51 protein-coding genes (2 of these 51 running past the window's edge) are annotated in these 56,819 nt (G+C 71.7%); 26 read left to right on the top strand and 25 right to left on the bottom strand.

All coding sequences use genetic code 11. The annotated features are described in order from the left end of the window. From ABGB12_RS16240 to ABGB12_RS16225, 4 genes are all read left to right on the top strand, one after another. Positions 1-697, top strand: the 3' portion of a protein-coding gene (locus tag ABGB12_RS16240; protein ID WP_347678633.1) for a hypothetical protein. The gene continues 1,001 nt to the left of window position 1, outside the view; the window shows 697 of its 1,698 coding nt (coding positions 1,002-1,698); the start codon falls outside the window, past its left edge; its stop codon occupies positions 695-697. A 99-nt stretch (positions 698-796) separates the two neighbouring features. Then, positions 797-1,507 (top strand): PASTA domain-containing protein, encoded by a 711-nt coding sequence (locus tag ABGB12_RS16235; protein WP_347678631.1) that lies wholly within the window; start codon positions 797-799, stop codon positions 1,505-1,507. A 103-nt stretch (positions 1,508-1,610) separates the two neighbouring features. Continuing rightward, positions 1,611-3,038 carry a zinc-ribbon domain-containing protein gene (locus ABGB12_RS16230; protein ID WP_347678629.1) on the top strand — a complete coding sequence of 476 codons (1,428 nt, stop codon included), beginning with the start codon at positions 1,611-1,613 and terminating at the stop codon, positions 3,036-3,038. Positions 3,039-3,052: 14 nt separating this feature from the next. Further along, positions 3,053-4,636, top strand: a complete 1,584-nt coding sequence (locus ABGB12_RS16225; protein ID WP_347678627.1) for a serine/threonine-protein kinase — start codon at positions 3,053-3,055, stop codon at positions 4,634-4,636. Here ABGB12_RS16225 and ABGB12_RS16220 read toward each other — a convergent pair. The 3 genes from ABGB12_RS16220 to ABGB12_RS16210 form a co-directional block, all read right to left on the bottom strand. Further along, the gene (locus ABGB12_RS16220; protein WP_347678625.1) at positions 4,619-4,768 is read right to left on the bottom strand and encodes a hypothetical protein; all 150 of its coding nucleotides are present in this window, start codon (positions 4,766-4,768) and stop codon (positions 4,619-4,621) included. The two genes, ABGB12_RS16225 and ABGB12_RS16220, sit on opposite strands and share 18 nt — an antisense overlap. Beyond that, positions 4,765-5,223 carry an NAD(P)H-dependent oxidoreductase gene (locus ABGB12_RS16215; protein ID WP_347678623.1) on the bottom strand — a complete coding sequence of 153 codons (459 nt, stop codon included), beginning with the start codon at positions 5,221-5,223 and terminating at the stop codon, positions 4,765-4,767. The genes ABGB12_RS16220 and ABGB12_RS16215 overlap by 4 nt, the downstream gene beginning before the upstream one ends. Before the next feature lie 80 nt (positions 5,224-5,303). Next, complete coding sequence (locus tag ABGB12_RS16210) at positions 5,304-6,188, bottom strand: Gfo/Idh/MocA family oxidoreductase (RefSeq protein WP_347678621.1); 885 nt, start codon at positions 6,186-6,188, stop codon at positions 5,304-5,306. 155 nt (positions 6,189-6,343) lie between these two features. Here ABGB12_RS16210 and ABGB12_RS16205 point away from each other — a divergent pair, with 155 nt between their 5' ends. After that, positions 6,344-8,374, top strand: coding sequence for a tetratricopeptide repeat protein (locus ABGB12_RS16205; RefSeq protein ID WP_347678619.1), 2,031 nt, complete (start codon positions 6,344-6,346; stop codon positions 8,372-8,374). Between the two features lie 97 nt (positions 8,375-8,471). Here the strand turns inward: ABGB12_RS16205 and ABGB12_RS16200 are convergent, their stop codons facing one another. Then, positions 8,472-9,062: a malonic semialdehyde reductase gene (locus tag ABGB12_RS16200; protein ID WP_347678617.1), complete on the bottom strand. Its 591-nt coding sequence runs from the start codon at positions 9,060-9,062 to the stop codon at positions 8,472-8,474. Positions 9,063-9,235: 173 nt separating this feature from the next. Here ABGB12_RS16200 and ABGB12_RS16195 point away from each other — a divergent pair, with 173 nt between their 5' ends. Continuing rightward, complete coding sequence (locus ABGB12_RS16195) at positions 9,236-10,375, top strand: serine/threonine-protein kinase (RefSeq protein ID WP_347678616.1); 1,140 nt, start codon at positions 9,236-9,238, stop codon at positions 10,373-10,375. Positions 10,376-10,397: 22 nt separating this feature from the next. Here the strand turns inward: ABGB12_RS16195 and ABGB12_RS16190 are convergent, their stop codons facing one another. Next, positions 10,398-11,069 carry an HAD-IB family phosphatase gene (locus ABGB12_RS16190; RefSeq protein ID WP_347678615.1) on the bottom strand — a complete coding sequence of 224 codons (672 nt, stop codon included), beginning with the start codon at positions 11,067-11,069 and terminating at the stop codon, positions 10,398-10,400. Positions 11,070-11,534: 465 nt separating this feature from the next. Between ABGB12_RS16190 and ABGB12_RS16185 the strand changes: the two genes are divergently transcribed. Further along, on the top strand, positions 11,535-13,358 hold the full coding sequence (locus ABGB12_RS16185) for a phosphoenolpyruvate carboxykinase (GTP) (RefSeq protein WP_347678614.1): 1,824 nt from the start codon (positions 11,535-11,537) through the stop codon (positions 13,356-13,358). Positions 13,359-13,362: 4 nt separating this feature from the next. Here the strand turns inward: ABGB12_RS16185 and ABGB12_RS16180 are convergent, their stop codons facing one another. Next, positions 13,363-13,839, bottom strand: coding sequence for a hypothetical protein (locus ABGB12_RS16180; RefSeq protein ID WP_347678612.1), 477 nt, complete (start codon positions 13,837-13,839; stop codon positions 13,363-13,365). Between the two features lie 116 nt (positions 13,840-13,955). Between ABGB12_RS16180 and ABGB12_RS16175 the strand changes: the two genes are divergently transcribed. Continuing rightward, positions 13,956-14,888 (top strand): hypothetical protein, encoded by a 933-nt coding sequence (locus tag ABGB12_RS16175; protein ID WP_347678610.1) that lies wholly within the window; start codon positions 13,956-13,958, stop codon positions 14,886-14,888. Between the two features lie 29 nt (positions 14,889-14,917). Here ABGB12_RS16175 and ABGB12_RS16170 read toward each other — a convergent pair whose 3' ends face one another. From ABGB12_RS16170 to ABGB12_RS16160, 3 genes are all read right to left on the bottom strand, one after another. Beyond that, on the bottom strand, positions 14,918-16,735 hold the full coding sequence (locus ABGB12_RS16170; protein ID WP_347678608.1) for a substrate-binding and VWA domain-containing protein: 1,818 nt from the start codon (positions 16,733-16,735) through the stop codon (positions 14,918-14,920). Positions 16,736-16,877: 142 nt separating this feature from the next. After that, positions 16,878-18,017 carry a CaiB/BaiF CoA-transferase family protein gene (locus tag ABGB12_RS16165; protein ID WP_347678606.1) on the bottom strand — a complete coding sequence of 380 codons (1,140 nt, stop codon included), beginning with the start codon at positions 18,015-18,017 and terminating at the stop codon, positions 16,878-16,880. 84 nt (positions 18,018-18,101) lie between these two features. Beyond that, entirely contained in the window at positions 18,102-19,049 is a 948-nt protein-coding gene (locus ABGB12_RS16160) for a hypothetical protein (protein WP_347678604.1), read from the bottom strand. Positions 19,050-19,271: 222 nt separating this feature from the next. Between ABGB12_RS16160 and ABGB12_RS16155 the strand changes: the two genes are divergently transcribed. Further along, entirely contained in the window at positions 19,272-21,242 is a 1,971-nt protein-coding gene (locus tag ABGB12_RS16155; RefSeq protein ID WP_347678602.1) for a spermidine synthase, read from the top strand. Here ABGB12_RS16155 and ABGB12_RS16150 read toward each other — a convergent pair. The 10 genes from ABGB12_RS16150 to ABGB12_RS16105 all read right to left on the bottom strand — a co-directional run bounded on the left by ABGB12_RS16150 (position 21,197) and on the right by ABGB12_RS16105 (position 29,402). Next, positions 21,197-21,868: a response regulator transcription factor gene (locus tag ABGB12_RS16150; protein ID WP_347678600.1), complete on the bottom strand. Its 672-nt coding sequence runs from the start codon at positions 21,866-21,868 to the stop codon at positions 21,197-21,199. The two genes, ABGB12_RS16155 and ABGB12_RS16150, sit on opposite strands and share 46 nt — an antisense overlap. A gap of 116 nt (positions 21,869-21,984) precedes the next feature. Next, the gene (locus ABGB12_RS16145; RefSeq protein ID WP_347678598.1) at positions 21,985-22,896 is read right to left on the bottom strand and encodes a type II secretion system F family protein; all 912 of its coding nucleotides are present in this window, start codon (positions 22,894-22,896) and stop codon (positions 21,985-21,987) included. 1 nt (position 22,897) lies between these two features. Then, complete coding sequence (locus ABGB12_RS16140; protein WP_347678596.1) at positions 22,898-23,995, bottom strand: type II secretion system F family protein; 1,098 nt, start codon at positions 23,993-23,995, stop codon at positions 22,898-22,900. Next, the gene (locus ABGB12_RS16135; RefSeq protein WP_347678594.1) at positions 23,992-25,407 is read right to left on the bottom strand and encodes a CpaF family protein; all 1,416 of its coding nucleotides are present in this window, start codon (positions 25,405-25,407) and stop codon (positions 23,992-23,994) included. Before ABGB12_RS16135 ends, ABGB12_RS16140 begins: the two co-directional genes overlap by 4 nt. Then, positions 25,407-26,588, bottom strand: coding sequence for an AAA family ATPase (locus tag ABGB12_RS16130; protein ID WP_347678592.1), 1,182 nt, complete (start codon positions 26,586-26,588; stop codon positions 25,407-25,409). Before ABGB12_RS16130 ends, ABGB12_RS16135 begins: the two co-directional genes overlap by 1 nt. 12 nt (positions 26,589-26,600) lie before the next feature. Further along, positions 26,601-27,365, bottom strand: coding sequence for a Flp pilus assembly protein CpaB (gene cpaB, locus ABGB12_RS16125; RefSeq protein WP_347678590.1), 765 nt, complete (start codon positions 27,363-27,365; stop codon positions 26,601-26,603). An 18-nt stretch (positions 27,366-27,383) separates the two neighbouring features. Continuing rightward, complete coding sequence (locus ABGB12_RS16120; RefSeq protein ID WP_347678588.1) at positions 27,384-28,532, bottom strand: pilus assembly protein TadG-related protein; 1,149 nt, start codon at positions 28,530-28,532, stop codon at positions 27,384-27,386. Next, the gene (locus tag ABGB12_RS16115) at positions 28,520-28,963 is read right to left on the bottom strand and encodes a TadE family protein (RefSeq protein ID WP_347678586.1); all 444 of its coding nucleotides are present in this window, start codon (positions 28,961-28,963) and stop codon (positions 28,520-28,522) included. Before ABGB12_RS16115 ends, ABGB12_RS16120 begins: the two co-directional genes overlap by 13 nt. Next, positions 28,960-29,142, bottom strand: a complete 183-nt coding sequence (locus tag ABGB12_RS16110; protein WP_347678584.1) for a hypothetical protein — start codon at positions 29,140-29,142, stop codon at positions 28,960-28,962. The genes ABGB12_RS16115 and ABGB12_RS16110 overlap by 4 nt, the downstream gene beginning before the upstream one ends. An 8-nt stretch (positions 29,143-29,150) precedes the next feature. Beyond that, positions 29,151-29,402 carry a Flp family type IVb pilin gene (locus ABGB12_RS16105; RefSeq protein WP_347678582.1) on the bottom strand — a complete coding sequence of 84 codons (252 nt, stop codon included), beginning with the start codon at positions 29,400-29,402 and terminating at the stop codon, positions 29,151-29,153. A gap of 315 nt (positions 29,403-29,717) precedes the next feature. On the opposite strand from ABGB12_RS16105, the gene ABGB12_RS16100 reads away from it, so the two are divergent. From ABGB12_RS16100 to ABGB12_RS16090, 3 genes are all read left to right on the top strand, one after another. Continuing rightward, positions 29,718-31,259 (top strand): alpha/beta hydrolase, encoded by a 1,542-nt coding sequence (locus ABGB12_RS16100; protein ID WP_347678580.1) that lies wholly within the window; start codon positions 29,718-29,720, stop codon positions 31,257-31,259. Between the two features lie 79 nt (positions 31,260-31,338). Beyond that, a complete protein-coding gene (locus ABGB12_RS16095) occupies positions 31,339-32,238 on the top strand; it encodes a phosphorothioated DNA-binding restriction endonuclease (protein ID WP_347678578.1) in 900 nt (299 codons plus the stop codon). 59 nt (positions 32,239-32,297) lie between these two features. Next, positions 32,298-33,038 carry a M50 family metallopeptidase gene (locus ABGB12_RS16090; RefSeq protein WP_347678576.1) on the top strand — a complete coding sequence of 247 codons (741 nt, stop codon included), beginning with the start codon at positions 32,298-32,300 and terminating at the stop codon, positions 33,036-33,038. A gap of 3 nt (positions 33,039-33,041) precedes the next feature. Here the strand turns inward: ABGB12_RS16090 and ABGB12_RS16085 are convergent, their stop codons facing one another. Continuing rightward, positions 33,042-34,172, bottom strand: a complete 1,131-nt coding sequence (locus tag ABGB12_RS16085) for a DUF6777 domain-containing protein (protein WP_347678574.1) — start codon at positions 34,170-34,172, stop codon at positions 33,042-33,044. A gap of 103 nt (positions 34,173-34,275) precedes the next feature. On the opposite strand from ABGB12_RS16085, the gene ABGB12_RS16080 reads away from it, so the two are divergent. Beyond that, entirely contained in the window at positions 34,276-35,631 is a 1,356-nt protein-coding gene (locus ABGB12_RS16080) for a serine/threonine-protein kinase (protein ID WP_347678572.1), read from the top strand. Here the strand turns inward: ABGB12_RS16080 and ABGB12_RS16075 are convergent. Continuing rightward, positions 35,625-36,581, bottom strand: coding sequence for a cation diffusion facilitator family transporter (locus ABGB12_RS16075; RefSeq protein WP_347678570.1), 957 nt, complete (start codon positions 36,579-36,581; stop codon positions 35,625-35,627). The genes ABGB12_RS16080 and ABGB12_RS16075 overlap by 7 nt on opposite strands. 99 nt (positions 36,582-36,680) lie before the next feature. Between ABGB12_RS16075 and ABGB12_RS16070 the strand changes: the two genes are divergently transcribed. The 11 genes from ABGB12_RS16070 to ABGB12_RS16020 all read left to right on the top strand — a co-directional run bounded on the left by ABGB12_RS16070 (position 36,681) and on the right by ABGB12_RS16020 (position 49,268). Beyond that, complete coding sequence (locus tag ABGB12_RS16070; RefSeq protein ID WP_347678568.1) at positions 36,681-37,769, top strand: SWIM zinc finger family protein; 1,089 nt, start codon at positions 36,681-36,683, stop codon at positions 37,767-37,769. After that, on the top strand, positions 37,766-38,188 hold the full coding sequence (locus tag ABGB12_RS16065; protein ID WP_347678566.1) for a hypothetical protein: 423 nt from the start codon (positions 37,766-37,768) through the stop codon (positions 38,186-38,188). The genes ABGB12_RS16070 and ABGB12_RS16065 overlap by 4 nt, the downstream gene beginning before the upstream one ends. Beyond that, the gene (locus tag ABGB12_RS16060) at positions 38,185-39,681 is read left to right on the top strand and encodes a DUF5691 domain-containing protein (protein WP_347678564.1); all 1,497 of its coding nucleotides are present in this window, start codon (positions 38,185-38,187) and stop codon (positions 39,679-39,681) included. Before ABGB12_RS16065 ends, ABGB12_RS16060 begins: the two co-directional genes overlap by 4 nt. Before the next feature lie 45 nt (positions 39,682-39,726). After that, positions 39,727-40,833, top strand: coding sequence for an AAA family ATPase (locus ABGB12_RS16055; RefSeq protein ID WP_347678562.1), 1,107 nt, complete (start codon positions 39,727-39,729; stop codon positions 40,831-40,833). A 55-nt stretch (positions 40,834-40,888) separates the two neighbouring features. After that, the gene (locus ABGB12_RS16050) at positions 40,889-43,108 is read left to right on the top strand and encodes a DUF5682 family protein (RefSeq protein ID WP_347678560.1); all 2,220 of its coding nucleotides are present in this window, start codon (positions 40,889-40,891) and stop codon (positions 43,106-43,108) included. Positions 43,109-43,650: 542 nt separating this feature from the next. Then, positions 43,651-44,742, top strand: a complete 1,092-nt coding sequence (locus ABGB12_RS16045; RefSeq protein WP_347679187.1) for a VWA domain-containing protein — start codon at positions 43,651-43,653, stop codon at positions 44,740-44,742. Between the two features lie 212 nt (positions 44,743-44,954). Then, on the top strand, positions 44,955-45,902 hold the full coding sequence (locus ABGB12_RS16040) for a YegS/Rv2252/BmrU family lipid kinase (RefSeq protein WP_347678558.1): 948 nt from the start codon (positions 44,955-44,957) through the stop codon (positions 45,900-45,902). A gap of 65 nt (positions 45,903-45,967) precedes the next feature. After that, a complete protein-coding gene (locus ABGB12_RS16035; protein ID WP_347678556.1) occupies positions 45,968-47,386 on the top strand; it encodes an NAD(P)/FAD-dependent oxidoreductase in 1,419 nt (472 codons plus the stop codon). 4 nt (positions 47,387-47,390) lie between these two features. Next, on the top strand, positions 47,391-48,149 hold the full coding sequence (locus tag ABGB12_RS16030; RefSeq protein WP_347678554.1) for an SDR family oxidoreductase: 759 nt from the start codon (positions 47,391-47,393) through the stop codon (positions 48,147-48,149). Between the two features lie 5 nt (positions 48,150-48,154). Beyond that, on the top strand, positions 48,155-48,925 hold the full coding sequence (locus tag ABGB12_RS16025; protein ID WP_347678552.1) for a serine protease: 771 nt from the start codon (positions 48,155-48,157) through the stop codon (positions 48,923-48,925). A 25-nt stretch (positions 48,926-48,950) separates the two neighbouring features. Beyond that, positions 48,951-49,268, top strand: a complete 318-nt coding sequence (locus ABGB12_RS16020; protein WP_347678550.1) for a co-chaperone GroES — start codon at positions 48,951-48,953, stop codon at positions 49,266-49,268. Positions 49,269-49,337: 69 nt separating this feature from the next. Here the strand turns inward: ABGB12_RS16020 and ABGB12_RS16015 are convergent, their stop codons facing one another. The 4 genes from ABGB12_RS16015 to ABGB12_RS16000 all read right to left on the bottom strand — a co-directional run bounded on the left by ABGB12_RS16015 (position 49,338) and on the right by ABGB12_RS16000 (position 54,646). Continuing rightward, a complete protein-coding gene (locus ABGB12_RS16015) occupies positions 49,338-50,771 on the bottom strand; it encodes an aldehyde dehydrogenase (protein WP_347678549.1) in 1,434 nt (477 codons plus the stop codon). A gap of 135 nt (positions 50,772-50,906) precedes the next feature. Beyond that, the gene (locus ABGB12_RS16010; protein WP_347678547.1) at positions 50,907-51,347 is read right to left on the bottom strand and encodes a dCMP deaminase; all 441 of its coding nucleotides are present in this window, start codon (positions 51,345-51,347) and stop codon (positions 50,907-50,909) included. After that, positions 51,337-52,026, bottom strand: a complete 690-nt coding sequence (locus ABGB12_RS16005) for a dihydrofolate reductase family protein (protein WP_347678545.1) — start codon at positions 52,024-52,026, stop codon at positions 51,337-51,339. The genes ABGB12_RS16010 and ABGB12_RS16005 overlap by 11 nt, the downstream gene beginning before the upstream one ends. Before the next feature lie 61 nt (positions 52,027-52,087). Next, the gene (locus ABGB12_RS16000; protein ID WP_347678543.1) at positions 52,088-54,646 is read right to left on the bottom strand and encodes a LuxR C-terminal-related transcriptional regulator; all 2,559 of its coding nucleotides are present in this window, start codon (positions 54,644-54,646) and stop codon (positions 52,088-52,090) included. A gap of 229 nt (positions 54,647-54,875) precedes the next feature. Between ABGB12_RS16000 and ABGB12_RS15995 the strand changes: the two genes are divergently transcribed. Then, positions 54,876-56,048: an exonuclease SbcCD subunit D gene (locus ABGB12_RS15995; protein ID WP_347678541.1), complete on the top strand. Its 1,173-nt coding sequence runs from the start codon at positions 54,876-54,878 to the stop codon at positions 56,046-56,048. Continuing rightward, positions 56,045-56,819, top strand: the 5' portion of a protein-coding gene (locus ABGB12_RS15990) for an SMC family ATPase (protein ID WP_347678539.1). It continues 2,282 nt past the right edge of the window; 775 of the gene's 3,057 nt are visible here — the first part of the coding sequence; its start codon is at positions 56,045-56,047; its stop codon lies off the right edge, out of view. Before ABGB12_RS15995 ends, ABGB12_RS15990 begins: the two co-directional genes overlap by 4 nt.

The raw sequence follows: 56,819 nt of genomic DNA, 5'->3' as shown, positions 1-56,819 counted from the left end.
CAAACGCCCCCGCATCCTGTACCTGTTCGACCCGGCCGGAGAGCTGTTCACCGGCGCCGCGCAGGTCGAGTCGCTGCGCTACCTGGACCACAGCGAGGCCCTGGTCTTCGTGCTCGACCCGTTCGCGCTGCCCGAGGTCCGCCGGACGCTCACCGAGAACGAGCGTTCCATCCCCATCGCGACCTCCGACGAGGACCCCTCCGACACCCTGCAGCGGGTGCTGAACGACCTGCGCTCGCGTCCCGACCAAGGACGGCAGCGGCGCGTCGCCGTCGTGGTCACCAAGGCCGACCTGCTGGCCCGCACCTCGATCGGCCGCGACCTGCACGCCGACCCCCGCGCCTGGCTGGACTCCCTCGGCCTGGGCAACACCCTGCGCATCCTGGACCAGCTCGCCGAGGAGGTCCGGGTCTTCCCGTCCGGGCTCGACACCCCGCCCTCCCGGCTGGCCGAACTGGTCGGCTGGGTGGCCGGACTGCCGCTGGCGGGCCGGGGCGCGACCCTGCCCCCGGACCTGCCGCCCGACCTGACCGCGGTGCCGCCGGTGCTGCCGATGCGCGACCCGTGGCGGCCCAAGGGGCGCGGTCCCGGCCTGGTGCCCGTCGGCCACCAGGCGGGCCGCTGGGCGATCCTGGGCGGGCTGGCCCTGCTGACCGCCTCGGGGGTGCTGTCGGCCCTGCGCTACCTGCCGATCTGAGAACCGGGCGACGGATCACGAACCCGGGGCGGCATCGGGGCGTCACACTGAGCGAAGGTCCAGGCACCCCGCCAAGACGACTCCTCCGGGAGGACCGCGATGCCCGCCGAGATCGAGCCGGACTCCCCCTCTCCGCACGCCTCCGAGTCCGAGACCCCTCCGCACACCTCCGAGTCCGAGACCCCTCCGCACGCCTCCGAGTCCGAGACCCCTCCGCACGCCTCCGAGTCCGAGACCCCTCCGCACGCCTCCGGGTCCGAGGCAGTCGAAGAAGTCACCGAACCCGCGACACCCATGTCGTTCCGCTCCATGGTGCTGCTCGGCACGGTGATGAGCCTCGGCGTCGCGCTGGTCCTCGGGCTGACGCTGCTGGTCGGAGGCGGCACGGGAACGGGCCGGGCGGGCCGGACGGACGCCGCGGGGACCGTCCCGTCCGTGGCCGGGCGGAGCCTGCCGGAGGCGACGTCGGCGCTGGCCTCGCGGAGACTCGCGATCGGGTCGGTCATCCGGATCCCGTCGTCGCTGCCGCCGGGCCAGGTCGTGCGGACCACTCCCGAGGCCGGGTCCCCGGCCGCCGAGGGCACCGCCGTCACCGTCTACGTGTCGAGCGGGACGGGGGACGAGCAGGCCCACGACAAGGTGACCGTCCCCTACCTCCTCGGGGTGGACGGCCTCCAGGCCCAGCGGGTCGCCCGCCAGCTCGGGCTGCGGCTCGACCCGCCCGCCGGAGGCGGACGGGTCTCCTCCCAGCAGCCGGAGCCGGGGACCGAGGTCGCCAGAGGCAGTGCCATCAAGGTGACACTCGACTGACTCCAGCATTTCGTGACCTCCGGCGCGTCCCGTTTCCAGCGGATCAGCGGAATGCTGACAGGGAGAGAAAGTCCTCCCTCCCGGCGGGTGGCCGATGCGTTCCGTGCCCACTGTCCTGCTCCTGCTGATCCTGCTCCTGTCCCCCGTCCCCTCCGCCCGGGCCCACGAGCATCCGGGCGGATCCGTCGACCGGGCCGCACCCGGCGCGGTCCGGGTGGAGACCTCCGCCCGGGTCGAGATCATCCTGCTGGACGACCGCTCCCAGATCCGGCGTTTCGAGCGCACGTACGAGGTCGGGCTCGGCTCCGGGAGCGGCTTCACCGTCTCTCCCGAGGGCGTCGTGGTGACCTCCACGAAGGTCGTACGCAGCGGTCTCGACCCGGCCGTCTACGCCGCGAACCGGATCTTCGCCGAGTACTACGAGCAGAAGATCCCCGCCGACTTCTCCCGGCACACGCTCGGGACGGGCGACCTGGACTTCCGGCTGCGGTCCTGCTACCCGCCCGAAGGCAGCAACTCGACCTGCATCGCGACGGTCACCCCGGTCGTGAAGGTCTTCCCCTTCCTGAACCCGGCGTCGCCCGAAGGGCTGCCCGCCGAGATCCTCAAGGCCGGCGACTCCCCCGCCGCGCCGGCCGTCCTGAAGGTCACCGAGGGCGGCGGCACCCTGCCGACCGTCCCGCTCGCCACCACGTTCGGCTCCCAGGTCAAGGCCGCCGACGTGCTGACCTTCAAGGACCGCCCCTCCGTGAACGTCACCGCCACCGTGGAGATCGCGCACTTCGACCCGCCCGGCGCCCTCACCCTGCTGAAGGACGACCGGGAGAAGCTCCTGGCGCTGCTCGAACAGGACGGGGACGGCGCCGCGATCGTCGACGACACCCGCAGCGAAGTCGTCGGGGTCGTCACCTCCTCCGACGGGACCCTCCACGTCTCCCCCGCCCAGGACGTCCAGGCCGTCCTGGCCGAAGCGGGCGTCTCGGCTCACCGCGGCCCCGTCGACGTCGTGTACGAGACCGCCCTGGCGCACTACCACGACCGGTACTACTCCCCGGCGATCCCCGTCCTGCAGCAGGTGCTGAAGCTGCGGCCCGACCACGCCGTCGCGATCGACCACCTGCGTGAGGCGCAGAAGCTGAAAGGCACGCCGAAGGAGGCCAGGCAGCGGACGCGGACGGAAGCCGACGAGAAGGCGGGCTTCCCCTCGTTCTCGGCGTGGACGATCGGCGCGGCGGTCCTGCTGGTCCTGGCCCTGGGCTCGGGGGTGTACCTGCTGCGAAGGCCCGCACCCGCGAAGCCGGCCGTCGACGCCCCCGCCGCCGGACCGTCCCCCGAAGCGGGGCCGACCGTGCTCGACCGCGGCGGCCCCCGGGAAGAGCCGCCTCCCGGCCTCCCCGTGTGGAGCGCCGACGGGCCCGTCATCCCCCGCGAGCCGGAACCCGGAGAGCGCCCGGCCTATTGCACGCACTGCGGCGTCCGGCTGGGGCCCGGCCACCGGTTCTGCGGCTACTGCGGCCACCCCGCCTCCTGAAGGAGAGGAACCCTGTGGACAGGGACGATTCGCGTCCGGGACCGGCGGGCGGCACCGTCGGCGACTACGAGATCCTGGACCTGGTGGGCAGGGGCGGGATGGCCGAGGTCTACCGGGCGCGGGACCGCAGGCTGGAGCGCGTCGTCGCGCTGAAGGTCCTGGCCCGGCACCTGACGTACGACGACCGGTTCCGGCTGCGGTTCATCCGGGAGTCCCGCACCATCGCCGCCATCGACCACCCCCACATCATCCCGATCTTCGAGGCGGGCGAGGCCGACGGGCTGCTGTTCATCGCGATGCGCTTCGTGGCCGGCCCCGACCTGCGGCGGCTGCTGTCCGGCCGGCGCACACCGTCCCCGGACCGGACGTGCCGGCTGCTCGGCCAGATCGCCTCGGCGCTGGACGCCGCCCACCGGAACGCCCTGGTGCACCGCGACGTGAAACCGGCGAACATCCTCGTCGCCGGAGGCGGGACCGGATCCGGCGAACACCCCGAACACATCTATCTCACCGACTTCGGGCTCACCAAGAGCACCACCGCGATGTCCGGGCTGACCAGCCAGGGCCAGTTCGTGGGCACGCCCCGTTACATCGCGCCGGAGCAGATCACCGGGGACCCCGTGGACGGCCGGTGCGACCAGTACGCTCTGGCCTGCGTCGCCTACGAGATGCTGACGGGCGAGGCGCCCTTCCACCGCGACAGCCAGCTCGCCCTGCTGTACGCCCATGTCTCCGACGAGGCCCCGCCGCCGACATCCCACCGGCCCGACCTGCCCTCCGCCGTGGACCCGGTACTCGCCCGCGGCCTGGCCAAGGCCCCGGGCTCCCGTTACCCGTCGTGCCTGGAGTTCGTGCGGGCCCTGTACGAGGCACTCGGCGAGCCGGTCCCGGACTCGAACCCGGCCGCCCGCACGACGGCACCGACCCCCTGGCCGCGGAACGCCGACACCGTCCCGCCCTCACGCGTCCGGCCGACCGCGCGTACCCGGCTGACCGCGATCTCACCGCGGATCGGCGGACGCAATCCGCTGCAGCTGATCGGCGCGGGCGTCGCGCTGCTGGTCGCCGCGGCCTCCCTCGCCGTCCTGCTCGCCCGCGACGGCACCGCCACCTATCCCGGAAGCAGCGCCGCGCCCTTCAGCTTCGAGCATCCGGGTTCCTGGTCCGCCCGCACCCACTCCGACGTGCACGTCATCGCCTCTCCCGCGGCCGACGCCTTCGAGGCTCTCTTCCAGACGCCCGTCTTCGCCGACTGGAGCGCGGTCTCCAGACTCGACCCGGAGGATTCCGTCGGTGTCTTCGCCGGGGTCAGCGACACCCTCGACGACCCCGCGACCGCCGCGGTGAGCCTGCCCGCGCTGCTCCCCGGCAAGGTCACCTTGAACGAGCCGTCATCCGTCCCGGTAGCGGGCGTGAACGCCACCCGCTACCGGGGTTCGCTGTCCGACCCTCAGGGCGGCCCCGCCCGCCTGGACCTCACCGCCCTGGTCGTCCCCCGCTCCCCCGCCGCGGCCTTCCTCGTCTACTTCTGCGCCCCTTCGGCCTGCGACCCCGAGTTCCCCGCCATCCTGGCCTCGACCCTACGGCTGAAGCCGTGACCCGCCCCGCCGCCCGGCGACCTGCGCCCGGTACCTCTCCAGCAACTCCGGGGACAGGTCGAGCAGCTCGGTGAGCTCCTCGGCCAGCGCCGCGTCGATGACCGCCATCTGCGCCTCCGTCAGCGGCCTCACACGACCTCCCCGATCTCGGCGGCCAGCAACGCCCCCAGCTCCCAGCAGGCCTCCACATCGGCCTTGCCGACCTGCCCGACGACGGTGACCGGCGGACGCACGGCCCGCCATGACATCCCCGTGGCAATGGACTCGACGGCCCGCACGGCCCCGGTGACGTCGTTGTTGCCGTGCACGTACAACCCGTACGGAAGCCGAGGCTTGGCCTCCAGGCAGGGATAGTAGACCGTGTCGAAGAAATGCTTCAGAGCGCCGCTCATGTACCCGATGTTCGCCGGAGTCCCCAACAGGATGGCATCCGCCTCCAGAACATCCGTCACCGAGGCCGACAGCGCCGGACGGGTCACCGTCTCCACACCCCTGATCTCGTCGGTCGACGCTCCCGAGCGAGCGGCCTCCAGGAGTTCCTGGAGAGCAGGGGAGGGAGTGTGGTGGACGATCAATAGCCTGCTCACGACCGTCCAGCCTCTCACGTCGGACGATCGCTCCCGCCGCCGGGCACTTCAGAGCGAATGACCGGTGCCCGCCTCCCATGTCATCCGCCGGCCTCGGTCAGTTGGGATTCGGCCTGGGCTAGGAGGCGCTGGATGTGGAGGCCGTGGGCGGCGTCGAGGGGGTGGGGGGTGCCGGTGCGGACGGCGTGGGCGAACTCGGCGATCATGCGGTCGAAGGCGTCGTCGCCCAGGAGGGACCAGTCGAGGGTCTCCGTGCCGCCGCGGCCGAAGACCTCCACGCGGGCGGGGGGCGGGGTGCCGTGGCCCGCCATGGACACCGACGCCTCGCTGACGGCGCCCGTCTCGTGCTCCAGCAGCATGCCCACCCAGCGCAGCGGGTCGCCGTGGGCGCGGACGGAGACGACCCGGCCGAGAGAGGCGTCCAGGAGGTCGACGATGTGCGGGCCGAGGTCGAGGATCGCGCCGCGCTCGAGCCGCCAGGGGGTGGCGAACGGGCCGCCGCTCAGCACCGAGGAGACGAACTGCCCGTAGCCGCCGAAGGGCTCGATGGCCGAGACCCGGGTGAGGAAGTCCCGGGCGGCGGCGGAGTAGCGCAGCGTGAAGACCATCTGGGAGACGACACCTGCCTCGCCGACCGCCTCCACCAGGTCGCGGGCGCCGTCCAGGTCCATCGCCAGGGGCTTCTCCAGCAGCAGCGCCTTGCCCGCCTTGGCGGCCTGGACCGCCAGCATGGCCTGGACGTCCGGGGGCACCGCGAAGGCGACGGCCTCGCAGTGGTCGAAGAGGTCCTCGAGCCGTTCGTAGGGTACCGAGCCGTGCGCCGCCGCCAGGTCCGCGGCCGCCTCGGGCCTGCGCGCCCAGACGCCGGCGAGCCTGGTGTGCGGCCCTCCCGTGATGGCCGGGGCGTGCACCTGACCCGCCCACGGGCCGGCTCCGACGAGTCCGATCGAGACGGGTTCACTCATGCGCCCAGCATTTCATGCCGGAACCGTCCCGCGATCGTGGTGTCCATGGCGTTCTGCGGGGCTTGTGGAGTGCAAGGAGCGAAATGTGTCAGGTGCTACAGACCTCGCGCGCGGAGCTTGGTGTGATCACTGATCGGGGAAGAACGGGGGGTCTGGTGAGAGAGCAGTTGCGCGCGGAGGATCCGCAGAGCGTAGGCCCGTACACGTTGCACGGGCGACTGGGCGAGGGGCGGATGGGCGTCCTGTTCTTCGGGCGCTCCGAGGACGGGCGGAAGGTGGCCCTGCGGACGGTGCGTCCGCAGTTCGCCGCGGACCCGTCCTTCCGGCAGCGGCTCGCCCGTGAGGCGTCAGCGCTCCGCCAGGTCACAGGCCCCGCCCTCGTACCGCTGGTGGAATCCGGGTTCGACGGCGACCCGCTCTGGCTGGCCTCCACCTACCTGCCCGGCCCCTCGCTGGCCGACGCCGTCAACCGGTACGGGCCCTGGCAGGCGGAGACGGTGCGGAGCCTGGGCGCGAGCCTCGTCCAGGGCCTGTCCGTCCTCCACGACCGCGGGCTGGCGCACCGCGACCTCACGCCGAGGAACGTCATCCTCACCAAGGACGGTCCCCGACTCGTCGACTTCGGGATAGCCGGGGTCTTCGACTCCGTCAGCCGCACCGTCATAGGCACGCCCATGGGGACTCCCCCGTTCCTGCCGCCGGAGCGGTTCAACGGGCAGGGCGACACCGGCCCCGCCGGCGACGTCTTCGTCCTCGGCCTCCTCCTGGCCTACACCGCCACCGGCGGCAGCCCGTTCGGCGGCGGCGACCCGTCGGCCGTGCTGCGGCGCGTCCTGAACGAGGAACCCGATCTGTCCCTCCTGTCTCCGTCCCTGCACGGGGTGGTCTCCGCCTGCCTGGCCAAGCACCCCGCGGCGCGTCCCGTCCTCCGCGACCTCCACGGCGCGCTGGCCTCCGCCGGACCGCTGACCTCTCAGCAGCTGCCTCCGCAGGTCGTCGAGCTGGTCGCGTCCCAGCAGCCCGAGGTCCGCCAGGCCAGGCCCAAACTGCTCCAGGACGGGCTCGACCGGTTCCGGAACGGCGACCTGGACGGCGCCCGCGCCCTGTTCCAGCACGCCCTCTCCAGCGGGGACGACCTCATCGCACCCCTGGCGATGAACGCTCTGGGCCTGTTGGAGAGCTCGGCGGGGAACATCGACGCCGCCCGCCACTGGTACCAGCGGTCCCTCGCCGTGGCGGACCCTTCGCAGGCACGCGAGACTCTCTGGAACCTGGCGCGCCTGGAGAAGGAGGAGGGGAACGGCGAGGCCGCGTACCACTGGCTCCAGCAGCTCATCGCCACCGGCGGCCCCGAGCATCTCGCCGAGGCGCTGCGCGACCTGGCCGGGCTGGAGGCCGCCCGCGGCGACCTCGCCGCGGCCCGCCACCGGTACCAGCAGGCCGTCGCCACCGGCGACCCCGACCAGGCGCCCGGTGCGCTGGCGGACCTGGCGGAACTGGAGGCGGAGGAGGGCAACACCGACGTCGCCCGCCACTGGTACCGGCAGGCGATCGCCACGGGCCACCCCGACGCGGCGCCCGATGCCATGATCGACCTGGCGAATCTGGAGCGGAACGAGGGGAACACCGACGCCGCCCGCCACTGGTACCGGCAGGCGATCGAGTCCGGCCACGACCTGCGCGGCCCCGCCGCGATGATCCAGCTCGGCCTGATGGAGACCATTCAGGGGAACGACGAGGCGTCGCGCCACTGGTACGAGCTGACCGTCAGGTCCGGTTCCCCGCTGTACGTCCCGATGGCGTTGGTCCAGCTCGGCATGTTGGAGGAGCGCCGGGGCGATTTCGGCTCCGCCTACGCCAGATACCGGCAGGTCGTCGATCTGGACGACCCGGACTGTTCCCCGGAGGCCATGCGGCTTCTGGGCTCGCTGGCCGAGGCGCAGGGCGACCCGAACGCCGCCCACACGTGGTACCTGCACGCGGTCAAGAGCGCCCACCCCGACGAGGCGCCGGGCGCCATGGCCGATCTGGGCCTGCTGTACGCCTCCCAGGGGAGCCTCGACGAGGCGCTCGAGTGGCTCGAGGAGGCCGCGGCCACCGGGCATCCCGAGCACGCCGAAAGGGCCATCGGGATCCTGCGGGAGCTCGCGGGGCGGAAACGCTCTCGAAAGTGGGGCAGACGCTGAGGCTCGGTTCCGGCCGGCCTCGCACGCGCGCATGCGAGAGCCCCGTCCCGCTTGTGGCGTTGGACGGGGCTCTCGGCGCGGCTGGATCGGCGGACCGTCAGATCTCGGTGACGACCTCTTCGTAGTCCAGTCGCGGGTTGCGGGCGAACCAGGCGTCGGGGCCCGGCTTGCCGATGTTCACCACGGCGAGCACCTTGTGCCTGCCGTCTCCGAAGAACTCCTTGTCGATGCCTTCGGCGTCGAATCCGGTCATCGGCCCGGCGGCCAGGCCCGCGGCCCGGACGCCCAGGAGGAAGTAGCCGGCCTGGAGGGTGGCGTTGAAGGAGCCGAGCTTGTGCCGTACGGCCTCGTCGGCGAGGCCGTCCTTGGCGCCCGGGGCGTGCGGGAACACCTTGGGCAGTTCCTCGTGGAAGTCGACGTCGTAGGCGAGGACGGCGACGAGCGGGGCGGAGAGCGTCTTGGCCTTGTTGCCCTCGGACATCTGGTTCACCAGCCGCTCGCGCGCCTCCTGGCCGCGCACGAGCACGATCCGCAGCGGCTGGGAGTTCATCGCGGTCGGCGCGTACTTGACGAGGTCGTAGATCGACTGGACCTGCTCCTCGGTCACCGGCTCGCCGGTGAAGGAGTTGGCGGTGCGGGCCTCACGGAACAGCAGATTCTGGGCGGATGCGTCGAGAGCGAGGGACATGGGGGAAGATCGCTTTCTGTCGGCGTGGCGTCACCCTCCAGAAACTGATTGAAAGCTCAATATCTTCCCCGTCAGGAAGTGAGCCTCCTCACGTCCTGCGGCAGGTATGGCCCATGACACAGCTCCCCCGCAAAGGGCTTGATGAGATCACGACCGCGAAAGACGAGGTGCCGGTGAGAGTGCGGTTGTACCCGGAGGACCCGAGGACGGCCGGTCCGTACGAGCTGTACGGGCGGCTGGGAGACGGGCGGATGGGCGTTCTGTTCCACGGGCGCTCCGCGGACGGGCGGCAGGTGGCCGTCCGGATGGTCCGCCCGGTGTTCGCCGCCGATCCCCTCTTCCTGGAGCGGCTCGCCCGGGAGGCCGCGATGCTCCAGCGGATCGACGGCCCCCTGCTGGCCCCGCTGGTGGACATGCGGCTCGACGGCGACCGGCTCTGGCTCGCCTCGGCCTACCTGCACGGCCCCTCCCTCGCCGAGGCCCTCGGCCGGCACGGGCCCTGGCCGGAGGAGACGGTCCGCAGCCTGGGCGTGAGCCTCGCCCAGGGCCTGGTGATCCTGCACGACCGGGGGCTGGCGCACCGCGACCTCACCCCGAAGAACGTCATCCTCACCGCGGACGGCCCCCATCTGGTCGACTTCGGGCTCGCCGGGATCTTCGACGCCGGCAGCCAGAGCGCCTTCGGCGTCCCCATGGGCACCCTGCCGTTCCTGCCCCCCGAACTGCTGGACGGCGGGAGCGCGCCGGACCCCGCCGGCGACGTGTTCACCCTGGGCGCCCTCCTGGTGCACTCCGCGGGCGGCAGCCCGTTCGGCTCCGACACCTCCGCCGCCGTGCTGCACCGCGTCCTGCGCGAGGCCCCCGACCTGTCCCCGCTCTCCCGGTCCCTGCGGTCGGTGATCGGAGCCTGCCTGGCCAAGGATCCCGCCGACCGCCCCAACCTGCGGGAGCTGCACACCGCCCTGGCCTCCGCCGGGCGCCTGACCCAGCGGAGGCTGCCGGAGAAGGTCGCCGAACTGGTCCTGGCACGCGGCCCCAGGGCGGCCGAGACGCGGCCGGAGCCGGTCCCGCCCGCCGAACCCGAACGGCTCGCCGAGCTCCGGCACCGCTACGAGCGGATCATCTCCGCGGGCCATCCCGACGAGGCGCCGCGGGCCATGGTCGAGCTCGGCGTCCTGGAGGCGGTGGCGGGAAACCCCGGCGCCGCGGCCGACTGGCTCGAGCTGGCGATCGCCACCGGCCACCCCCACCACGCGCCCCTGGCCCGGGAACGTCTGCAGCACCTGCCGGGCGGACGGCACCGCCGCTCCTGAGACCGCTTTCCCAACGGCACCGTCACCGTCGGCTGACGCCCTCCCCTCCGGGGAGACCGGCTTCCAGACGCCTCCGCGCCCTCTCGTAGGGGACGCGGAGGTCGTCTCCGTCGTAGTGCTCCGGGGCGAGGGCGCGGAGGGCGGGGGTGGCGTTGACGGCCACGGTATGCGGGAGCTCCCGGAAGAGGGGGATGTCGGATCCCGAGTCTCCGTAGGCGACGCAGTCGCGGCGGGACAGTCCGAGCGCCGCCAGGACCCGGTCGGTGGCGGTGACCTTGTCGGCCGGGGTGAGGATGCCGGCGGGGTCGGCCGCCTCGCGCAGCGGCAGGGGCGGGAAACGGGACGCCACGACCTCCCGCGGCCCGTGGTCCAGGAGGTGGCGGGCGAAGAAGTCCGGCGACATCGTGATGACGATGGCGTGCTCGCCGCGACGGGCGATGTCGGCGAAGACCTCCCGCATGCCGCCGATCCACGGGGCGGACGCGAACGCCTCGGCCACCACGGCGGCCTCCAGGTCGTGCCACAGGCGGCACAGGCCGGCCGCGAAGCCCCGGGTGTCGAGCGCGCCCCGGGCGAAGGCGTCCTCCAGCAGGAGGAGGTCGGGCAGGCAGCCGAGACGGCGGGCGATCTCCAGGCCCGCCGTGGTGTCCCGCAGGAGGGTGCCGTCCAAGTCGAACACGTGCAGGCGACTCATGCGCGCATGGTCCCAGGATCCGGCCCCGGAAGGACACCGGTTTTCCTCCCTTGACGGCTTCGGTGAAAGGCGGGAAGGGCCGGTGTTTCTCGTTTCCGGCGGGACCCACTTTTTTAGGGAAAGCCCTTTACTTTTGAAAACCACCATTACAAAGTCGCGACCGGATCGCCGCCGGGAATCCGTCTGCGCAGGTGGGAGTCGGTCCGGTCCACACCGGTCCGGACAATGAGATCTGTGCCACATCGGCGAGCCCACGCGAAGAGATGGGTATGGCCTTCTTCACCCGTACAACGCAGGATGACCTCTGCGCTTCGGCGTCGTTGCGGGTCCGTCGAGAGAAGTCTGGAGATTTTTCTGCGTGAGATGATGTTTCCGCAAAGTAACGCATTGGTCTGGGCCAATTGGCCAAAACCTCTAGTTGTCGTTCACGATGCGTACAACCCCAATGAGGTGTGAGGAGTAGGCGTGTCTGACCAGGTCCCCGGTCTCAAACCGGCACCTACCAGCAACCAGGAACTGATCGAGTGGGTCGGCGAGATCGCTGCGCTGACCAAGCCGGACAAGGTCGTCTGGTGTGACGGCTCCGAGGAGGAGTGGGTACGGCTGACCGACCTCCTCATCGAGCAGGGCACCTTCAAGCGGCTGAACCCTGAGAAGCGCCCGAACAGCTTCTACGCCGCCTCCGACCCGCGCGACGTCGCGCGCGTGGAGGACCGCACCTACATCTGCTCGGAGAAGCAGGAGGACGCGGGCCCGACCAACAACTGGATCGCGCCCGCGGAGATGCGCGCCACCTTCGGCGAGCTCTTCGACGGCGCCATGAAGGGCCGCACCCTGTATGTGGTGCCGTTCTGCATGGGCCCGCTGGGCGGCAACATCTCCCAGCTCGGCGTTGAGATCACCGACTCGGCGTATGTGGCCGTCTCCATGCGGATCATGACCCGCATGGGCGCCGACGCGCTGCGGCTGATCGAGGAGCGCGGCTCCTTCGTGAAGGCCGTCCACACCGTGGGCGCTCCCCTTGAGCCCGGCCAGGAGGACGTGCCGTGGCCGTGCAACACCGAGAAGTACATCTCGCACTTCCCCGAGACGCGTGAGATCTGGTCCTACGGCTCGGGTTACGGCGGCAACGCGCTGCTGGGCAAGAAGTGCTACGCGCTGCGCATCGCCTCGACGATGGCCCGCGACGAGGGCTGGCTCGCCGAGCACATGCTCATCCTGAAGCTGACCCCGCCGTCGGGCGAGGCCAAGTACGTCACCGCCGCCTTCCCCAGCGCCTGCGGCAAGACCAACCTGGCCATGCTCCAGCCGACCATCCCCGGCTGGAAGGTCGAGACCATCGGCGACGACATCGCCTGGATGCGTTTCGGCGAGGACGGCCGGCTGTACGCCATCAACCCCGAGGCCGGCTTCTTCGGTGTCGCACCCGGCACCGGCGAGACCACCAACGCCAACGCGATCAAGACGCTGTGGGGCAACTCCATCTTCACCAACGTCGCCCTCACCGACGACGGTGACGTGTGGTGGGAGGGCCTGACCGACGAGCCCCCGGCGCACCTGATCGACTGGAAGGGCAACGACTGGACGCCGGAGTCCGAGACCCCGGCCGCCCACCCGAACGCCCGCTTCACCACCCCGGCCGGGCAGTGCCCGATCATCGCGCCGGAGTGGGAGGACCCCAACGGCGTCCCGATCTCGGCGATCCTGTTCGGCGGCCGCCGCGCGACCTCGGTCCCGCTGGTCACCGAGTCCTTCGACTGGCAGCACGGTGTCTTCCTCGGCGCGAACATCGCCTCGGAGAAGACCGCCGCCGCCGAGGGCACCGTCGGCGAGTTGCGCTACGACCCGTTCGCGATGCTGCCGTTCTGCGGCTACAACATGGGTGACTACTTCGGCCACTGGCTGAAGCTGGGCGCTTCGGCCGATGCCGAGAAGCTGCCGCGCATCTACTACGTCAACTGGTTCCGCAAGGACGAGAACGGCAAGTGGCTGTGGCCGGGCTACGGCGAGAACAGCCGCGTCCTGAAGTGGATCGTGGAGCGCCTCGAGGGCAAGGCCGACGCCAAGAAGACCGCCATCGGCCACGTCCCGACCGCCTCCGCGCTCGACCTCGAGGGCCTGCAGATCGACGGCCAGGACCTGGACGTCCTGCTGTCGGCCGACAAGGAGACCTGGAAGCGCGAGGCCTCCCTCATGCCGGCGCACCTCGAGACCTTCGGCGACCACCTGCCCAAGGAACTCTGGGATGAGTACAACGCTCTGATCGCGCGTCTCAACGACGACTTCTAACCGCTCAGAGCCTTTCCAAGACGGGGTCTCCGCCAACGGCGTCGGAGGCCCTTTCGTCTTTTTCCGAGGCGTGTTCGCGCGTCATCCGGGCGATCCCGTACCAGCAGGCCAGGAGTACCGCCAGGTACAGCGCGTGGACCGCCCAGTACACCGCCCACCGCTGGGTGCTCCAGAAAAAAGTGAAGATCTCGGCGTAGAAGGCCTTGGCCTGTATCACGTGCGGGACGACGGTCACCGCCACCATCGCGTGGCCGAGCAGCCGCCACCGGCCGCGCAGCACCGACAGGGCGAGCGCTCCGGGCAGGTAGAGCACCGTCACGCCGACCACGATGCCCAGCGCGCCGCCCCAGGTGAACTCCGGAACCTGCCGGCCGATCAGGGTGAAGAAGCGCATGAGAAGACGTGCGGCCGCTCCGCACAGCGCTCCGAACACCACCGCCGCGACGAGTCCCCTGCGTAGTTTCTTGAGATGAATCAGCATTCCTCCAGACTGGCTCAGGGATATTGGAAATCGGTTGACCCCCCTGTGACACTGCCGTGGGGGCCGGTGGGAGAGACCAGTAGGGCACACCTGCTCATCTCCATCCGGGAGCGAAAATGAAAGCACTCTGCGGCGCGGCGACGGCTCTGACCTGCGTGGGGGCGGTGGTCTCCCTGGCCACTGCCTCCTCCGCCGCCGCTGGGCCCGACCCGCGGACCTTCGGACCCTCCTTCGTCTATGACGACGACTACTCCAAGGTCCTGACCGCGGTGACCGTCCGCACCACCCGGCGTTCCACCAGCGTCACCCTGGACGCCTCGAACTTCCCGCCCAGCGCCTACGGCCGCTCCTTCGGCGCCCACGTGCACGTCGACAGGTGCGGGGCCAAGCCCACGGACTCCGGGAAGCACTACCAGCACTCCCGCAAGGGGAAGCTGCGGGACCGCGAACTGTGGCTCGACTTCACCGTCGACCGGAACGGACACGCCCATGTCCGCTCGGAACGCCCCTGGGCCATCAAGGCCGGCGCCGCCAACTCGGTGGTCGTGCACGGCAAGCCGACCCATCCGACCAGCGGCGAGGCCGGAGACCCCATCATCTGCACCACCGTCCCCTTCCACGGCTCCTCCGACCACGCCAAGGTCCCCGGATACAAGGTCAAGTCCAGCAAGGACATGTCGAAGGACGTCAGGAAGGACATCAAGCAGGTTCCTCTGGAGAAGTACGACGCCAGAGCCGACAAGCAGGCGTCACCCGGGCCCAGGGCGGAGGAGCACCACGCGCACGGACGCCACGACCACCACGCCCGTGACCACAAGGGCCGGCACCTCGACCACGAGGGCCGGCACCACGAGCACGACGACCGGGACCACGAGTACCGGGATCATGAGTACCGGGATCATGACGGGCGCGACCACGACCACGAGTACGACGACCGGGAGTACCACGGGACCCGATTCCACGGTTACCCCGTGTACCGGGTCCCGGTGTACCGGAACCACTCGGACCGCGATGACGAGCGGGTGCAGCCCCAGTCGTACGGCCACTGAGGTCCGTTCCGAAATCGCTGGAGCAGGCCTCAGAAGTTCGCGGTCACGTTGGCGATGACCTTGTCGATGCTGGCCGCGTCACTGGCGTCGTAGGCCTGGGCGTCCGTCGCCTCGGAGATCCTCTTGAGGCCGGCGTGGTCGGCCCCCGTGGAGAACCCGACGGTGAACAGGCGGACGCCGCTCTCCTTGTCCAGCTTGCCGAGCAGGGTCTCCAGCGAGATCGAGCCGGGGTCGTCGTTGACCCCGTCGGTGAGCAGGACGACCGAGTTGATGGCTCCGCCGACCCGTTGGGCGCGGACCTTCTCGAAGGCGGCCAAGGCGGTGTCGTACAGCCCGGTGTCGGACACCGGGCTGAGGGCGCCGACCTTGGCCTTCAGCTGCGAGCGGTTGCCCGAGACGGGGCCGATCGGCACCAGTTCCCGATGGTCCCGAGCGCCGTCCAGCCTGGTGGCGAACTCCCACAGGCCGACCCGGTCGACCCCGATGAACTGGTCCATGGCCTTGGTCAGCGAGGCCTTGGCCAGTTCCATCCGGGTCTGCCCGGTGCCGGGCACCTGCTCCTTCATCGAGCCGGAGACGTCCACCACCCACAGTACGTTGGAGCGCTTGCGCAGCGACTCCCAGCCGTCCAGCGCCTTGGCCAGCACCTCGGGCGCGGGCGCCGCGATCATCCTGGCGGGCTGGTCGGACAGCAGCCCGTTCTCCCGGGTGATGGCGGGGGCGACCTGGTTGTCGTAGCCGCGGAAGGCGTCCTCGCCGAAGCGCTCCTGCCCCTCGGTGCCGCGCAGGTACTGCAGGAAGTCGGTGGCCAGAGGCCGCTTGCGCGGTTCCATCGTGCTCAGCGCGACGTACGGGTGGTCGGAGACGATCGACCCCTCCTTCGGGTAGATCGCCACCAGCGGGACCTTCGGCGGCGCGTGCTCGTTCTTGGCCTCGCCCGTCGGGTCGCCCTGGTTGTAGTACCGGACGGACATCTCCTCGACGGCGACGGCCGACACGTAGTTCAGTGCCTGCCCCGCGTCGTCCGCGCGCTGCAGGCCGGACAGGAACGTCAACGTGGTGTCGCCGTAGTGGACGATGCTGCTCTCCACGTCGCGGACGAAGGAGCGCACGTCTGCGCGGTCGAGGTCGGCGGCGGTGAGCCCGTCGGCCTCGCCGCTGGCGGCGTAGTAGGCGCCGACCGTGGCGTTCAGCCCGGACGTCGAGTAGTTCGGGTTGGTCTTGCCGAGCTTGAACCTCCCCCATTCGGGGTGCCCGTACAGCCCCCAGCCCTTGGGGTCGCGGGCCAGCCGGAGGATGTCCTCCCAGCCGAGCTCGGCCGAAGGCCAGCCCATCGCCTCGGCCATCGGCCGGGGCATCGCGATGACCAGCGGGGAGACGGCCACGCCGGGGGTCTCGGCGGGGACGATGTCGGTCTTGTTCTCCTCTTGGAGGCGCTGGCGCAGCAGCGCGACCCAGGTGCTGGCCGCGGGGCTCCACACGTCGGGCTGGGCGGAGCCGTCGGCCGCCGGGTTCCAGCCGCGGGCCAGCGCGGTCATCGCCTCGCCGGACGATTTGGACGCCACCGCGACCTCGACGCAGACGCCGTCGACCGTGCGGCCGCTGTAGTCCTCGGCGAGGTCCTTCATCACCCCGTACTTCTCGGGCGAGGAGACGACGTTGAGCGTCACCCCGTCCGGGCCGCACGAGGCCTTGCCCCACGGGTCCAGCACCACCACGACGGCCGTCACCCCGATGGCGATGCCCGCCAGCAGCGCCACCACCGCCAGGACCACCGGCCATCTGCGGCGGCGGGCGGGAGGGGGCGGCGGGTAGTAGGGGGCGGGGGCGGGCGGGGGTGTGTACAACGAAGGCCTCCAGACCGAGGAGCGCGACGCCGGGAGCCTGTACGGCGTTCCCGGAGTCTGACGCCCAAGTTATACAGCCGGTTCCTTCACAGAATGTGCTCGATACAAGGACGTTCCGGACTCCCCCTGCCCGCCGCGGGAATCAGCGTTCGGCGACCGCCCCGGAGGCGAGGAGTTCGTCCACGTCCTTGAAGCCCAGGTCGGTCAGCACCGCGCGGGTGTCGCGGCCGGGCAGCGACGGCGGGCCGGTGATCTCACCGGGCGTGCGGGAGAAGCGCGGCGCCGGAGCCGGCTCCTTGGCCCCGTACTCCGTGTCCACGAAGACCTGGCGCTCGGTGTTCCACGGGTGCTCGGTGGCCTCCTTGAGGCTCAGCACCGGGGCGACGCAGGCGTCGGACGGGACGAAGATCTCCGTCCACTCGTCGCGGGTCTTCGTCTTGAACCTCTCCGCGAACAGGGCGCGGTTCTTCTCCCAGTTGACGAAGTCGTAGTGGCCCGCCTCCTCGGGGGAGACCCCGAGCCGCTTGAGGAACTCGGCGTAGAACTGCGACTCGATGGCGCCGAGGGCCATGTACTCGCCGTCCGCGGTCTCGTAGACGTCGTAGAACGGCGCGCCCGTGTCCAGGGTGTTGATGCCGCGCTTGTCCTGCCAGCTGCCCGAGGCCAGGAAGGCGTGGATGAAGGTGGTCAGGTGCGCGGTGCCGTCCACGATGGCGGCGTCCACGACCTGGCCCTTGCCGCTGGTCTTGGACTCCAGGAGCGCGGCCAGCACTCCGACGACCAGGTACATGCTGCCGCCGGCGAAGTCGCCCAGCAGGTTCAGCGGCACCTGCGGCGGGCCGCCGGCCCGGCCGATGGCGTGCAGCGCGCCGGTGATGGCGATGTAGTCGATGTCGTGCCCGGCGGTGTGGCTGAGCGGGCCCTCCTGGCCCCAGCCGGTCATCCGCCCGTACACCAGCCTCGGGTTGCGCTCCAGGCACTGCTCGGGGCCCAGGCCGAGCCGCTCGGTGACGCCGGGGCGGAAGCCCTCCAGCAGCACGTCGGCCTGCTCGACCAGACGCAGGACCACTTCGCGGCCCGCCTCGTTCTTGAGGTCGACCGCGACCGAGCGCTTGGACCGGTTGGTCATGTCCTTCTCCAGGGCGGGGCCCCCGGGACCGGCGCCGGGCCGGTCGATCCTGATCACCTCGGCGCCCAGATCGGCCAGCAGCATCCCCGCGAACGGCCCGGGACCGATCCCGGCCAGTTCGATCACTCGCACTCCGGACAGCGGACCGGCCATGAGCACCCTCCCTTGACTAGCAGATGACGAGGACAGTGTGCCACGTCTCGTAAGTGGAGACTGACACCGCCCGGGGGCGCGGGCTCAGCCCTTCAACAGGGAGATCTCCCGGCCCGGGACCTTGCCGCCGCGGGGCCCGCGCACCGTCCACAGCGAGCCTCTGCGCCGCCCGTCGTCGACCGACAGCTCCGTCCCCGGCTCGGAGGCCGCCAGGTAGAACCAGCGCCCGGCGGGCGAGCGCCACCACAGGCCGGTCCGGCCGTCGGAGCAGTCGCGGGCCTGGTGGCTCTCGCCGCGCCACACCAGCATCCCCTGCCGCTCGAAGCCGCCTCCGGGGAGCGGGGTGTGGCGGCACAGCAACTCGCCGGGGCCGGCGCCGCCGGGCAGCCTGCCCTTCCAGTAGCGCACCTCGCGCGGCTCGGGAGGCGGCGAGAGCGGAACCGCCGCAGACGACGCCGCAGACGACGGCTCCGCGGTGCGGACGGCCGCCGCGGGGACGTCGCGCTCCTGCACGATCGCCACGGTGGCCAGGGCGCAGGTGGCCAGGCAGGCGGCGAGGACCGGCAGCCGGGAGGTCCGGCGCACCCGCACCCGGGCGGCGGCGGCCGGAGCGACCACGCGCAGGTCCTCCATGGAGTCGACCCGCTCGAGCAGTTCCCTGCTGCCGGGGACGCCGAGGTCGGCGAGGATCTCGCGCACCACGTGTCGGCGCAGGCCGGCCACCCGGCTCAGGACGTAGGCCACCCGCTCCTCGGGCGTCAGGGCCGCCAGCGCCGCGTTCCCCGGCGGGCTGCCCGCGCGCAGGCGCGGCACCGGCGGCCGCAGCCGCCGCGGCGGCCGCATCGACTGGCGGAACACCTTGACCCTCGCCTCCGCGTGGGCCTGGGGGCCGAGGGGGTTTCGCGGGAGGTTGCGCTCGACGATCCGCCGTGCCAGGGCCAGCCGTGCCTCCTGGGAGTCCCCGCCGGGCAGGATCAGATACGAGAGCCGTACCAGTTCCCTGTGGCGTTTCTGGGCTGCGCTGTCCGTCATGGTGTGGGGACCTCTCTGAGATCTGCCAAATCGACGGTCAGGCTAGGAACACCCCCGGCGGGAGTGTGCCGAATTGGGATTTCGTTTACCTGTCGCTCCGGCGGTTCATGGTGAAAGATCCTGTCCCGATAGGTTCGGCCCCGTCCCTCGGCCCCGGAGAACGCCATGATCCGCCTTGAGGAACCACCCCCGGAATCACCGGTTCGGCCCTCCCCTGCCCGGGTGCGGGTCCGGCTGGTCGCCGGCAGCGCGCTGATGCTCTTCCTGGAGCTCGCGCTGATCCGGTGGACCGGCTCAAACGTCGTTCATCTCGCTTATTTCAGCAATTTTGTGCTTCTCGGTTCTTTTCTCGGGATCGGGGTGGGTTTCCTGCGGGCGGGCCGCTCTCCCGGACGCCCGTACGCGTCGCTGTTCGCGCTGACCGCCCTGGTGTGGTTCGTGCTGAGCTTCCCGGTGACGATCAACCGGTCCGGCAGCGACGTCATCTACTTCACCGCCGTCGCGCTGGAGGGCCCGCCCGCCTGGGCGGTCCTGCCCGTCATCTTCCTGGCCGTCGCGGCCGTCCTCATGGGGCCGGCGCAGCTGGTCGCCGAGTGCTTCGCCGACCTCGCCCGGCTGGACGCCTACCGCTGGGACCTCGTCGGCAGCCTGCTGGGCATAGGGGTCTTCACCGCGCTGTCCTTCCTGTACGCGCCGCCGGTGGTGTGGGGAGTGATCGTCGCGGTCGTCTACCCGGCGCTGCTGGCCCCCCGCGGGTGGCTACGCCGGATGCTGGTGGTGGTCCCGGCGCTCGCGCTGGTGGCGATGCTGGCCGCGGAGTCGTCGGTGCCGCAGACGCTGTGGTCCCCCTACAGCAAGCTCACCTGGCGGGCCGCCGCCTGGTACGGCCACCAGGGCACCCACATCACCTCCAACGGGGTGCCGCACCAGAGCGTCTGGGACGCCGGGTACCGGCTGGCCGAGTCGCCGTTCTACGGCTACCCCTACACCCGGACGCCCGCCAACCCGCACCGCGACGTGCTGATCGTCGGCGCGGGCACCGGCACCGACGTGGCCATCGCGCTCGCCAAGGGCGCGACCCGGGTGGACGCCGTCGAGATCGACCCCCGCCTCAAGGAACTGGGCGACGAGCGCAACCCCGACCATCCCTATTCCGACCCGCGCGTCCACGTCCACGTCGACGACGGCCGGGCGTTCCTGTCCTCAACGTCGCGCGAGTACGACCTCATCCTCTTCGCCCTCCCCGACTCGCTGACCCTCGTTCCGGGGCAGGGCGCGCTGCGGCTGGAGTCCTACCTGTTCACCAGGGAGGCGTTCGAGTCGGCGCGCGAGCACCTGCGGGAGGGCGGCGCGTTCGCCATGTACAACTTCTACCGGGAACGCTGGCTGGTGGACCGGCTCGCGGGCACCGCCGCCTCCGTCTTCGGCCACTCCCCCTGCCTGGACGTGCCGTCGCAGGCCGGCCAGCTCGCGGTGATGACGGTCGGGTTGTCCGAGGCAGGGCAGACCTGCGAGGCGCGCTGGCAGGACCGGTCGTCCGTCGCGCCCGCCACCGACGACCGCCCGTTCCTCTACCTTCGCGAGGCCCGGATCCCCGGGTTGCACCTGGCCGTGCTCGGGATGATCCTCGCCGCGTCGCTGCTGGTGGTCAGGATGTTCGGCGGCCCGCTGCGCCAGATGCGCCCCTACGGCGACCTGGTGCTGCTCGGCGCCGCCTTCATGCTGCTGGAGACCAAGAGCATCACCGGTTTCGCGCTGCTGTTCGGCACCACCTGGGTGGTCAACGCGGTGGTGTTCGCCGGGGTCCTCGTCGCGGTGCTGGCCGCGGTGGAGGTGACCCGCCGGTTCCGCACCCCCGCGCCGCCGGTCCTGTTCGGGCTGCTGTTCGCGGGCTTGGCGCTGGCCTGGCTGGTGCCGCAGCCGTGGCTGCTCGCCCTTCCCGTCCCGCTGCGCGCGGTGGCCGCGGTGGCCATCGCCTTCCTGCCCGTCTTCACGGCGAACATCATCTTCGCCCGCAGATTCGAGGGCACCGCGGACGCGACCACCGCGTTCGGAGCCAACCTGCTGGGCGCCATGCTCGGCGGATGCCTGGAGTACCTGGGCCTGGCCACCGGCTACCACTTCCTGCTGCTGGTGGCCGCGCTCCTCTACCTGGCGGCCTTCGCCGCGGGACGGCGCGCCGCGCCCGTCTGAACCGGTTCCTCCACCAGGCCCAGGCGCAGCGCGGCCATCAGCGCCTGGGCCCGGTTGGAGGCGCCGAGCTTGTCGTAGATCCGGGCCGTGTAGGTCTTGGCGGTCGAGTGGCTCAGGTGCATCCGGCGGCCGATCTCGGCGATGGACAGGCCCTGGGCCATCAGCTGCAGGGTCTGCAGCTCGCGGGGGCTGAGCAGCCGCTCGCGCTCACCGCGCCGGGTCAGCGCCCGGGCCAGGCCGCGGGCGGTGAAGGAACCGGGGGCGACGGCGGCGTGCCGGATCGCGGCCAGCAGCTCGGGCAGTTCGGCCGAGTGGGAGACATGGGCGCTGGCCCCGGCGTCCATCGCGCGGAACAGCGGGGCGTCGTCGTCGGAGGAGGCCATCACCACCACTCCCGTGTCGGGGTGGCGCTCCCGGATCTCCCGGCACAGGCCGAGCCCGTCCCCGTCGGGCAGCGCCGCGGCGAGCACCACGGTGTCCGGCCGGTGCAACTCCACCTGGGCCCGCCCTTCGGCCAGGGAGGACGCCTCGCCGACGATCTCCAGGTCGGGGTGGTGCCGCACCACCCCGGCCAGCCCGTGACGGCAGAGCGTGTGACCGTCGATCACTGCCAGCCGGAATCCCATCTGACCCCTTCGATCACCTCTCGTAACGAACATTTCAAGATTAAACAGCGAAATATCTGCTACGGCCCCTACGTTCCCGGCTGGTGACCGAGCTGTGATCCTCTCGCGACCCCGGCTCAGCGGAATCCAGAACCGGACAAATAGGAGATAATTCCAGGACCCAAGAGCACCAGGAAGATCGCCGGAAATAGGCAGAAAATCACCGGAATGGTGATCTTCACCGCCAATTTCTGCGCCCGTTCCTCGGCCTTCTGCCGGCGTTTCACCCGCATCTCGCCCGCCTGCTCGCGCAGCACCTTGCCGATCGGGATGCCCAGGTCCGACGCCTGCACCAGCGCCCCGACGAACGTCCGCAACTCCGGCACCGACGAACGGTGCGACATCGCCCGCAACGCCTCCTCGCGGGACTTGCCGATCTGCACCTCCTGCATGACCCGGACCAGCTCGGCGGCCAGCGGACCCCGGGTGTTCTGGCCCACCCGCGCCAGCGCGGCGTCGAAGCCGAGCCCGCTCTCCACGCTGACCACCAGCAGGTCGAGGATGTCCGGCAGGGTGCGGCCGATGTTCTCCTGCCGTTTGAGGCCCTCGTTGTAGAGCAGCAGGTCGGGCAGGAAGAAGCCGGCCGCGCCGAAGGCCGGCACCAGCAGCGGGCCGTAGCCCGGCGCGCGGAGCATGAACAGCAGGCCGACCACCCCTCCGGCCACCAGACCGCAACCCTTGAACGACAGCAGGCGCTCGGGCGTCCAGCCCCCGGGGTTGCCCGCCCGGTCCAGCCGCTCCTGCATCGCGCCGACCACGCCCGCCGGGGACAACCGCAGCGCCAGGCCGCGGAACCTCCGCATGAGCGCGGATTCGGCACGGCCCTCGAACGGGGAGCGACCGCGCCCGGCGTAGTCGCGCTCGATGGAGCGGACGGCGCCCGCCGCGCCCTCCCGCCCGTCCCGTCCGCCCCAGACCAGGGTGAGGACCAGCAGCAGGACGCCGAGGAACACCCCGGCCAGCCCGCCGTAGAGCAGCCAGGCGCCCATCTCAGGCCTCGATCCTGACCATGCGGCTGATCCAGAACCAGCCGACGGCCATCAAAAGGGCTCCGGACACCAGCATCAGCACCCCCAGGGGCGAGTCGAACATGGGCCGCAGATAGTCTGGCCTGAAGATCATCAATCCGGTGAAGAGCAGGACCGGCAGCGCGAGGAGCACCTGCGCCGACAGCCTCCCCTCGGCCGACAGCGCCCGGATGTGGCGGCGCAGCCTGGTGCGCTCGCGCATCGTCTCCATCGTGGTCTCGATGACGTCGGCGAGGTTGCCGCCGACCTCCCGCTGAATCCGGATGGTCATCACCACCCAGCGCAGGTCGGGGCAGTCCATGCGGTCGGCCACCTGGTCGAGCGCGTCCTCGACGGAGACCCCGATCCTCGTCTGGGCCAGGGCGCGGCCCATCTCGACGCCCAGCGGCCGCACCTCCTGGGCGCCGAGGCGCTCCAGCGACTGCGACACGGTGAAACCCGAGCGCAGACTGCCCGCGATCATCGCCAGCGCGTCGGGGAGCTGGTCGGCGAAAGCCTGGACCCGCCGGTCACGCGCGCTCGACAGCGCCACCCGCGCGACGCCCAGGGGCAGGGCCACGCCCAGGATCAGGGAGACCACGAGGCCGCCGGTGAACAGCCACAGGCCGACGACCGCCAGCAGGCACGCGACGCCCCGCAGCAGCCCCCACTCGTGGGGGGCGAGCGTCCAGCCGGCCTTGGCCAGCTGGTCGGCGATCCTGTCGCCTCGTCCGGTGGCCTGCACCAGCCTCCGGCTGAACTCCAGCAGACCGCCGAGAAGCTCCCCGAAGCCGCGCTCTCCCCGTCCACGGGCCGGCTTCGTGCCCGGACGGTACTCCTCGATCCGGTGCGGGACGTCCGAACGCGGGCCGAAGAACGCGTCGCCGATGAGGTGGACCGTGGCCAGGATCGCCACGAAGCACAGGCCGAGCAGCGCGCCGAGACCCGGTCCGATCACGCTTCCGGCGGATTCGGTTCCCGACGGCGCGGGCGTCGGCACCGACACCGCCGACGCCTCGGACGTCGGGCATGCCAGGAGCACCGCGAGGGCCACCGCGCACAGCACGCGCCCGCAGCTCACCACGGCGCCTGCTCGTAGCCGAAGATCTCGTGGGGCAGGGCGATGCCCAGGTCGCCCAGCTTGCTCAGGAAGCGGGGCCGCAGCCCGGTGGAGCGCAGCGTGCCCAGGAACCGGCCGGACTGGTCGACCCCGGCGCGCATGTCGAACAGGAACAGGTCCTGCAGAGTGATGATCTCGCCCTCCATCCCGGACACCTCGGTGACGTGGGTGACACGGCGGGTGCCGTCCTTCAGCCGGGACTGGTGGACGATGAGGTCGACCGCCGAGGCCATCTGCTCCCGCACGGCGCGCACCGGCAGCTCCATGCCCGACATCAGCACCATCGTCTCCAGCCTGGAGAGCACGTCGCGAGGGGCGTTGGCGTGGACGGTGGCCAGCGAGCCGTCGTGGCCGGTGTTCATCGCCTGAAGCATGTCGAGCGCGGCGCCGTCGCGGACCTCGCCGATGACGATGCGGTCGGGCCGCATCCGCAGGCAGTTGCGCACCAGGTCGCGGATGGTCACCTCGCCTCGGCCCTCGACGTTGGCGGGCCTGGCCTCCATCCGCAGCACGTGCTCCTGGCGGAGCTGGAGCTCGGCGGCGTCCTCGATCGTCACGATGCGCTCGTCGGAGGGGATGAACGACGACAGCACGTTCAGCGTCGTCGTCTTCCCCGAACCCGTCCCCCCGCTGATGACGATGTTGAGCCGGGCCCGCACGCACGCCGCGAGCAGTTCGGCGACCTGCGGGGTCAGCGTGCCGAAGCCGACGAGGTCGTGGACGGTCAGCGGATCGGTGGCGAACTTGCGGATCGTCAGCAGGGAGCCGTCGATGGCGACCGGCGGGACCACCGCGTTGACCCGGCTTCCGTCCGGGAGCCTGGCGTCCACCATCGGGCTGGACTCGTCGATGCGCCGCCCCACCCGGGAGACGATCTTCTCGATCACCCGGCGCAGGCTGCCCTCCCCGGCGAACGCGCCCTCGGCCAGATGGATCTTTCCGCCGCGCTCCACGTAGATCTGGCCCGGCCCGTTGACCATGATCTCCGAGACCTCGGGGTCGTTGAGGTAGGGCTCCAGCGGGCCGAGGCCGAGGATCTCGTCGAGCACCTCCTGCTGCACCCTGCCCCGGTCCAGCAGGGTGAGCGGGGTCTGCTCCTGCTCGATGACCTGCTGCAGCGTGGTGCGGACCCGCTGCTCCAGCTCGCCCGGGCTGAGGTTGGCGTCGTACAGCTTGGGCCCGAGCGCCTCCACCAGGGACTGGTGCACCCGGCGTTTCAGGCCGGCGAACGGGTCGACGGGGCGGCCCGACCTGCTGCCCGTCCGCCCCTGCGGGGAGACGGCCAGCGCGGCGGAGGGCCGGGGCTCCGCCGGGTCGGCGGTCTCCTTGATCGTGGCGTTGAGCCGGGCCAGCCGCTCGCTCAGCGAACTCATCAGCGGACCGTCCTGGAGCGCCGGAAGAGTTTGCGCCCGCCGGGATCCCGCACTGCCTCGTTCCCCTCGGTGACGGCCAGCGCCACCCGGGCGACGGCCTGGCTGAAGGAGTGCCCCGGGTCCTGCCTGACCAGGGGGACGCCGCGGTTGACCGAGGCGGGGACGTCCTGGCTGTGCGGCAGGTGGACGGTGGCGCGGGCTCCGATGACCTTCTCGATGTCGGTGACGGGGAGACCGGCCTTGATGTCGGCGCGGTTCAGCAGGAAAGAACGGGCCGCGGGCGGGTAGCCCAGCAGGTCCAGCATGTCCAGGGTGACCCGCAGGCCCTTGAGCGCGGTCACCTCGGGGGTGACCGGCAGCAGGTGCCGGTCGGCGACGTCCATCGCGGCCAGCACATGCTCGCTGAGCTGGGACGGGGTGTCGACGATGACCACGTCGAAGCTGCGTTTGAGCATGCCGAGCAGTTCGGTCACCAGCGGCCCGGAGATCTGTTCGGACTCCCCCGGTGAGACCGGCGCCAGCACCGTCGCCAGCCCCGACTCGTGCCGGACCAGCATCGACTGCACCCCGGTCTCGTCCATCCGCCCCGCCATCGGGACGGCGTGCACGATCGTGCGCTGCGGGCTCAGCCTCAGCATGATCGCCACATCGCCGAAGGCCAGGTCCAGGTCGACCAGGCACACCTGGAGGCCGTCCCGTCCGGCCAGCGCGACGCCCAGGTTGGTGGCCAGGACCGTCTTGCCGCAGCCGCCCTTGGCCGCGAACACCACGACGATCCTGCCGTCTCGGCCCGGCGACGGCGGCGCCTCGGGGCGGCCCGCCCTCTGGATGCCCCGGGAGACCTCCCAGCAGCGGCGGCAGGCGTCCATCAGCGCCTGGAAGTCGCGGTCGGGCACCACCTCGCGGACGCCCGCCCGCATCGCCTCGGCCATGAGGCCCACGTCGACCTTCTCCCGGACCAGCACCACCCCGACCTCGGGGCGGTCGGAGCGGCGGGCCGCGGCGAAGGCGATCGCACCGGGCAGTTCGACGTGCGGGCCTATGACCACGACCAGTTCCTCCGGGTCCGCGGCCAGCCGCTCGTCCACGGCCCGCAGGGTGCGGACGACGCGCCCGTGCTCCCGGAAGCCGGCGGCCAGCCGCCGCGCGACGGCCTCGTCGGGTTCACAGATGACCGGCATGCCTCCCCCGTTTCACTTGACGATGGTGAAGTTGCTGATGCCCGGGCTCTTCACGTCGAGCTCCGAGGAATCGGTCTGCAGACCCATGTAGAGCGCGTTCCCCTCGCCCTCCCCCGTGCCCTGGGTGGCGCCGAGGATGAGCCGTTCCGCCTGCTCCTGGGTCACGCCGAGGGTGATCAGCGCCCGGTTCCCCCGGGGGTCCTGCTCGGTGCCGTCCGTGCTGGCCGGGCCGACCGCCAGGACGGGCACGTCGGACATGAGGATGCGCACCCGCTGCTCGGCGACCTCGGTACGGGACCGTCCCGAACCGCGGGCCTTCACCTGCTGCAGCGCGATGAAGACGACCACCTTGCTGCCGGGCTTGGCGTAGCCGGCGACCCGCTGCGGCTCGTCCATCTCCACGGTGAGCGCGATCCTGCCCTCGGGGATGGCGAAGGCCTGGCTGGCGTCCTTCTCCTCCATCAGCGACCGTGTGATCAGCGCGCCCTCGCCGACCGCGGTGTTGACGACCAGCCGCAGGTCGTCCCCGGTCAGCCGGGAGAGCGCGTCGTCGGGGACCGCCCCCGCGGGGTAGTTGCGCAACCGCAGGTAGCCTCCGCTCTCCAGCTTCGCCACCTCGGTACCGGCGGGGATGGCGCGGGCGGCGACGAGCACGCTCACCGGACTGCTGCGCTCGGCGGCCCGGTCGTCGGCCGCGCGCACGTAGGCCAGCACGGCCAGGGTCCCGGCGCCCGCCAGCACCAGCGCGACGATGACGGAGATGAGCCGACGGTTCATGCGACCTTCATTCGTTCGTCAGCCCGCCAGCTTGAGGCTGCTCAGGCCGTAGCCGCCCTGCCCGCCGAAAGGACCCTTGATCGTGTCCTTGACGAAATGGCCGGCCACGCAGGGATTGGGGGTGCAGGGCGGGGGGCCCGCCTCCAGGGGCGGATACCGGTAGAGGCCGAAGTTCACGCCGGTGATGACGAAGGGCGCGAGACCCACCACGTGGTAGCGCTCGAACAGCAGGAACGGGTCCGACTCGTCGTAGACGGGAAGGTAGACGATGCGGAGTTCGGGGTCGAGGCCGAAGAGGAACCGCTCCAGGTAGGTGACGAGGTCCTGCAGGGAGGCCAGGAACCGGCAGAGCGCGGAGACGCCGCCCGCGCCCAGGACGCCCAGCAGATTGTCCAGGTCGAAGCCGACGTAGTCGCGGCCCGTCTCCACCTCGTCGACGCAGGTGACCACCTGGGGGCCGATGAGGACGCCCATGTTCCCGTCGCCGCAGCCGTCGATTCGGCTGCGGAGCACGATCTCGTCATCCGGCGGGTCCCAGGGGAACCGCGTGGGTTTGGCGGCGACCCTGGCTCCGTTGCCGGTCAGCGCCTTCCAGGCGCATTCGGAGACCATCACCTTGAACGCCTCCGGCACGCTCAGCGCCGCGCCCCAGGTGACCCGGGCGCAGGCGGCGACCGTGGTGCCCTCCGGCTCGCCGGCCAGGGCTTTGGCGAAGGTCGCGGGCAGCAGCCGGGAGCTGTCTTTCTGGCGGGTGCTGGCCTGGATCTCGAGGTAGTCGCCCTCCTCTGGACGCTCTCCCACGCAGCCGGAGAGGTTCTCCGGGGCGGGGCGGCACCGCTCCAGCAGCGCGGCTCCGCGCTGCCTCCCGCACATCGGCAGGAGGTCGACCGCGCCGTCGGACGCGTTGCGCTCGGCGATCGGCCTGGCCGCATCCAGCAGCGTCTCGGGCGTGCATGGCCGGGTGCCCTCCTGCTGGGCGCAGGCGGTGACGGCGGCGAGCGCGGCGGCGTCGGCGCTGCTCTGCAGTTCCTCCCGCTCGGTGTAGATCCGGCCGACGTCTACGACGACCGCCGCCGAGCCGAGCAGGATCCCGCCGGTGAGCAGGACGGCCACCAGCGGGGTCATCGAACCGCGATCCCCGCGCAGCCGGGTCATCAGTCCTCGCATGGCGCTTCCGCTCGTCCTCCGATTTCCAGGGTGTCCAGGCCGGGGATGAAGCCGATGGCGGCCTCGGACTCGTAGGCGAAGCTCACCGACGCGGTGCGCAGCCCGCTCTCGCCCGCGGGGGCGCACGGGGTGAACCGGACGGCGCCCGGCGGCAGGTCCCGGCCCACCAGCCGGCCGATGACGCCGCGCCCGGCCTCGGCCTTGGCCGCCGGGCCTCCCTCGGTCAGCAGGTAGGCGCGCAGGCCCTGGCGGGCCGCGTTCGTCGCGGTGATCTTCTGGTTGAGCCAGAGACCGGTGTCGATCATGCCGAACACGACCACCAGCAGCATCGGAAGCACCAGTGCGAACTCCACCGCGGCGGCTCCGGCCTCGCGCTCGGCGGGACGCGCTTCGCCTCCTCGGAGCGGCCCGGTGTGCTCCGGCGCGGTCACGGGGGTGTCGCCTCCGCGCTCACCTGGCCGGCCTGCCGGTCGACCAGCCCGTCCAGGCCGTCGCCCAGCGCCCTCGCCGCGCCGACGGCGGCGACGACCAGCAGCGCGCACAGCAGCGCGTACTCGACCGCCGTGGCACCCCGGTCGCCCCGGCGGTCACTCGTCCGGTCCGATGGCATGGGTGCGGTCAGCCGGCCGGCGGAGGGGGGTTTCCACCGCCGCCCGGCTGGTTGTTCACGATCTGGTTGTTGGTGTTCGTGAAGATGCCCGCGATGGTCTCGCCCAGCGTCGCGACGAGGGCGACGATCGCGACGGCGATGAGGGAGACGATGAGCGCGTACTCGACCGCCGTGGCGCCCCGGTCCCGCAGGTCTCCGGGCCTCGCCTCCCGGAGCGCGTAGTAGCCCAACTGCAGGCGGATCACTGCCTTCTTGATCATTTCGGGGGGTCCTTCCGGAAACCGCCCAGGCGTGGTCATCGCCCGGACTCCGACAAAGGCCCAGCTTGGAGACTGTCCGACTTTGGCGAAAGACACCTTTTGGACTTATGTCATCACCCGAACGGATGACATGTCACCCGAAAGGAGGTCTGTCAGAGAGCTCCTAACAGATCACAGTGCCGAGGCGCTATATCACCTTAGCGATAGTTTGAAATTACCGATAACCGGGATGTTCTGGGTGGCGCCCGGTAAACCCGCGATTTGCATTGAGCGTCTTTTGTCTGAGAATGGGCCCCGACTCCTGGGAGGTCCACAGTGGCAGTGCACGTCGTGGCGGTCGGGTCTCGGTCGAGCCGCTCGCTCCCGGCCCTGGTGATGCCCCTCGTCCTGCTCGGAGCCGCCGCCTGCCAGAGCAGGCCCGCGCCCGCCCTGCCCGAACCGACTCCGACCGTCGACACCGCCGCGTTGGAACGCTTCTACGAGCAGAAGCCCGGGTGGCGGGCCTGCAAGGGGCACAAGGCGTTCCGGTGCGCCGACGTCGAAGTACCGCTGGACTACCTGGACCCGGAGGCCAGGACGCTGCGGATCGCGGTGACCCGGCTGAAGGCCACCGGCTCCCGGCTCGGCTCTCTGCTGGTCAATCCCGGCGGGCCCGGGGCGTCCGGGGTGGAATTCGCCTACTCCGCACGCGGCGTCTTCACCTCCCGGGTCCGGGAGCGCTACGACATCGTCGGCTTCGACCCGCGCGGAGTGGGCGAGAGCAACGGCATCCGCTGTCTGGACGACGACCAGCTCGACCGGTACCACGCCACCGACTCCACCCCCGACAACGGAGCGGAACGGCAGAGGCTCCGGACGATGTCACGCCGCTACGCCGAGGAGTGCCAGGACAAGTCCGGCTGGCTCCTGCCGCACATGGGCACCCGGAACGTGGCCCGTGACCTGGACATCCTGCGCGCGGTGCTGGGCGAACAGCGGCTGAACTACTACGGGGCCTCCTACGGGACACAGCTCGGCCAGGTCTACGCCGGGCTCTTCCCCGGAAGGATCCGGCGGATGGTGCTGGACTCGGTGGTCGACTCGAAGTACTGGGCCGGCGAGGTGCAGGAAAGGCAATTGCTCGCCCTGGACGAGGAGTTCGACCGGTTCCTCGGCAGCTGCGTCCGGCACGGCTGCACGCTCGGATCCGACCTCAAGGAGGCCCGTGCCAACGTCTGGAAACTGCTGGGAAGGACCGACGAGCGGCGTCTTCGCAGTCCGGACGGCCGGAAGGTGAGCGACACCGACATTCACACGGCGTCCGTCCTGCTGGCGATGGAACCCCGGTTGTGGAGCACCGGACGGCAGGCCTTCGCCGAGGCGGCGCGAGGCGAGGGGCGGCTGTTCCGGCGGCTGGCCGACGCCGCCCGGGGACGTTCCCCGAGGGGGCTTTATGACTCCAGCATCCCGGCGTGGATGGCCGTCACCTGCCTGGAGACCCCCGAGGAGATCCGCCGCGAGCGGGCCACCGACCGGCAGATCGCCCGGATGGCGGGGAGATCGCCGATCTTCGCCGACGTCAACAGCACCATCGCGTGCTCGTACTGGAAACCCGCGTCGATCCCCCAGGAGGCGGTCGAACCGCGCGACGCCGGGCCAGTGCTGCTCCTCAACAACACCCGCGACCCGCGCACCCCGCTGGCCTGGGCCGAGGCCGTCACCAAGCGTTTCCCCGGCGCCGCCCTTCTCACCAATGAGGCGGAGGGACACGGCGTCTACGGACGAGGCGCCTGTGTGAACCGGGCCGTGGACGACTACCTGATCGCAGGGGCGCTTCCCGCCGCGGCCGGTTGCTCCGACAGCGGCCCCGACTACTGATCTCGCATCAGTTAAGGAAGTGTGCACTTGTAACCTGATGGACCGGGACAATAGCCGTGAAAAGTTTTACGATTCGGCAATGGAGTGGCTGGAGCGCGTCACGAGGTTGCGGCGCTGGACCCGAGGCGGAGAACGGGATCCCCACAAGGCGCTCCTGCTTCTCTACGCGATCGGGCAACTGCAGCGGACCGGTTTCAAGCCGATCCGCTTCCGTGAGGCGGAACCGGCACTGGAACTGCTCTTCGCCGAGTTCGGGCCGCCGAAACTGGCGGGCCCCGCCTACCCCTTCCACCATCTGGCCGCGGACGGCCTGTGGGAGGTCGCGGCGGCGGGCGGCAGGCCCAGCCCCGGAGCCGACCGCGAACTGCTGGTCGCCGGCGACGTGCACGGCAGGCTGATGCCGGAGTTCGCCAAGGAGATGCTGACCGACCCTGCGCTGATGGCGCAGATCGTCCGGGTCCTGCTGGACACCAACTTCGAGCCCGGCCTCCACCCCGACCTGTGCTCGGCGGCCGGGCTCATGCCCGAGCTCGCACAGACCGCGGCGATCGCCCCCTATCTGAAGGACCACCTGCCCCGGGCCGAACGGGACCCTACGATCCGGCAGAAGATCCTGGTGGCCTACGACTGCCGCTGCGCCTTCTGCGGCTACGAGGGGTGGATCGGCAACAGCGTGATCGGCCTGGAGGTGGCGCGGCTGCGCTGGTGGGCCTTCGACGGGCAGGACGACCTGACCAACTGCCTGTGCCTGTGCACGCTGCACCACCGGTTGTTCGACAAGGGCGTGCTGGGAGTCGTCCCGTCCGGGAAGATCCTGGTCTCACGGCACTTCGTCGGCACCACCGAGGCCTCCCGGCGGATGGTGACCGAGCTGAACGGCAAGGCCGTCAGCCCGCCGCAGACGGGGTTCGCCCGGCCTGATGTCCGCAATGTCGACTGGCACACCCGGCAGGTCTTCCGTGGTCCCGCCCGGATCTGAACGCGCGGACGGCTCGGCGCGTCATAACCTGAGCGCACGTGAAGGGCGGAATGCGAAACATGACGGAGTTCAGTGATCTGTGGGAGGCGCAGGCCGACCCTGATCTGTGGATCGTGGCGGCGGCCGCCGTGCTCGCCCTCTTCCTGGTGGCCTACGGGCCGGCCTGGCGGGTGTCGCGCAACGTCGTGACGATCGCGCACGAGGGAGGGCACGCCCTGGTGGCGCTGCTCACCGGCCGCAAGCTCGACGGCATCCGGCTGCACTCCGACACCTCGGGCGTCACCGTCTCCCGGGGCAGGCCCGACGGGGCCGGCATGGTGCTCACCGCGCTCGCCGGATACGTCGCGCCCCCGCTGCTGGGACTGCTGTTCGCCTGGCTGCTGGAGGTCGGGCGCATCACCCTCATGTTGTGGTTCTCGCTGGCCCTGCTGGCCGGGATGCTGGTGATGATCCGCAACGTCTTCGGCGTGGTCTCGGTGCTGACCACGGGCGGAATCGTCTTCGCCGTCTCCTGGTTCGCGCCGACCGACGTCCAGGCCGCCTTCGCCTACTTCGGCGCCTCCTTCCTGCTGCTGGCGGGCGCGCGGCCGGTGGTCGAACTGCAGCGGCTGCGCGCCCGACACCAGGCGCCGAGCTCCGACGCCGACCAGCTGGCCCAGCTCACCGGCGTGCCGGGCCTGGTGTGGGTGTTCGCGTTCGGGCTGGTCGCCCTGGTCTCGCTGGTGCTCGGCGGGAAGCTGATGATCCCCGCCGAGACCGTCGAGACGTCCTACTTCGGCTGGTACACACCCTCCTCCTGAACGTCACCCGCCGGTGGCCTCGGGGCCCGGACCGGGTTCGGGCTCCTTGGACGCCCGCTCCTCCGTCCGCGTCGGCTCGGTCTCGACGGGCTGGGGGGCCACCTCCGCCGGCTCGGTCCGCCCCGACCCGGCGGGGGCGCTCCCGGAGTTCTCCTCCACCGGGACGGCCGGGCTCTCCTTCTTCTCCGGCTCGGCCGTCACGGGGGCGGAGGCCGGTTCCTCCGTGATGCCGTTCCCGGACTCCGTGGGCTCCGCGGACTCCGCGGGGGCCGTCGGAGCGCCCGTCTCGGCGGGCGCGCCGGGAGTCTCGTCCCGGCCGGGCCCGTCCGGTCCGTCCGGGCCGCCGGGCCCGTCCACCGAGGGGCCGCCGGTGGGCTGACCGCTTGTGGACACCGGAGCCTCGGAGCGGGCGGCGGGCGGGATCGGCTCGGGCGCGCCGTCGTCGTCTCCCCCCGTTCCCACCGGACGCTCGAAGGCCGTCTTCGAGGCGGAGTCGACCAGGGTCAGGGCCTCCACCTCCTGCTCGGGGGTTTCGATCACCGTGACCTTATCGCCATTGAATTGTGGCCACGAAGCCCCGCGGAAATCACTTTCCGCCGGATCGATTTCCTCATCGGGAGCTGTCAGGGGATTACCGCAGTTGCATTTCACCACCGGCATGCCCTTCCGGTCGACCAGCACCGCGATCCCCGCCTGCAACACGGCGGGGACCGCGGTCGCCGTCCCGTCCCGGTAACCGTGGTTGGTGACCAGGGTGTCGACGCGCAGCACCGCGGGCGTCAGGGCCCCCACGAAACCGGGGATCTCCCCGGGAGCGATGCCCAGGACCCCCGCCCAGGCCCCCGCCTTGTCCGCGTTGGCCTGCAGGAACTCCACCAGCGCGGTCTTGTCGCAGGACGAGGCCTTGCGGGTGCCGCCGTAGAGGCCGGGGGCGTCGCCCTTCACCTCCCCGCCCGCCGCGGCCCTGCGGGCGACCTCGGCGTCGTCGTCGGCGTTGGCCGCCAGGGTGTAGGGATCGGGGCCGGGATCGCCGACCGCGAGCCGGGTGATGGTCGTGGCGGCCTCCCCGCAGGCCGTCACGGACATCAGTACGAGGAAAAGCGCGGTGATCGCCGCCGGTGTCTTCGTGCTCATCATGAGCCCCCGTCCGGGATTGGTACTCCTCTCCACTTTGATGTCTCATGGAAAAGAAAAGTGCACAATTCCCGAGAGATTTTCGATGAGGGGGAAGGGCCGCGTGCTTCCGCTGGAACCAGGAGATCCCGACCGGCTCGGCGACTACCCGCTGCTCGGCAGACTCGGCGAAGGCGGCCAGGGCACCGTGTTCCTGGGCGAGGGCCCTCAAGGGCGGGTCGCGGTGAAGCTGCTGCACGCCAGGCTCAGCCACGACCCGATAGCCCGGGCCAGGTTCGTCCGGGAACTGACGACCATCGAGAGGATCGCCGGGTTCTGCACCGCCCGGGTCCACGCCGCCGACCTCGACGGCGACCGGCCCTACATCGTCAGCGAGTACGTGCCCGGGCCCTCCCTCCAGCAGCTCGTGCGCGAGGAGGGGCCCCGGTCTGACGGAGCGCTGATGCGGCTCGCCGTCGGCACGGCCACCGCGCTGACCGCGATCCACCAGGCGGGGGTCGTCCACCGCGACTTCAAGCCGCCGAACGTGCTCATGGGATCCGACGGGCCGCGCGTCATCGACTTCGGGATCGCCAAGGCCCTCGACGGCGTCGAGCACACCATGACGGGACAGCTCGTCGGCACACCCGCCTACATGGCGCCGGAGCAGTTCACGGAGTACGTGGTGGGGCCGCCCTGCGACCTGTTCGCCTGGGGCTCGACCATGGTGTTCGCCGCGACCGGACGCACCCCGTTCGGCACCGGGGACGTCTACGCGATGCTCAACCGGATGCGCAGCGGGGAACCGGACGTGAGCGGGCTGCCCGAGGAGCTGGTCCCTCTCGTCCTGGCCTGCCTGTCCAAAGACCCGGCGGCACGGCCCACGGCGGACGAGCTGCTGTGGCGGCTGCTGGGCGAGCGTCCGGAGATCACGCTGCCGGGGACCTCCATGGGCGGGGAGGACGACGTCACCTCGGTCGACGACCCGTCCACCCGAATCGAGCCGGTGCCCTTCGGGACCCCCGTCACCGACATGGACCGCACTGAGGACTTCGGCCGGCCCACCGGCGAGGGCACGAAACGGGGGACGCTGCGCCGGACCGTCCCCCTTTTCCTGGGGCTGGCGCTGGTGCTCCTGGTGTCGCTGCTCGACATGGCCTCCCTGTCGGTGCTCTCCAGCGGCGCCGTCACCGAGCTCCGTCAGCAGTGGGCGCTCGTGCTGTCCCTCGTCTACACCTCGCTGGCGGTCATCACGCTCTTCGGGGCCGCGGCCGCCTGGCGGGGTTTCGCCTCCGGCGTCTGGACGATCATCGTGGTGCGGATCGTCCGCGTGTCGGTGTGGGTGGCGACGCTGGGCCAGGTGCCGCCGCGCACCGAGACCGTCGTCCTGCAGGTCCTCTCCCCGCTCCTGGTGATCGGGCTGCTGCTGCTGGCGCTGGCGCGCGGGCGGCCGAAGAGGCCGGTGACGTCCGGTCAGTGACGGCCGGAGCCCTGCCGGGGGACGAGGACCCGGCGCGGGACGTGCCGCGGGCCGTGGGCCTCTTCGCAGTGAAGGCCGTCCTCGTCCAGATGCTCGACCTCGAGGGTGGCGTGGGTGATCTCGTAGCGTTCGCGGAGCATCCGCCGCAGGTCGCGGCACACGGCGTGGCAGTCGCCGTCCGGTTCGACCAGGACGTGCGCCGACAGGGCCGGGTGACCCGACGTCACCTCCCAGACGTGCAGATCGTGCACTTCCAGGACACGTGGCAGTTCGGCCATCGTCCCGCCGATCTCGGCGGGGTCCATGCCGGCCGGCGCCGCCTCCATGAGCACCCGGCCCGCGTCCCGGACCAGGCCGCAGCCCGCCTTCACCATGAGGACCGCGACGACCAGCGACGCCACCGCGTCGGCCCGGTTCCAGCCCGTGAGCAGCACGACGCCGCCCGCGACGGCGGTGGCGGCGAAGGCGAGCAGGTCGTTCAGGACGTGCTGGTAGGCGCCCTCGACGTTGAGGCTGGAGCGGTCGGCGCGGCTCATCAGCCAGGTCGCGGCCAGATTCACCACGACACCCGCCAGCGCGGTGCCCAGGACCAGGCAGCCCTCGACCTCCTGCGGAGACAGGAACCGGCGGACGCCCTCGTAGCCGAAGGAGAGGGCGAGCACCACCAGGGTGAGGCCGTTGAGCTGGGCCGACAGGATCTCGGCGCGTTTGAGCCCGTAGGTGTAGCCGCCCTTCGGCGGGACCGCCGCGATCCGCATCGCCAGCAGGGCCAAGGCGATCGCGGCGGCGTCGGTGAGCATGTGCGCGGCGTCGGTGAGCAGCGCCAGCGAACCGGCGGCCAGACCCGCCGCCACCTCCGCCGCCATGAAGACGACGATCAGCGCCAGGGCCGCGCCCAGGCGCCGGTGGTCGGCCCGGGTCCGCGGGACATGCCCTCCGACGTGCCCCAACCCGTGTCCGTGCCCGTGCCCCGCGCCCATCGCCCACCCCCAGCGGGCCAGGATAGCGGGGGCCGGATTTTGTCGGGGGGCATCACTACATTCGATTATGTGAGCGAACGAGCGGGCATCCCCAGAGAGAGCAGAGAGCACGCCCCGGCCCTGCCGCTGTGGAGCGACGGCGAGGTACCCGAGGCCCCCGCGGCGCCATGGGCCTCGGCCTGGCGGGAGGGCTCGGCGGATTCCGCGGACTCGCCCCCGGAGAAGCAGCGTGAGGCCCGTGCGCGCACGGCGGAACGGCGCGCACGGCTCGTCGACGCCGGGGTCGCGGAGTTCGGCCGGTGGCTGCGCGACCAGGTCGCCCACGGCCTGGCGAGCGCCGAACGCGCCCCGCGCTCCCTGTGGGACGAGGCCTCGCGGCGCCTGGTCGACGCCCAGGCCAAGGCCCTCGCCGACCGGGTGAGGCCCCTGGCCGCCGTCCCCCGCCGCGGCGAGCACTGGCCGTCCCGCCTGCTGGAGGAGTACGGCCTGCTGCACCTGCTGGTCCGCGCCTACCAGCGCCAGGACTCCCTTCCGGCCGGGCTGCGCGCCACGGTCCGCACCCGCGTCGGCTTCACCACCTCCCGCGAGGAGGTGCTGGCCGCCCCCCGCGTCCGCGACGCCTGGTACGTCTCAGGCGTCCACGAGTCCGAACAAGACGGCCTCCAGACCCGCCGCACCTGGCTGCGCGGCCTGTCCGGCCGCCGTCCGGCCCTGCTCCTGGCCTACGGCGTCCCCTCCCGCCCGCTGGACCCTCCCGACCTGCGCCCCGGCACCGCCGTGGACGCCTCCCTGGCCTTCTACCCCGACGCCCCGCCCCTGCGGGCCGCCGTCGCCGAACGCCACGCCCCGCCCGAGCCCGCCGAGCCTCCCGGCACCACCGTCATGGAGCTCCTCGACGAATACGCCGCCGCCGTCTCCCACGACCCCTGGCTGGACCGCTGGCCCGCCGACCTCTCCTCCGTGCGGCCGGCCCGCTCCGGCGGCCTCCACCTGGTCGACCCGTCCGGCGACGCCCTCCCCCTCGACACCCACGACCCCTGGCGCCTGCTGGCCGTCTCCGGAGGCGCACCCCTGACCGTCTCCGGCGAATGGACCCCCTCCGGTCTGCGCCCCCTGTCCGCCTGGCACCCCACCGAAGGCTTGGTGACCTTCCCATGACCCCCCGCACCCCGTCCCCCTCCCGCCCGTCCACCCCGCCCCCGCGCCCGGCTCCCGCTCCCCGCGTCACCTTCACGCCCCTGTCCCGTCCCTGGCCGGCGGCCCTCACCGACGTAGGCCTCCACACCCCCGAGCCCTCCGCCATCGCACGCCCGCACTCCGGCGTCCCCGGCCCCGACCCGGTGCGCCGCTCCGCTCCGCGGCACGACGTGCTCCGGGCGCGGGCCCGGGACCACGCGGACTCCGCCTCGGCCGGCGCCGTCTCCGGGCGGACGCCCGAGCCCCGCGACGCCGGCTCAGGTGACGTCCCGCACCCCGGCGGGTTCGGGGTCCCGCCTCGTTCTCCGCGGCGGCGCGACACGGTTCGGACGGGGATCCGGGGCTGCGACGGCGTCGGGCCGCAAGGAGAGCCGGCGTGAGCGTGTGGGAGGAGCATGTGACGGCGGCGCTGCTGGGGACCCAGCGGAAGGAGGCGCCGAAGCTGGAGGAGGTGCCGCTGGCCGAGGAGGACGCGGCGGCCCGGCTGCTGGACCAGGCCGGGCTGCTGGCGGTGCGGCGGCGGGCCGGGCGCAGGCCGGGAAAGGCCGAGGCCGTGGCTCCGGCGCCGTCGGAGACCCTGCCGGTGGTGCCGTCCGCGGCGGGAAGGCGGCTGGAGCTGCTGCTCGGCGGAGACCGGGCCCGGCTGTTGCCGGAATGGCTCGCGGCGGCGGCGGCGCACGGGTACAGGGTGCCCGCGCGAAGCCTGCCGGACCTGCTGGACAAAGGACGCGGAGACCGGAGCATCCGGCCTTCCATCGCGCGGACCGCGGGACGGCGCGGGGTCTGGCTGGCGCTGCAGAACCCGGACTGGGCCTACCTGCTGACCGAGTCGGAGGCCTCCGTCGAGGCCGTCGCGGACTGGGAGAGCGGGACGCGGGCGCAGCGGGTGGCCTACCTGACGGCGCTGCGCCTGGACGACCCGGCCGCGGCCCGGGAGAAGCTCCTGGCGAGCTGGTCCCGGGAGGCCGCGCCCGACCGGGCCGCGTTCCTCGCCACCTTCGAGCACGGGCTGTCCGAGGCCGACGAGGAGTTCCTCGAGCGGTCCCTGGACGACCGGGGCAAGGACGTCCGGCAGCACGCCGCCGACCTCCTGGCCCGGCTGCCCCGCTCCGCCTACGCCCTGCGCATGGCCGAACGGGCCCACCGGCTGCTGCGGCCGGAGAGGCGCGCCAGGGCCCGCGAACGGTACCGGCTCGTCGTGGAGCTCCCCGAGGAGCACGACGACGCGATGGCGCGCGACGGCATCCCGTTCCACCCGCCGGGGTCCTTCTCCCCCTCCGCGGCCCGGATCGGGGTGCGCGCCGCCTGGCTGCGCGAGATCCTGGCCCGCACCCCGCTCGACAGCTGGACCGAGGCCTTCGGCCTCACCCACGGCGAGGTGGTGGCGCTGCCCGTCGCCGACGGCTTCGCCCACGACGTGCATCTGGGCTGGGCGCGGGCCGCGCTGCGGCAGGGCGCCGCCGGATGGGCGCGCTGTCTCCTCGACGCCGGGGCGGTCGCTCAGGAGGCCGAAGCGCCGGCCGAACTGCTGGAACTGCTCCCCGAGGACGAGCGGGACGCCGCGGCGGCCGAGCTCATCCGCGCCGCCGCGGACCACGCGCATCTGCTGCGGCTGCTGTCCCGGCTCCCCTCGCCGTGGACGGGGCCGATGGCCGAGGCCGTCCTGTCCGTACTGGAGTCCTCCCTCGAGGATCCCGAGTCCACCCGGTTCGTCGCCCGGCTGTGCCGGCTGGCCGACGAGCGGCTCACGCCCGAGGCCGCGCCCGGGTTGGGCGCCCTGGCCGACCGGCACGGCAAATGGCCGCTGCTCGAACTCGCCGAGACCCTCGGGTTCCGCCGCGACATGCTCCAGGAGCTGGCGCCGCTCCCCTGACCGGACTTCCCCCACCGCACCGCAGACGACCCGAGGAGACGAACGATGACCGACGGCACGCGCGAGGCCGACCGCGAGGTCCTGCGCCCGCACGCCGAGCAGGAGTACGCGGGGGAACTCGCCCTGCTGGCCGGGCTGGACGACCGGCCCCGCCCTCCTGGCTGGAAGCTCTCGCCGTGGGCCGTCACGACGTACCTGCTCGGCGGGGAGCTTCCCGACGGGACGGTCATCACGCCCAAATACGTCGGCCCGCGGCGACTGATCGAGGTCGCCGTCGCGACCCTGGCGACGGACCGCGCGCTGCTCCTGCTCGGCGTCCCCGGCACCGCCAAGACCTGGGTGTCGGAGCACCTGGCGGCGGCGGTCAGCGGGGACTCGACCCTGCTCGTTCAGGGCACGGCCGGAACTCCCGAAGAGGCGATCCGCTACGGCTGGAACTACGCGCGGCTGCTCGCCGAAGGCCCCTCCGAGCGGGCTCTGGTGCCCGGCCCGCTGATGCGGGCGATGCGGCTGGGCGCGGTGGCGCGCGTCGAGGAGCTCACCCGCATCCCCTCCGACGTGCAGGACGCCCTCATCACGATCCTGTCGGAGAAGACCCTGCCGATCCCCGAACTCGACACCGAGGTCCAGGCCCGCAGGGGCTTCACCGTGATCGCCACCGCCAACGACCGCGACCGCGGCGTCAACGAGCTGTCCAGCGCGCTGCGCCGCCGCTTCAACACCGTCGTCCTGCCCGTCCCCGCCACCGCGGAGGAGGAGGTCGAGATCGTCTCCCGCCGCGTCGCCCAGCTGGGCCGGGCCCTGGAACTCCCCGACCCCGCCACGGGCCTGTCGGAGATCCAGCGGGTCGTCACCGTCTTCCGCGAGCTGCGCTCCGGCCTCACCGAGGACGGCCGCACCCGGCTGAAGACCCCCAGCGGCACCCTGAGCACCGCCGAGGCGATCTCCGTCGTCACCAGCGGCCTGGCCCTGGCCGCCCACTTCGGCGACGGGGCCCTGCGCCCCGGCGACATCGCCGCCGGCCTCCAGGGCGCCGTCATCTCCGACCCCGTCTCCGACCGCGTCGTCTGGCGGGAGTACCTGGAGACCGTCGTCCGCGACCGCCCCGGCTGGCGCGACTTCTACCGCGCCTGCCGCGAGACGGCCCCCTGACCCGCGCGGCCCCGCCCCGTCCCCTTCTCCCGCCCGCTCACACCCGGAGGTCCGCTTGACCGTCGAGGTCTTCGGCATCCGCCACCACGGCCCGGGTTCGGCCCGCGCCCTGCGCCGTGCCCTGGAGTCCTACCGCCCCGGCATCGTCCTGATCGAGGGACCTCCCGAAGCCGACCCCCTCCTCCCCCTGTCCGCCGACCCCACCATGACCCCGCCGGTCGCGCTCCTCGTCCACACCCTCGGCCTCCCCCAGCGAGCCGCCTTCTGGCCCTTCGCCTCCTTCAGCCCCGAATGGACCGCCCTCCAGCACGCCCACGCCCGCCGTCTTCCCGTCCGGTTCATCGACCTCCCCGCCGCCCACACCCTCGCCGCCCCCCGGCCCCCCGCACCCGGGGAACCCGAGGCCGGGGGAGGCGCGGAGGCGGACGGGCTGGTGGAGAGGGCCCGGCGGGACCCGCTGGGGGTGCTGGCGGAGACGGCGGGATACGAGGACGCGGAGCGGTGGTGGGAGGACGTCATCGAGCTCCGGGGACGGGAGGACGTGTTCGGAGCGGTCGCCGAGGCGATGGGAGTACTGCGGGAGGGGATGGAGCGGGCCTCCTCCGAGCGGGAGGAGCAGCGCGAGGCCTGGATGCGGCAGGCGGTCCGCAAGGCCGCCCGGGAAGGTTTCGAGCGGATCGCAGTGGTGTGCGGGGCCTGGCATGCGCCGGCGCTGAAAGCCGCGGTCCCGGTCTCACGGGACGTGGCGACGTTGAAGGGGCTGCCCAAGGCCAAGGTGGCGGCCACCTGGGTGCCGTGGACGCACGGGCGGCTGGCCCAGGACTCCGGTTACGGGGCGGGGGTGCGGTCGCCGGGCTGGTACCGGCACCTGTTCCAGGCGCGGGACCGGCCCGTCGAACGCTGGCTGGCCGAGAGCGCGAGGCTGCTCCGCCAGGAGGGGCTGCCCGTCTCGTCGGCCCACGTGATCGAGGCGGTGCGGCTGGCCGAGACCCTCGCCGCACTGCGCGGACGGCCCCTGGCCGGACTCGACGAGGTCACCGAGGCGACCCGCGCCGTCCTGTGCGAGGGTGCCGACCCGCCGCTCGAGCTGATCCGGCACCGCATGGTCGTGGGCGAGGAGCTCGGCTCCGTGCCGGACTCCACCCCGATGGTGCCGCTCCAGAGGGACCTGATCGCCCAGCAGAAGCGGCTGCGCCTGAAGCCGTCCGCCGAACCCCAGGAGGACACCCTCGACCTGCGCAGACCCGTCGATCTGGAACGCAGCAGGCTGCTGCACCGCCTGCGCGTCCTGGACGTCGCGTGGGGCGCCCCCGTCACGGGCCGCGCCGGCCGCTCCCAGGGGACGTTCAAGGAGACGTGGACCCGCGTCTGGCACCCTGAGTTCGACGTCCGGCTGATCGAGGCGGGGGTCTGGGGCACCACCGTGCGCGACGCCGCGACCGCGAAGATCCAGGCCGAGGCCGACCGAGCCGAGGACCTCCCCGAACTGACCGAACTGGCGGAACGGGCCCTGCTCGCCGACCTGGACGAGGCGCTGCCCTCCGTGATGCGCGCCCTCGCCGACCGCGCCACCGCCGACGGCGACGCCGTCCGGCTCATCGCCGCGCTTCCCCCGCTCGTCCGGGCGCTGCGTTACGGCGACGTCCGCGGCACCCCGACCGGCCCGCTGCGCACCGTCGTCGACGGACTGGTCGTCCGCGTCTGCCTGGGTCTCCCCCGGGCCGCGGCCTCCTTGGACGACGACGCGGCCCGCGCCCTGCTCCAGCGGCTCGAGACCGTCCACGAGACCCTCGCCCTCCTCGACGAACCGCCGCACACCGCCCGCTGGCTGGACGCCCTGGCCGCCCTGGCGGACACCCCCTCCCTGCACGGCCTGCTGGAAGGGCGTCTCACCCGCGTGCTCCACGACGCGGGCCGGCTCACCGACCTGCCCGCCCGCATGTCCCGCGCCGTCTCCCCCGGAACCCCGCCCGCCCGCACCGCCGCCTGGCTCGAAGGCCTCCTCGCCGACGGCGCCCTCCTCCTCATCCACGACACCGCCCTGCTCGCCCTCGTCGACTCCTGGCTCACCGCCCTGCCCTCCAACACCTTCACCGCCGTCCTCCCCCTCCTCCGCCGCACCTTCAGCACCCACACCCCGCCCGAACGCCGCACCCTCGCCACCCGCCTCCGCAACCTGGCCTCCCCCGTCCCGGCCCCTCCCGAAGACCTCGACCTCGCCCGAGCCGCCCCCGCCGTCGCCACCGTCCTCTCGTTCCTCCCCACCCGCCCCTGAACCCCTCCCCGGACCCGCCGCCACACCACTCCCGATCCCGTCCGGACAGCTCACAGCCCTGTTCCGGCCCGCGGACCTTCACCGCCTTCTGCCCGCGGCGCCGGATCCGGGCAGCTCGCACAGCCCTGTTCCGACACCACGCGCCGACCGCACCCGGCCGCCGACTCCCGCACACCGCACGAGCACCGACCGAGACCACGCCTTCACCGCACCCGACCCCGACCCCGACCCCGACCCCGACCGGGCAGCTCGCACAACGCCGCTCCGGCACCACGCACCGGCCGCGGACTCCCGCGCGCCGTACACCGCACGAGCACTGACCGAGACCATGCATTCACCGCACCCGACCCGGACGTCAGCACGTCGCACCCGGTTCCGCGTCCGCTCGCGGCGCACCGCGCCAGGTGCCGGCGCTCGCCGTGTCCGCCGCAGGGGCGCGGTTCCAAGGAGGCCTTGTGAACGAGGAGATGCCGGACGTCCTGTCCGGGAAGGACGCCGGGGCGGAGGCCGAGGCGGAGTCGGAGAGGGCTCGGCGGTGGCGGATGGTCCTGGGGGAGGACGCCGGGGTCGGGGTCGCGCTGCAACGGGCCGACGGGCGGATGGACTCGGCGCTGGAGGCGTTGTACGGGGGGAGGGCCGGTAAGCGGCGGGGCGGGCTGCAGGAGTCGGCGCCGCAGGTGGCGCGGTGGCTGGGGGACATCAGGGAATACTTTCCCGCCTCGGTGGTGCGGGTGCTGCAGCAGGACGCCATCGAGCGGCTGGACCTGGGGCGGCTGCTGCTGGAGCCCGAGATGCTCGAGGCGGTCGAGCCCGACGTGCGCTTGGTGGGGACGCTGCTGTCGTTGAACTCCGTGCTGCCGGAGCGGGCTCGGGAGACGGCGCGGCAGGTGGTGCGGCAGGTCGTGCGGGAGCTGGAGGGACGGCTGGAGCAGAGGCTCCGGTCGGCGGTGCGGGGCGCGCTGGAACGGTCGGCGCGGGTGACGCGGCCACGGCGGCAGGGAGACGTCGACTGGCGGCGGACGGTGCACGCCAACCTCCGGAACTACCTGCCCGAGCAGCGCACCGTCGTTCCCGAACGGCTGGTGGGCTTCGGGCGGCGGCGGCAGGGCGTGCAGCGGGACGTGATCCTGTGCGTGGACCAGAGCGGTTCCATGGCCGCGTCCGTGGTGTACGCGGGCGTCTTCAGCGCGGTCCTCGCCTCCATACCGTCGTTGCGGACGTCACTCGTCGCCTTCGACACCGCCGTGGCGGACCTGACCGACCGGCTCCACGACCCCGTCGAGGTGCTGTTCGGGACGCAACTGGGCGGCGGCACGGACATCAACCGTGCCCTCGCCTACTGCCGGCGGCTCGTCTCCCGGCCGTCCGACACCATCGTCGTCCTGATCAGCGACCTGTACGAGGGCGGCCCCCGCGAGGAGATGCTGCGCCGCGCCGCGGACCTCACCCGGGCCGGCACCCAAGTGATCGCCCTGCTCGCGCTCTCCGACGAAGGCGCTCCCGCCCACGACCACGAGAACGCCGCGGCCCTGGCGGCCCTGGGCATCCCCGCCTTCGCCTGCGCCCCCGACCGTTTCCCCGACCTCATGGCCGCCGCCATAGAACGCCGAGACCTCGCTCCCTTCGCCTCCTGAACCGCCCCTCCACCTGAGAGCCGCCTTCCGCGACCGCCCGCGCCGCCCCGGTGATGTGTGCTCGAAGGGTGCGGGACGTGTCCGGACGGGAAAGCCCTGGTGTCAGGACCCGGGCGGGGACGGAGAGCCGGGTTCTCCTTCATAGGATGGGGCTACGCGTGCGCGGGTCTCGCCCGGTCACGCCTGGCACTTCTGGACGGGATGGGCGCTCCATGCGTAGCAAGGCCGAACTGGAGGACTCGATCCGCTCGGGGGGACGGGCCGTTCTGATCGTCAACACCCGGTCCCGCCGGGGGCGGCGCTGCTACGCGGAGGCGCTGCGACTGCTGATCAAGGCGGGGATCGGGTTCGTGCAGCTCCATCCGGTGAGCGACCCGGCCCGGCTGACGGAGATCTTCGAGGAGACCCTGGAGCTGAAGCCCGACCTCATCGTGGTCGGCGGCGGGGACGGCACGCTCAAGGAGGCGGTCCGGCATCTGGCGTACCAGGACGTGGCGCTGGGTCTGCTGCCGCTGGGCACCACCAACAACTTCGCCCGCGGCCTGTGGCTGCCGCTCGACCTCAGGGGCGCGGTCGAGGTGATCCGCGCCGGGAAGGTCGCGGACGTTGACCTCGGGGAGTTCGACCCCCGGACCGGCGAGCCGGTGGAGACGTTCGCCAACATGGTCAGCCTCGGCATGTCCGTCCAGGTCGCCGGCTCCGTCCCGCACCTGCTCAAGCGCTACCTCGGCCGGCTCGCCTACCTGCTCACCGCGCTGTGGAAGCTCCCCCGGCACCACGCGTTCAAGGCCACCCTCACCATCGGCGGCGAGGTCCAGGAGCTGACCACCCACCAGCTGAACATCGCCAACGGCAGCCACCACAGCGGGCGGGTGATCGCGAAGGACGCCAGCCCCGACGACCGGCTGCTGGCCGTCTACCAGCTCGGCGACGACGCCCGGCTCCGGCTGATGTCGGCCACCGCCCGGCACGCCGCGACCGGGCGTTTCCGCACGCTGGCCGAGCCCTCCTTCCTCACCACCAACGCCGTCGAGGTCGCCACCGACCCGCCCATGGCCGTGGACGTCGACGGCGAGCTCCGCGCGCGCACCCCCGTCAGCGTCCGCCTGCTCCCCAACGCCCTGCGCGTCATGGTCCCCCGCGAGTTCCCCGACACCTGATCCCGGATCCCCGCGGCCGGGCAACAGCCCTGGACTGTTCGTGAGGGCCGCCCCAATATGGATAAGTGGATACTTTTCGGGTCGCGATCATCGGTGCGGGCTTCGGCGGGATCGGGCTCGCGATCCTGTTGAAGCGGGCGGGCATCAGCCATGTGCTGCTGGACAAGGGCGCTCAGGTCGGCGGCACCTGGCGGGACAACACCTATCCCGGGGCGGCCTGCGACGTGCCGTCCCATCTGTACTCCTTCTCCTTCGCGCGCAAGACGGACTGGAGCCGGCGGTTCGCCGAGCAGCCGGAGATCCTGGACTACCTGCGGCACTGCGTGGACGAGTACGGCCTCGAGCCGAGGCTGAACACCGAGGTCCGCTCCGCGGCCTTCGAGGACGGGCGCTGGCTGCTCGACACCTCCGCGGGCCCCATCGCGGCCGAGGTGCTCGTCTCGGCCTGCGGCCAGCTCAACCGTCCGGCGATCCCCGACCTGCCGGGGCTGGAGGACTTCGAGGGCGCCGTGTTCCACTCCGCCCGCTGGGACCACGGCCACGACGCCACCGGACGGAAGGTCGCCGTCATCGGCACGGGGGCCAGCGCCATCCAGTTCGTCCCGCATCTGGCCGCGAAGGCCGCCCACCTGGACGTGTACCAGCGTTCGGCCACCTGGATCATCCCCAAGCCCGACCGCCGTTACGGCCCCCTGGCCAGGCGCGTCTACTCCGCGCTCCCCTTCCTGCAGGACCTGGACCGGCTGCGGACCTACCTGCTGCTCGAATCCCGCGCTCTGGGCTTCGTCCGCCACCCCGTCCTGCTCAAACCCATCGAGCGCTCCTACCGCAGGCGCCTGCGCAAGGAGGTCGCCGATCCGGAACTGCGCCGCAAGCTGACCCCGGACCACCCCCTGGGCTGCAAACGCGTCCTGATCTCCGACGACTACCTGCCCGCCGTGCAGCGGCCGAACGTCGACCTCGTCACCGATCCCATCAAAGAGGTACGACGCAACGGCGTGGTCACCGGCGACGGCACCTTCCGCGAGGCCGACACCATCGTCCTGGGCACGGGTTTCCGCGCGACGGAGTTCCTGGCGCCCATGCGCGTCACCGGCAGGGACGGCCTCACCCTCGAGAAGGCCTGGGCCGACGGCGCCGAGGCGCATCTCGGCCTGACCGTCCACGGCTTCCCGAACCTGTACCTGCTCTACGGTCCGAACACGAATCTCGGCCACAACAGCATCGTCTACATGCTGGAAAGCCAGTTCCGGTACATCCTCGGCTGCCTGGAGACCGGCGGTGTGCTGGAGGTGAAGAAGGAGACGCAGAACGCCTTCAACAAGGACCTCCAGGAACGTATGCGCAGAACCATCTGGAACGCCGGATGCAGGAGCTGGTACCAGACGGAGGACGGCAAGCACGTCAACAACTGGCCGGGCTTCACCTTTGCGTACCGCAGAGCCACCCGACGCCCGGACCCGCGGGATTTCTCCGTAGGGTAGGTGCATGCCGACCGCACTCATCACCGGGGCGACGGCGGGTATCGGCGCCGCCTTCGCCCGCCGTCTCGCCAAGGACGGACTCGATCTGGTCCTCGTCGCCCGTAACGCCGAGAATCTCGCCGAGACAGCCGACCGCCTGCGCGGGGACTACGGCGTGGCCGTCGAGGCCCTCCAGGCCGACCTGGCCGACGACCAGGGCATCAGCAGGGTGGAGGACCGGCTCCGGCAGGGTGTCGACCTGCTGGTGAACAACGCCGGTTTCGGGCACCAGGGAACCTTCCTCGACGTCCCCGTCGAAGAAGAGCTGCGCATGCTGAAGGTGCACTGCGAAGCCGTCCTCCGCCTGACGTACGCCGCGCTTCCCGGTATGCGCAACCGCCGGAAGGGCGGCATCGTCAACGTCGCCTCTGTGGCCGCTTTCTTCTCCCGCGGGACGTACGGCGCGTCCAAGGCGTGGGTCGTCAGCTTCAGTCAGGCCGTCGCCCAGGACGTGAAGGACCCGAACGTCAAGGTGATGGCGCTGTGCCCGGGCTTCGTGCACACCGAGTTCCACGAGCGCGCGAAGATGGACGTCTCCGGTATCCCGGAGGCGCTGTGGCTGAACGCCGACGACGTCGTCGACGCCGCCCTCAAGGACCTGAAGAAGGGCGTGCAGGTCTCGGTTCCCGGTCCCCAGTACAAGGCGATCGTCGGGCTGGGCAAGTTCGTGCCCCGCAATCTCGCCGGAAGGCTCTCCTCCAAGACCGGAAGACGGTACGACTGATCGTCATGCGCATAGCCACCCCCCTCATCGCAGCTCTCGCCCTGCCCGTGGTGCTGGCCGGCGCCCCGGCGTCCGCCGTCGTCGGCGGCACCGCGGTCAAGGCCACCGCCTACCCCTGGCTGGGCGCGCTGCATTCCCCCGCCGCCTTCTTCCGGCCCGACGGCCATCACTGCGGCGGTGTGCTGGTGCGTGCCGACAAGGTGCTGACGGCCGCGCACTGCGCCCGCCAGTTCAAGTACACGCCCAAGCAGCTCGACGTGACGTTCGGCCGTACGAACCTCAAGAAGAAGAACGGCACGACCTACAAGGTCAAGAAGGTCTGGGTCCACCCCGGCTACCGGGTCACGGAGTTCGACGGCGTGGAGGTCCAGCACAACGATCTCGCGGTCCTCACCCTCGCCAGGAAGGTCAAGAAGATCAAGCCGGTCAAGCTGGGCGGAGTCACCGGCGACAAGGGGTTCGTCCTCGGCTGGGGCTCCACCAGTGAGACCAAGCCGACGAACGCGGTTCTCCGCAAAGCCGCCGTGCCTCTGGTCGGCGAGTCCGAGTGCAGGGCCGCCTACGGGGACAGCCTGGATTCCGGCATGATCTGCGCGGGTTCCACCAAGGCCGCCGCCTGCCGGTTCGACGACGGGGGGCCGCTGGTCGTCCAGGTGAAGACGAAGACCCGGGTCGTGGGCCTGGCTTCCTGGGCCGACGGCTGCGCCGAGAACGGACGTCCCGGGGTCTTCACCGAGGTCTCCGCCTTCCAGGACGTCCTCGGGAAACGGCTCTAACTCCTCAGTCGGTAGAATCTACGACGTGTCCGAGCCGAAGTTCGAAGTCCAGATGCTGCACGACCGGGTGATGATCAAGCCTGAGAAGGAAGCCGAGCGCACCAGCAGCAGCGGCATCGTCATCCCCGCCACCTCCGACACCTCCAACCAGCTGGTCTGGGGAGAGGTCTGCGGCACCGGACACCATGTGCGGACCGTCAAGGTCGGCGACCGGGTCCTGTTCCACCCCGACGACCAGTTCGAGGTGGAGCTGCAGGGCACCACCTACCTGGTGATGCGCGAGCGAGATCTCCACGCGATCGCCAACGAGCGCCCGGAGCACGGCACCGGCCTTTATCTTTGACGGTCACCCTGCTTCTGAGCATGCGGAAGGGGGCCGGACGCGGATGTCCGGCCCCCTTCTCCATGTTTCTCAGGCGGGACGCGGGATGGACTTGTGCTCCAGGTAGGCGTCCAGGCCCTCGGGGCCGCACTCGCGGCCGAGCCCGGAGTTCTTGTAGCCGCCGAACGGGGTGTTGGGGTCGATGCTGTAGAGGTTGACGCCGCAGCTTCCGGTACGGATGCGCCGGGCGACCTCGATGCCGTGGTCGACGTCGGCGGTCCACACCGAGCCGCCCAGGCCGTAGTCGCTGTCGTTGGCGATGCGGACGGCGTCCTCCTCGTCGTCGTAGGACAGGAGGGCCAGGACGGGACCGAAGATCTCCTCGCGGGCGATGCGCATGTCGTTGGTGACGTTGCCGAAGACGGTGGGGGCGACGTACCAGCCGCGGTCGTGCGGCCGCTCGAGCCCTCCCACGAGGAGTTTGGCGCCCTCCTCCTGGCCGATGCGGATGTAGCTCTCCACCCGCTCCTGCTGGCGGCGGGCCACCAGCGGGCCGACCTCGGTCCCGTAGTCGGCGGGGTCTCCCACGGTCATGCTCCCGACCATGGCCGCCAACGCGTCGGCGACCTCGTCGTAGCGGCTGCGGGGCGCCAGGATGCGGGTCTGCGCGGCGCAGGCCTGGCCGTTGTTCATCAGCGCGGCGAGCTTGAAGCCCTCGATGGTGGAGGCGAGGTCGGCGTCCTCCAGGATGATCGCGGCGGACTTTCCTCCCAGCTCCAGGGTGCAGCGCTTGAGCTGGCGTCCGCACACCTCGCCGATCTGCTGTCCGGCGGTGGTGGAGCCGGTGAAGGCGACCTTGTCGACGCCCCGGTGGGCCACCAGGTGGGCGCCGACCTCGCGGCCGCCGGGCACGAAGTTGACGACCCCGTCGGGGATGCCGGCCTCCTTGACCCACTCGGCGAGCAGGTAGGCGTCCAGCGGGGTCTCCGGGGAGGGCTTGGCCACCACGGTGCAGCCCGCCAGCAGCGCGGGGGCCAGCTTCATCATCAGCGTGAACTGCGGGACGTTCCACGGGTAGATCGCCGCCACGACGCCGACCGGCTCCTTGGTGACGGTCACCGGGCCCTGCATGCCGGGGCGTTCCTCCTCCCAGGTGTAGGAGGAGGCCAGGTCGACGTAGTACTGCAGCGTCATCTGCGGGATGGCCGCCTGGGCGAACACCGCGAACAAGGCGGGCGAGCCCATCTCCTCCACCACCAGGTCGGCCATCGCCTGGCTGTTGGCGGCGTAGATGGCCGACAGGCGGCCCAGCGCCTCGGCCCGCTCGGCCGGGGTCATCCGGGGCCAGGGCCCGTGGTCGAAGGCCTGCCGCGCGGCGGCCACCGCCCTGTCGATATCGGCGTTGGTGCCCTCGGGCACCCGTCCGATGACTTCTTCGGTGTGCGGGGAGACGACCTCGATCGTGCCCGTTCCCGCGGGCTCGACCCAGTCTCCGCCGATGAAGAAGCGGTTGTGCTCGTGCAAGGGGTTCCTCCAACCAGGGGTGGACGTCCGGAGGGGGCGGCCGTCGGCTTGTGGGCCCTTCGACCGCATCTCGCGTATGCCCCGATTCTCCACAAGCCCGGCGTCATTGTCGATACTTGAGCCTAGACTTGAGTCTCACCCCAGCAGGTGGCGGTTGGGCTCCCTGGCCGATTCGGCCAGCTCGGGAAGCTCGACGACCTCCACCCCCGAGGCCTCCAGCAGCTCCACCCCGTCGCCTTCGACGAACAGGGCGGGCTCGCGCCAGGCGAAGACCACCCGCCCGATCCCCCGCTCCATGATCAGCCTGGCGCACGGCTTCGGCCGCGACAACCGGCGGGCGCACGGCTCCAGCGAGCTGTAGACCGTCGCGCCGGACAGGTCCCGCCCGGCGAGCTTGGCCAGGGCCGACTCCTCGGCGTGGACCTTCTCGTCCGTCTCGCGCGAATACCCGCGGGCCAGCTCCACGCCCCCGGCGTCCACCACCACCGCGCCGACGGAGAAGGCGGTCTCCGACGGCGGGCACTCCCGCGCCAGGTCGCAGGCGAGGGCCAGCCAGGCCAGGTCGTCAGCGCTCATGGTGTCCCATCGTGTAGCGCAGCAGGGCCACCTCGCCGATCTTGCGGACCTCGGCCAGCCGCATCGGGTGCTCCGGGGTCTGCGGGAACACGCTCGGGTAGGTGAAGCGGGGCGCCCCGGGGTCCCCGATGAGGAACGGGGCGACCGCCAGGTGCAGCTCGTCCGCCAGCCCGGCGGAGAGGAACGCGGTGTGCACCGCGCCGCCGCCCTCGACCATGAGCCGCCGGACCCCCCGCGCGGACAGGTCGGCCAGCAGCACCGGCAGCTCGACGCGCGCCCCCATGTCGATCACGGTCGCGGCGGCGCCCAGCCTGGCGGCCAGGTCCTCGGCGACGTCCTCGCCGGCGTAGACGAGCTTGGGCGACGTGCCGGTGGTGAAGAAGCGGGAGCCCGGGTCCAGGGTGCCCCCGCTGGTCACGGTGACCTTGAGGAGGTCTTCGGGCAGCCCCCGGGAGACCCGGTCGATCCGGCGCGCCTGCGACTTGATCAGCAGGGACGGGTCGTCCCTGCGGACGGTGTTGGCCCCCACCATGATCGCGTCCATCGTGGCCCGGACGGCGTCCACCCGGTCCAGGTCCGCCGCGTTGGAGAGCGTGAGCCGCTCGCCGGTCAGGTCGTCGATGTAACCGTCCACCGACATGGCGCAGCTGAGAAGGACGTAAGGGCGATCACTCACCATGCCAGCGTACGTCCCCCCGCCCCGCCGGCGGCTCGCGGGGCTCATGGCACCGGATCTTCGTTCAGGAGAAGAACCTGGCCAGTTCGACCCTGGAGCGCACGCCCAGCCTGGCGAAGACGTTGCGCAGATGGTGTTCGACGGTGCGGGGACTGAGCGTCAGGCGGGCGGCGATCTCGCGGTTGGTGGATCCTTCCGCGGCCAGACGCGCTATCTGCTCCTGCTGGGCGGTCAGCCCCGCGGCGGGTTCGCGGCTTTCCGGGCCGGCGCAGCTCTCCCCCGCGGCACGCAGTTCGGCGCGGGCGCGTTCGGCCCATCCCGGCGCGTCATAGTGCCGGAAGATGTGCAGCGCCTGACGCAGGTGCGTCCGGGCGTCGCTGGGGCGTCTCGCCCTTCTCAACCAGGCTCCGTACAGCAGCTGGGTGCGGGCCAGCTCGAACGGGGAGCCGCCCAGACGGTGCAATGCCAGAGCCGCGGTGAAGTTCTCCTCCGCGTCCTTGTCCGCCAGCAGCGCGTAACAGCGCCGGGAAAGAGCCATTCGGGCGGGGTTGGCAGTGGTCTGGGCCCAGCGGTCGAACAGATGCAGCGCTCCAGCGGCCGCGTCGCGTCTCCCCGATTGCACGGCGGCTTCGACGTACAGCGGGGTGGTCATCACTCGTACGACCGGATGGACGGTCATGACTTCCAGGCGTGCCGTTGCTTCCGCGGGGCGGTCTTCGAGCAGATCCAGAGCCGCACGGGCCCAGGAGATGAACGCTTCGGAACGGTTGAGGCCCCGCGTGGAAGCCGTCTGGATCGCCTGGACGGCATGGCGTTCGGAGTTCTCCCTATCCCCTCGCAGAGCCGCGAGCAGCGCGAGCAGGGCCAGATGGTCGGTGGCCACGTTGCCTTGGCTCATCGATCTCGCCAGAGCGAGGCCCTCCAGGGAGCAGGCCGTCGCCTCGGTGAAACGCCCGCGCCATGCGTCGGCTTGCGAGAGCAGGTGGAGGGCCGCGGGGCGCAGGGTGGAGTAGCCGCCGTGGGCGGTGCGTACCGCGCGGCCCGCGAGTTCGTGTGCCGCGGTGTCGTCGCCCAGCAGCGCGGCGGCCGTACTGGCCCAGATGTGGTCGAGGCAGCTCACCGGCAGGGTGAGCAGCCTTCGCAGCGGAGTGGTGAAATCGCCGTTGGCGAAGGCCGCGGACGTTCCTTTGAAGTGCAGGACCAGGAGCTCCGGGCCGGGGACGTCCTTCGCCTGAGCCGCCAGCTCCAGGTAGGCGATGATGTCTCCGGCCAGGAAGGCCGCTTCTCCCGCGCGGACCAGGGCGTCCAGGCGGCGTTCGGAAGGCAGGGACTCGGCGGCGGTCTGGAAGAGGGCGCGGGAGCGTCCGGGCAGGCCGTCGAACAGCTCGATCTCTCCCAGAAGGAGTTCGGCCTCCCCGGGAGGGACGGCGGGGTCGGCCTGCGCGCGGCGGATCAGGATGCGCGCCCGCGCGGGGTCACCGGAGCGCCAGAAGGCTCCGGCCGCGCCGAGCAGGTCGTCCGGGTCTCCGGAGAGTTCGGCGGCGCGTGTCCAAAGGCGGGCGGCTTCCGTGGGCTCGGCGTTCAGGGCCGCGACGCGAAGGCGGCCGGCGTCACTGGGGCTGCTGGTGACCGCCGTGCGGTGCCAGAGGCGGCGGGCGCTCTGGTCCGGGCGCTCGAGTACGCCCGCCAGCAGCCGGTGCGCGGTCTGCCTTTCGGCGAGCGGAGAGTCGGCGTACAGGACGCTGCGGATGAGAAGCCCGGGGACCGTGACGTGGTCCCCGTCGACGGCGATCAGTCCCAGGGCGCGGGCGGGTTCCAGTTCCGCGAGGTCCAGACCGGCCGAGGCCGCGGCACGGCCGAGCGTGACGGTGTCCAGGCGGTCCTCCACCACGGCCATCAGGAGCAGGAGCCGCGCGGTCTCCGACAACCGGAAGAAACGGCGGCGGTAGACGGCGCGCAGTCCGCTGCCGGCCGGAAGGGTGGCCGGGGGCGGTTCTGTGCCGGAGAGCTGGCCCGGGGTGAGGGAACGGCCCAGTTCCAGGAGGGCGCGGGGATTGCCTCCGGCCAGGTCGACCAGGATCGATTCCAGTTCTTCGGGGATGTCCTCGGCGCATTCGCGCAGGATCAGACGGCTCGTCTCGTCGTCCAAAGGCGGCAGCGGAAGGGCCGGGATGGAGGCGAGGCGGTCGCGTTCGGGAATCAGGATGTGCTCGTTGTGCGCGGCGAACAGCATGAGGATCGGTTCGCCGCCCACTCTGCGCGCGGTGTACGCGAGCGCTTCCAGGGACTCCCTGTCGAGCCAGTGCGCGTCGTCCACGACGCACAGCAGCGGACGGTCCTTGGCCAGCTCGGCCAGAGAGCAGCGCACCTCGTGCGGGTTGTCCGGTATCTCGGACAGGATGCGGCCGAGCCCCGCGCGGGTCAGCCTCGCCTCGGCACGGATTCCGGGAAGGCTGAGCACCCGGAAGTCGGGGGCGGCCCGGCGCGCCGCCCAGCGCAGAAGGGTGCTGCGTCCGAGCCCGGGCCCGCTCCTGACCGCCAGCGCGCCGCCATGACCCGTCCTGGCCCTGACCACCAGTTCGTCCAGCAGATCGAGTTCCCGATCACGCCCATGGACGGCCATCTCGCACCTCCCGGAGCCGGCGCTCACTACAACATGAGCCGTATCCGCCGTCCAGGGTCCGGAAGCGGCACGCTGCCGCCGCACAGCGCGAGCACACGCGACTGTGCCGCCGCACAACGCCCGCGCGGCGTTCGCGCGGCGGAGTCCATACCGATCCGGTGTCGTTGATACGCCGGGGGCGTTGCGGGCCGGAAATTGTCGGTGGGGGACGCTTATGGTCTTGAGCGTCATGAGACTTCTGCACACCTCCGACTGGCACCTGGGCCGCTCCTTCCACCGGGAGGACCTCCTCGGGGCGCAGGCCGCGTTCGCCGACCACCTGCTGGAAACCGTCCGCGACGAGCGGGTCGACTGCGTCCTGGTCTCCGGCGACGTCTACGACCGGGCGCTGCCGCCGGTCGACGCCGTCCGGCTCTACGACGAGACGCTGCGGCGGCTCGCCGCCGTCACCCGGGTGGTGCTCATCTCCGGCAACCACGACTCGGCGGTGCGGCTCGGCGTCGGTTCCGAACTGCTCGACTCGGCCGGGGTGCACGTGCGCACCTCTCCCCGCTCGGTGGGCCGGCCGGTGGTGCTGGAGGACGTGGTCGTCTACCCGATCCCCTACCTGGAGCCGGACTTCGTGCGGTCCGAGTGGAAGTTGACGGAGCGGTCGCACGCGGCGGCGCTCACCGAGGCGATGCGCCGGATCTGCGAAGACGGCACGCCCGGGGCGCGCGTCGTGCTCGCGCACGCGTTCGTGACGTCCGGGAACGTCGAGCCCGTGGTGAGCGAGAGCGAACGCGACATCGCGGTCGGCGGGGTGCAGATGGTCCCTGCGAACGTGTTCGACGGCGTCGACTACGCGGCGCTCGGACATCTGCACGGACGGCAGACCCTGCGCGAGGGAGTGCGCTACTCGGGTTCGCCGATCGCCTACTCCTTCTCCGAGGAGCACCACGAGAAGGGCTCGTGGCTGGTCGACGTGGGCTCCGGGGGGCTGCGGGACGTCTCGTTCGTCGCGGCGCCGGTGCCCCGGCCGATCGCGCAGCTGCGCGGCACGCTGGAGGAACTGCTGTCCGATCCGCGCCATGAGGCCTACACCGGGCACTGGCTGAAGGTGACGCTGACGGACGTCAAACGCCCGGCGGGCGCGATGGAACGGCTGAGGGCACGGTTCCCGCACACGCTGGTGCTCGGGTTCGAGCCCTCCATCGCGACGGAGGGCGAACGCACCTGGGCCGAGAAGGTCAAGGAGCGCTCCGGCGTCGAGCTGGCCTGCGACTTCCTGAAGGAGGTGGGCGGCGAGGAGGCCCTGCCCGAGGAACGCGCCCTTCTGGAGGACGCGTTCACCCACTGCCGCCAGGAGGAACGCGTCCGGATCCCGGCCCCCCGGGCCGGGGAGAGGGGAACGCCCCGATGAGACTGCTCCACCTGGAAGTCACCGCTTTCGGCCCGTTCTCCGGCACGGAGAAGATCGATTTCCGGGCGCTCGGCGAGGCGGGCCTGTTCCTCATCAACGGCCCGACGGGCGCGGGCAAGACGAGCGTGCTCGACGCGGTGTGCTTCGCGCTGTACGGCCAGGTGCCGGGGGCGCGCAACGCGGTGAAGCTGCTGCGCAGCGACCACGCCGCCCCCGGGGCGGCCCCCGGGGTGGTGCTGGAGGCCGACATCCGGGGGCGCCGCTTCCGCTTCACCCGCTCCCCCGCCTGGGAACGCCCCAAACTCCGCGGCTCGGGCACCCGCATGGAGCAGTCGAAGGTCCTCGTGGAGGAGTGGGCCGACGGCGAGTGGATCGGCCACACCAACCGACTGGACGAGGCCGGCGACCTCGTCCAGCGCCTGCTGGGGATGACCGCCCCCCAGTTCAACCAGGTGGCCATGCTCCCCCAGGGGGAGTTCGCGGCCTTCCTGCGCGCGGGCGCCGAGGACCGCCGCAAGGTCCTCGAGAAGCTCTTCGCCACCGAGATCTACGCCTCGGTCGAGAAACGGCTCGCCGAGGAGCGCGCCAGGACGGGCCGGGAGGCCGAGGAGCTGCGCGCCGCGGCGCTGGCGACGGCCGACCGCGTCGCGGAGATCACCGCCGCCTCCCGGCCCGATGAGGCGCTCCTGCCCTGGGCCACCGAGCTCGCCGCCCACCACCACGACCTGCTGACGGTGGCGTCCGGCATGCTCACCGCCTCCGAAGAGCGGC

Origin of the sequence: Actinocorallia sp. B10E7, assembly GCF_039871655.1 — a bacterium.
Taxonomy (GTDB): domain Bacteria; phylum Actinomycetota; class Actinomycetes; order Streptosporangiales; family Streptosporangiaceae; genus Actinocorallia.
This window is presented reverse-complemented; position numbering and strand designations above follow the sequence as displayed.

What these genes read in the sequence shown, in the direction of transcription:
- ABGB12_RS16235 (WP_347678631.1), top strand. Translation starts at nt 797, where the DNA reads ATGCCCGCCGAGATCGAGCCGGACTCCCCCTCTCCGCACGCCTCCGAG.
- ABGB12_RS16210 (WP_347678621.1), bottom strand. Translation starts at nt 6,188, where the DNA reads ATGAGTGAACCCGTCTCGATCGGACTCGTCGGAGCCGGCCCGTGGGCG.
- ABGB12_RS16200 (WP_347678617.1), bottom strand. Translation starts at nt 9,062, where the DNA reads ATGTCCCTCGCTCTCGACGCATCCGCCCAGAATCTGCTGTTCCGTGAG.
- ABGB12_RS16190 (WP_347678615.1), bottom strand. Translation starts at nt 11,069, where the DNA reads ATGAGTCGCCTGCACGTGTTCGACTTGGACGGCACCCTCCTGCGGGAC.
- ABGB12_RS16180 (WP_347678612.1), bottom strand. Translation starts at nt 13,839, where the DNA reads ATGCTGATTCATCTCAAGAAACTACGCAGGGGACTCGTCGCGGCGGTG.
- ABGB12_RS16175 (WP_347678610.1), top strand. Translation starts at nt 13,956, where the DNA reads ATGAAAGCACTCTGCGGCGCGGCGACGGCTCTGACCTGCGTGGGGGCG.
- ABGB12_RS16165 (WP_347678606.1), bottom strand. Translation starts at nt 18,017, where the DNA reads ATGGCCGGTCCGCTGTCCGGAGTGCGAGTGATCGAACTGGCCGGGATC.
- ABGB12_RS16160 (WP_347678604.1), bottom strand. Translation starts at nt 19,049, where the DNA reads ATGACGGACAGCGCAGCCCAGAAACGCCACAGGGAACTGGTACGGCTC.
- ABGB12_RS16150 (WP_347678600.1), bottom strand. Translation starts at nt 21,868, where the DNA reads ATGGGATTCCGGCTGGCAGTGATCGACGGTCACACGCTCTGCCGTCAC.
- ABGB12_RS16145 (WP_347678598.1), bottom strand. Translation starts at nt 22,896, where the DNA reads ATGGGCGCCTGGCTGCTCTACGGCGGGCTGGCCGGGGTGTTCCTCGGC.
- ABGB12_RS16135 (WP_347678594.1), bottom strand. Translation starts at nt 25,407, where the DNA reads ATGAGTTCGCTGAGCGAGCGGCTGGCCCGGCTCAACGCCACGATCAAG.
- ABGB12_RS16130 (WP_347678592.1), bottom strand. Translation starts at nt 26,588, where the DNA reads ATGCCGGTCATCTGTGAACCCGACGAGGCCGTCGCGCGGCGGCTGGCC.
- cpaB (WP_347678590.1), bottom strand. Translation starts at nt 27,365, where the DNA reads ATGAACCGTCGGCTCATCTCCGTCATCGTCGCGCTGGTGCTGGCGGGC.
- ABGB12_RS16120 (WP_347678588.1), bottom strand. Translation starts at nt 28,532, where the DNA reads ATGCGAGGACTGATGACCCGGCTGCGCGGGGATCGCGGTTCGATGACC.
- ABGB12_RS16110 (WP_347678584.1), bottom strand. Translation starts at nt 29,142, where the DNA reads ATGCCATCGGACCGGACGAGTGACCGCCGGGGCGACCGGGGTGCCACG.
- ABGB12_RS16105 (WP_347678582.1), bottom strand. Translation starts at nt 29,402, where the DNA reads ATGATCAAGAAGGCAGTGATCCGCCTGCAGTTGGGCTACTACGCGCTC.
- ABGB12_RS16095 (WP_347678578.1), top strand. Translation starts at nt 31,339, where the DNA reads ATGGAGTGGCTGGAGCGCGTCACGAGGTTGCGGCGCTGGACCCGAGGC.
- ABGB12_RS16090 (WP_347678576.1), top strand. Translation starts at nt 32,298, where the DNA reads ATGACGGAGTTCAGTGATCTGTGGGAGGCGCAGGCCGACCCTGATCTG.
- ABGB12_RS16085 (WP_347678574.1), bottom strand. Translation starts at nt 34,172, where the DNA reads ATGAGCACGAAGACACCGGCGGCGATCACCGCGCTTTTCCTCGTACTG.
- ABGB12_RS16065 (WP_347678566.1), top strand. Translation starts at nt 37,766, where the DNA reads ATGACCCCCCGCACCCCGTCCCCCTCCCGCCCGTCCACCCCGCCCCCG.
- ABGB12_RS16055 (WP_347678562.1), top strand. Translation starts at nt 39,727, where the DNA reads ATGACCGACGGCACGCGCGAGGCCGACCGCGAGGTCCTGCGCCCGCAC.
- ABGB12_RS16045 (WP_347679187.1), top strand. Translation starts at nt 43,651, where the DNA reads ATGGTCCTGGGGGAGGACGCCGGGGTCGGGGTCGCGCTGCAACGGGCC.
- ABGB12_RS16040 (WP_347678558.1), top strand. Translation starts at nt 44,955, where the DNA reads ATGCGTAGCAAGGCCGAACTGGAGGACTCGATCCGCTCGGGGGGACGG.
- ABGB12_RS16030 (WP_347678554.1), top strand. Translation starts at nt 47,391, where the DNA reads ATGCCGACCGCACTCATCACCGGGGCGACGGCGGGTATCGGCGCCGCC.
- ABGB12_RS16025 (WP_347678552.1), top strand. Translation starts at nt 48,155, where the DNA reads ATGCGCATAGCCACCCCCCTCATCGCAGCTCTCGCCCTGCCCGTGGTG.
- ABGB12_RS16010 (WP_347678547.1), bottom strand. Translation starts at nt 51,347, where the DNA reads ATGAGCGCTGACGACCTGGCCTGGCTGGCCCTCGCCTGCGACCTGGCG.
- ABGB12_RS16005 (WP_347678545.1), bottom strand. Translation starts at nt 52,026, where the DNA reads ATGGTGAGTGATCGCCCTTACGTCCTTCTCAGCTGCGCCATGTCGGTG.
- ABGB12_RS16000 (WP_347678543.1), bottom strand. Translation starts at nt 54,646, where the DNA reads ATGGCCGTCCATGGGCGTGATCGGGAACTCGATCTGCTGGACGAACTG.
- ABGB12_RS15995 (WP_347678541.1), top strand. Translation starts at nt 54,876, where the DNA reads ATGAGACTTCTGCACACCTCCGACTGGCACCTGGGCCGCTCCTTCCAC.